This window comes from Legionella shakespearei DSM 23087, assembly GCF_000373765.1.
Taxonomy (GTDB): domain Bacteria; phylum Pseudomonadota; class Gammaproteobacteria; order Legionellales; family Legionellaceae; genus Legionella; species Legionella shakespearei.
Window position 1 is genome coordinate 57,672 of sequence record NZ_KB892384.1, and the last position, 42,605, is coordinate 100,276.

Here is a 42,605-nt window from a genome sequence, read left to right on the forward strand (position 1 = left end):
CGAAAGCTTGATAGTAATAGGTCAGGGGGGGATCTCCCTGGTAGGGGGCACTGCCATTAAGTTAAGGAGCTCCGCCGTCCCGCGGACAAGCCGCGGGACGGCGGAGTAGCGTTTAACTTAATGGCAGTGAACTCAATCCGACACTCGTCATTCTTGTTGATAATATTTATCAAACAGTTTGTTTCTGAATTTATATTCAGGATCCATTTTATTTTTGATTTCAAAAAACTCAGGTGCCTTGGGATAGGCTTTTAAAAACTGTTGAGGTGTGGCTATAATCTGGTAAGGTAAATAATAGGTTCCGCCTTCTTCTAAAGCGGCGTCAATTAGTCTGGAAGTCCATGTTCTGACATAGGCTTCATCCAGTGCAGTAACTCCCTGTTTGTAATAAATAACAAAGGAAAAGACCTCAGTTCTGGACCATGACAACCAGGATTCATGATCCGGTAACGCATGACGGATAGAAATATTTAATACTTTGACATTATAACTTTTAAGAATGGCAATCATTTTTTCCGCAAAACGATCAAAATGATCAATGGGTATGAAATACTCTTGCAGCACATAAGTTGATTTTTGCCGTGATTTTGGCTCAATGCTGTTTACATCATAACTGGCCTCATAATTTCGCCATTCAACGATTGAACCTTTATTTTTATAGGGATCATATATATATTGCCTGAAATATTTACCCGAGGATTTTTCAGAGATCCAGCTTAAGAGGAACTCTTGGTAGGCAGAAGGGCGATTCTGAGGAGCTAATCTATCTTTTACGGTTACTGCCTTATTTGTTTTAAACCAGGTAATTGCATTTACATACTCGAAATCAGGGGGATATAAATCCGCATTATGAAATACTGTATTTTGTGCCCCGCGGATATTGTTTAGAAAATAGTCTTTATAATCAGTTCTTTTTATTGTTTCAGCTATTTTTTCCACAGGAGTATTATCACTGAGGAACAAAGTAGCTTCTATGATTACGCCAATCCCGCCGTATCCCCCGATAGCACTAAAAAATATATCAGGGTTTTCATCCCTGCTTGCGAGTACCCATAGGGTAGTTGCCGCTAGTCCATAAGCGAGATAGTTTCCATGATTTAAAAACGTATTGGCTTTGTCCTGAGCTTCTCGTTCACGATTAAATTTACCATATTGAGTTCGGTTTGCTGCATATTTGTATAACTGCTTTGTTAATTCAGCTTCGGCTTGCAGAAGATGGTATACTTCTTTTGCAGCCTTGATTTTTGTTTCGCAGTTTGATAACTCTCGCTCCAGATCATTATAATTAAAACCTTCGGCAGCAAGGTCGCGGCTTTTTTTCCAATGGGTTTTCAGATATTCAATACGGGAAATTTGAAATTGTTTTGCGGCAAATAAGCGTTTTTGATCATCGAACCAGAATTTCATCCATCCTTGCATGTATTCTGTTGGACGGTATTCACTTTGAGGCGTGAACCATTCAATTTCATTTGCCATGAGTAGTGGGGTTCCACCACCTCCTGAGAAGCCAACCAAGACACCAGCTTGAGCTAACATACGCATTGCTGCTTGAGTAATGGATGTTCCATTTCCAAGGAGTAGACAGGTTGTGTTGGCAATTGGAATGTTCCAATATTGGTTTTCGTCTTTGGCTTCAGTAAGATATAAAACTCGCCCATCTTTTTGCATGACGCGACATTTTTCCAGGTAATAGATATTAGCGCGTTTCGAATGTAGAATTGCTTTTAAATCTGTGAGTATTTCCATTTACTTCACCTGATTAGTAGCCCGCATTAGCGTTAGCGTAATGCGGGAAATATGGGTTGATTAGCACTGCGATCCCGTATTACGCTCCGCTAATACGGGCTACCTCTGGGGAGCCATCATGACTGTGGTGCTGTGGCTTTTTTGTTCTCTGATACAGCAGGAGTTGTAACAGCTGCTGATGAGGTGTCGTTGATGGGGGTGGCGGTGTTGCCTTTTAAGGCTTCTTCCAGGGTAATAAATTTATAGCCATTGCTCTTGTACATTTCAATAATATCGCCAAGGCATAGGCTGTTGAGCAAATTAGCGTGGATTAACAGAATTTGTTTCCCCGGTTGGTTGCCTGCTTTTTTTGCCCTTTCCTCAGCCCTTAGGGTTTGTTTCCATATATAAGCCAGGTATCTTTTCTTAAATTGAGGAAGATTTGCTGGTCTTTTGCTGTAAGGGATTCTATAAAACTGGGCATTAAACTCATAATCCTTCGAGTCTACAGTAACAGGAGCAATAGTGTATTGATGTTCAGCAAGCCACTCATGAACCTTTTGTTTCTTCTCGCCAGTTCCTTCAGCAAGATAAGGATAACGGAAGTATTTGGGTTGCGTCATTACAGGGGTTAATTTGGCATCAGCCTTTTCTATATCGGCAATGTATTTCTCTGCACTCATACCATTCAAACTGTGATGGGTGTAGGTGTGATTGCCCAAAGTGAAGCCTTGATTGCGGAAGGTTTCCAAAAATTCCCATTCATTTTTGGCAATCGCGCCGCCAATAGCGAATCCAGTAGCCGGAACCTGATTTTCGACCAGAGTATTCACGATGGCCATGAAACGATCCTGAGTTCTTTTTAAATTCGCTGGAGTGCTGGTGCCTGAACCTACGAAAGGTAAATCATCGATGGTAATTGCGATTTCACGCTCTTCAGCAAAGCATTGAGTATTTAATAAACAGAATAAAGCAGCTACACCAAACCAGCGTATAATCATGTTGCCTCCCCACCCGGAATGTGAATATCCGTTGTTATTTTAATTTCTATATCTAACTATAGCTTATATTTTTAATTTGCACGCTTTTATGAAAAATAAGCGTGTTTATTTCGCTGACATTAAGTAAAATGCCTGTCAAATCTGAAGGTTATCAGGTTGTTTTGTTGTACTATTTTATTTAAAAAGGAGTCAGGGATGGGGCAGGAAGTGCATGAGATCAATACGGAAAAGAGGGAAGAGCCAGGTCTGCTTGGCCAGGATGTTTATGAGAGTGCTACAAAATTTAATACGCGATTAGCAGGCATGGGTTCTGCTTCTCTTTATGTCTTGGGTAAAGTGGGTGGGCAGGTGACTGATAGCCATGTCGTCACTGCCGTAGGTGGTATGGTGGTGGGGGCCTTAGGCTTTTTTGGAAACCGCTATTTCAGATGCAGGGGAGATGATTCCGCCTACTCTTATATGGGAACCATTGTAGGAGGGGTGCAATTTGCGGCAGGTTTTTCCCTTCTTGCGTTAGAAGCATTTAATGCTTATTACAATACAGGAGAAGCCAGCTCATTAATGAATGTTTTAACTGTGGCTGAAACCGCTTGTGCTGTAACTGAGAGTACCCTGGTGCTTATGAATGCTTATTTGTATAGTGATGGCCCGCCTAAAGCGGCACCTGCCGCCAGACCAAAGATGGATTGATACAGTCTGCCAGTATAACTGTTCCGCTTCCTTACGGTCGCGGCTCGGTTTTCGTGCGTTCGTATTGACTTCATCGTGCACCGGAAACCGAGCCGCGACCGTCAGGAAGCGGAACAGTTATACTGGCAGGGACAGCGAGTGTACGGCTACGCCTAATACGGGCTACGGTTTTTTATATATTTAAATCAATCGATTATTCCTTACATCCGGGAAAAAGAGACCATCTTGCTTCTCTGATTTGACTTAAGCTCATCTTGCAGTTTCATCAACCATTCACGATTCGTAATCGCATTTTGTTGCGTTTGTGGATCCATAGTTCCATCAAAAGTCATCACATGAGCTAAATGTTCTGAACGATGACATTCCTGATAAAAAATTTCGCCGGCCTCTGGATGGTTGTTAATTCCATTAAGCACTGTACGTAAATTAGGATGCGCGCCTATGCAAGCTCCCAGTCGTTTCAGGCAGGCTTTGTCTTTCCAATCGTACCAGGACAAATCCAGCACTTTCAGGCTTTTATTGTTTTCCAGATAATTGAGGCAATCCTCATATTCGCTGGCTAAAGTAAAGCGGACTCCTGAATACGATAAATAAGACAACTGCTGTCCATTTGCTTGTGCCTGATTTAAGGCTTTGAACAATTGGTTCAGCCTGCTTTCCTGACCGGGCGCGCCTGTAAATTTATCACTGCATTTACGCAGGAACAGTTTTTCCAGCGAGCTGTTTTTGGCTAATGCCGTACATAACTTCGCAAAATCCTGATCGCTTATTCCCGCCGGAGCAGGCAAACCAAGAAAGGCGAGGTTCAATTCTTTGATTTGGTTGTCTTCCAGTTTTTGCAAAATAGCAGACAAATCAAAAGGAATGTATTTTCGATACAGAGCCAGCAGATTACCGCCTTTATCCTGATTTTTGGCATCATCCGCCGTGTAGTACCAGCCTTCGATGAACAGGTTGTTCGCATTGGGGCCAATCCAGCGTTTAAACAAGGTAGTTACTTCCATTGCGGTCAGCTTATCCAAATCCAGCCCCAGTTCTTTAATCATAAGGACTGGATCAATCGATTGATATTGAGCGGGAATTGGAGTTTTATATTTTTTAGCTAAAGAAAGATTCAATCCAACACCTAAACGGATGCTCAGCGAAAGCAGTTTTAATTCCGTTTCGAGATTTTTGAAGGCACCATGAGTTAATGCACTGTTAAAAATGTCATAACAGTACCCCAGTTGCTTTTCTGCCAAAGCCAGATCTTCAAGAGCTTCTGTGGTCTGACGCAAACGTGTTTTTGCCGAGGCTCTTTCCAAAAGGAAAATTAATCCTTCAATAGGAGCTGCCTGAGTGTAATCTGCCTTATGCAAGTAGTTCAGAGCCAGCAGGGAATCTTCCTTTTTCGTTTTGACCGGATCTCCCTGCGCATCAAAATCATCATAATCCTGACAATTGGAAAATTGGCGGCCTGATTTGTTGTAGGCAATCCCCATTTCCAGATGCAACACTTGCTTTAAAGCGCTTAGATGTTGGGCAATTTCTTTATTGCGTTTGTGCTTTTCTATAAATGCAAAACATTCGCGTAACTGATTGATGGCTAAATCAGGTATCACCTGTGCTCTGGCCAAATGAATGTTTGCCAATAATTGTAAATAAGTATGAAGGGGACTTTTATCTGATATCCTTTCTGCGTTTTGAATAAACGCGGTAAGATGCAGTTGTGCCTCTTCATAATTACCGGAAATCACATACAACCCGCCAAGAACGACCTGAGCACTTAACTTTTGATAAGCGGTCAGACCATTGAGTTCCACATAGGAGCGCAGTGCCTTAATAGCCATATGGTAGTCACCAAGATAGTAAGCTTGATGTGCCAGTTGCAGTTGTTGTTCTGCGGGAATATCCAGCGGGGTGAAATTGGTATCCAGGGGCTTGATATCAATACCTCTGGCGAGTAATTCCTGCTTTGTCAGAAACTGGACATTATTTTGCTGTGCTATTTCAATGAGTTTATCCATTTGATGGTAATTAAAATCACCGGGTTCTGGCTTGAGTATAGCGAGGCAACGATTTTTGTCCTTGGCATTCATTGGCATGAAAATTTGCGTGCCGCCGCCATCACACCAGACCTTTCTTCCTGTTTGTGACCAAAAATCCATTACGGCACTGGCTTTGGATACCGCAACCGGGCTAGGTAGTTCATCAATCACCACCAATTGGGCATGAACCCTGTCCATCAATTTGGTGGCATCGTTGGGATCGCTGATTTGATCGGCTATGCCTAGCTCGCTGGGTTTAAAGTGAATTTCATTGGTTGCATACTCGCCAAGCCATCCTTTGGGGCGCAGGTATTTGAACAGCAAACTACCAACTGGAATGCGCATGAAATGAACCGGATTCCAGGTTTCTGCTGCATTCACATGGCTGGGAATAATATTTTTCGGCATGCGAGAAGTGGGATCTTTGGCGAATTCTTCATAAATCTGACCTAAAGCAATAGAGGCAATACCTTCAAGGCCTAAAGCTCTGGGATTAACCATTAAATTGGCATAGAGCATGTCCTGGAGAAAGTTAATCTTTTTCATTTGAATGGATTCACCTTGTCTGGTGAAATAATTGTTAGGGCGATATAAGCTATTTTTTGAAGGATTGATATTAAAAAGGTTTCCAGCATCAAATTGTTGCATCATCAGTTTAATAAACTGCATGAAGGTGGTGGTAAGTATCCTGCTGGTGTCTTTTAGAGTCGTTTTAAACGTGGTGAGCAGTGAATCCATGCTTTCCAGAGCGGGTTGATAAAAAGAGTGTTCTTGTCCTTCTTCATCTAATCCTCTGATTAATTTGGCTTTTGGATTACGGCGGGCTTCTGCGGCCATTCTTTTTAATTCGGGTGCAGTAATTAAAATGATTCGATCATTTTCTGAAAACTCAAGAAGGGTGTGTGCCAGTGCCACCAAATGTGCTGCGTTTTCTTCCTGGTTCAGTTGTTGCAGAAGTGCTGCAATTTGAGTGCTCAATGGAGGTTGTACTGTATTTAACAGTTCCTCTGCATGATTTCTGATTAAAGCATAATCTTCTGTACTGTAGGGTTGGTCTTTGGGGTGTTCATAGCAAATGCTTACTGCGGCAGCATAGGCTTTGGCTACTTTTTGTAAATAGTTATTGGAATCAATGAGTAATTGCTGTTGTTCTTCCTGTGAGCCATATACAGGAACAATGATATTTGCATGGAAGGAAATACTGCGTTTCTCTTTATTGATGAACGCGTTTAAATTAGCGGCTACTTCTGCCACGGTCCTTCCGGGGCCAGCATGCAGCTCGGCAAGGGCTAATTGCATCTGATCTTTACAGGCAGCATACAAGGGGTAACCCAGTTCTTCATGTAATTCACGTAAGGCGCCATCCATTAAGGTTACATCCTGATCTTCAATCAGGCCAGTAGCAGAAACCAGTACTCCCCGGGCATTGTCGCCTTTACGCTGGCTGTGTGCGCCTGCAAAAAGCAAAGTCCCATCGTCTTGCAACAGGCATGGGGTGATGCCGGCATTGCAGCGTATCTTTGTATTCAGTAGTTCTTGCAGTTTCAGGGGATCCAGAGTGGGTTGGCTTTGTTGCAGAATATGCAGCAACTCATCATCTGTCAGTTCAGGGTGATTGAGAATATGAGCTTTGATGAACTGGCCGTATGTCTGGTTTAGAAAATCTTTAGAAAAAAATGAATCAAAGGGTAGGGTAAACATGGTTCTACGTCCTTAACAAGGTTGGTGTGTTTATGTGGAGGTCGGGTTAGGATTGGCCCGTGTGGGGTTGTAGCCCGGCAGCTTAAAGCTGACTTTTCTACACCCTTTACCATTCCCCGAGCCACGTCGTCCTGAGCGCGTCTTTTTGCGCGAAGGATCTCCTGAAAGGGGCATGGTGCCAGCATTTGGAGATCCTTCGCGCAAAAAGACGCGCTCAGGACGACGTGGATCGGGGATACGGCTAACACCTGATACGAGCTAAAATGCCACTAAACTCTGGCAGGGTCTGTAGCCCGGTCTGCTTGCAGCCGGGATGGTGCCACTTTGATCCCGGCTGCAAGCAGACCGGGCTACAACCGTGCGGAGCTAGCCCAACCTGCGATCTACGATTACAGTTTTGCAGCTGCACTTAACTCTTCAACTGGTGCGTTCAGGCTTCTTGCAATCTCACAGGGTTTGGAGATGAAAGGAGTAAAGAATGCCATGTAAGAGCTGATTCGGCTGGCGTCAAAGCTTAAGTTGGGATGAAGATTGCTGTAGACAGAGTTGATTTGCGCCTCAACTTGAGCTGTCACTTTTTTATCATCCAATTGAGCTAACCAATTTTTAGCACTTGCAATTTCTGATTCAACCTCATCTGTTACGTGTGCTTGTAAGGTTCTGACAATGGCCTTAAAGATGTCTTTATTTCGCGCTTTGATAAACTCAGGAGTAGCTCTGTCTTTGCTCAATATCTTTTGCAAAGGTTCATAGTCTTCAACACCGCGTGGTTTAAATACCGAATCATCGAATAATCTGCTTAATAAGGTCTCTTTATCACCCGCTTTAAGTGTATTTTCCCAACCCAAAGCCACTTCAGTAGAGCGTGGAATTTTAAAATCGTTTTGTCTTGGCAGACGTGGGCCGGTTAAATCAATATTTACCAGTTCCCAATGATTTTCTTTTTCAACAAGAACCATATTGTCCATGCCTAAGTCAGCACTTTCACCCATTAAATGACGGAATAAAATTCCAGCACACAGACCTTTGATTGGCTTGTTCTGGAGTTTTTCTTCTAATCGTTGCACACCTCTGGCAATCCATGCGTCATTGTCTTCACCTGGCTTTTGATCCATTGCAAAAGAGTCTACCAGGAATTTTTGCAGGCTTATTGCATTAGGTACAAGGCTTGAAATCTGATATAACCCCATCTGATTGTGAGTGACTAATAAATGATGGTCTGCAAGAGTAATACCTGGAACTACAGAGTTCATGTAGATATTATTTAATTGTTGTCCGAATGCACACATCTGATCAGTGAATGCACAATAGGCAAACATGTCACGTAAATCGGGTTTACTTTGAAACAATTTTTCAGCAAGAGCATATACTTCATTCGTCGTAAGCGTTTGCTGTTCTGGAGTTTTATCTTTAGATTGTGCTCTGTCTGTGCGAGCCTGCATTATGTTGTCGAGTAGTCTGGTGCCTTCATCAGAGTTTAAAAATTCAGAAAAACCGTCAGTAATGTCCTTTTTTAATTTGCTTTCTTTAGTTTTTTTCGCGGTTTCACGAGCAATTTTATCTTCTGGAGACTCGTTTTTTGGTGCTTGAGGTTCTGTCAAACGCAAGTAGTTACCCACAACATAACCTAATAAAGTAGACCATTTTGTGCTGGATTTCAGAGTATCTTCTGTTGCTTTAGCGATGGTTTCAGCAACTTTACGTCTCTTGGCAGGAGGCAGACTGGAGAAATTCTCAAGATCATGTTTCAGTTCTTCAGAAGAATTTAAAGCAATTTGGAAGTCGCTGTACACTTTAAGGTATTGTTCCAAAGCCTGCATTAATAAAGAAAAATTAATACCTACTTTAGCAATTGCTTCCTGACCACGAAATGCAAACACATGACCAACATCTGTGCCGCCTGGCTTTTCTCTGAGATAAGGTAATTCTGTCTGGGTATTTCTGTCACCCATGTTCGCATCGGTTGCGATGACAAAACCGGTGAAAGGATTTGCTTCGGTTGGTTGGAATATACTACGTTCTATTCTATCTTGCATTGTTACGACTCCGTTAAAAAAGAGTCGTTATTTTCCTCTAAGTGTTCAAATTTTGTAATTCGCTGATCTACCTGGGTAGATCTACCTATTGCAATTATGGCACATGTTATTGTTGATCAAGAAAACCGAGCCGCGACCGTGAGAGAATGTGGTAATAATCACCTACGTCCTGCGGCTTGTCCGCAGGATCCAGAAAATTCAGCGTAAATATGAAAGATATCAAATCTTTGTGCTCATTAGTAGATCGAACTGGATGCCGCGGACAAGCCGCGGCACGTAGAAAATATGGGCAAATTGTATTATACAACTTTCTCTTACGGTCGCGGCTCGGTTTTCATTAGATAATTTCCTGGACGCGAAATTAAAAGTGCCTTTTTTTAAAATGATAGGGTACAATGCCAAGCGCGTAGAAATAACGCTATAAAATCAAAAAAAATGCAGCATCAGATCTATTACCTGCCAGATTGATACAAGGCAACGAATAGTAATGGACTTATTTAACAATGATTGACATGAGGTAAATGATGAGATCAAAGATAGAGAAAGACGACGATAATACAAATTACAGCTTTTTATTAAAATGTATGGCTGCTATGGGGGCTGCCGCAATCGCTGGAGGAATCCTGACTGCCCTTGCGATCACTGCATCTACAGCTACTACAGCCACAGGTTTAGCTGCTGGAACTGCTCTTGCCTTTTCACCCATTATTCCAATAATTGCCATAGCGGCTATCATTGGGGCAGTGTGTCTCTTACCCTTATTGTTTATTGGCAGCAGTACTACCTATGTATCCAGCAGCACTCCCAGTTATTGGGGCGGTTCTTACGGTTATACACCTGCTTTATTTGCACCAAGCCCTGTATATTATCCAAGAACAACAACCAGCACGACACATCATCACCCAAGCAGTGGTGGAGGCTGGGGTGGCACTGTCCATACTCATCCAGGCAGCGGTTCTAACACCCATGTACATAGCGGTGGTTTGTTTGGGGGCAGTTCCAACACTCATGGACATAGTAGTAGCGTCTTTAGTGGTGGCCCTGGTCATAGTGGCGGTACTGTACACGGCCATCGATAGTCGTAATGCTATTGTATTCTACAACAGGCACTGCCATTAAGTTAAGGAATTCCGCCGTCCCGCGGCTTGTCCGCGGGATCCAGGAATCTCTCTCCGAACTTAGATCTCTGGATACCGCGGACAAGCCGCGGGACGGCGGAGTAGCGCTTAACTTAATGGCAATGTTTACAACAGGGTGGGAAACCGCCCTGCTGTAGATTTATTAAGGATTTAATGCCTGGCTGTAATTTGATTGAACTGGAATATGATTTAGACTCACTTTATCCTGCCACAAGGAAACCGCATCAAATAATTGCTCCACTTCCCCCTTTTCAGCCCAAAAACTCTGGAATACCAGGGGATATTGTGTCAGTAGATCTTCTCTTGAGATTATTTTCTTATCTTTTAATGAATCCAGTAACCGGGTTAATAAATCCATTTTTTGTTGATCCTTTTCATCAAGATGGCTTTTATTTACATTAAGTCTGATAATTTTATTATTAATAGCCTGTTCCAGATAAGTCTTGCCTTCATCAGGATTCATTCGCCTTACTTGTGTTCCATAATCCGTATGGCTAAACAAGCGAGTATAATGCTCTGGCTTGCCGGACAAATTAACCTCTGCCCCATCAACCAACTCCGAAACATGCTCGTCTACTGGTTGTTCTGTAAGCTCTGGTTTTCCCAAATGCAAGAAGTCTTTTATAGCCTGCTTCCAATTATAGGGAGTTAACTGCCATATCATGGCTGCTACTGTAAAGGCAACTGCAGCAATGGCGCATGCTGTACCAAGAACGGGGGCTGCTGGTGTGAGGATGACAAAGACAATGGCACCCACAATACTGGTCAATAACCCCAAAACAAATAAATTGCTTAAAGCAGCTTGTATATGGTGCATGCGTTGGACCGGATCAAATCGCGATTCATAAGCACGGTACAGATTCAATCCCAGCATAACGATCTGATGCAATCCAGCAAGAGATACCCCCGTCAGGAAAAACCAGGATCCTGCCGCAAAAGTAACTCCCATAGCCGTTGCAATGACCGCTCCATATAGGGAAACACTGGAGCATATGGCACTCACCACAGAAACGATCAAGGCAAATGATTTATCAAAGTTTTTATTATTGGCCGTAGCGAGTTGATATCCATTAATCGCGGCTAAAATCGTAAGTAAAATTGCTATGAAAGGAAACATAATATAGTACAGTGGTGAACCACTAAACATCGCAAACAAACGCGCATCAGTCATCACACCAAATAAACCAATATCCTGGATTTCTTTTAAATACACTACTGCTTTTTGGAACGTCCTTATAGCCATAATACACCTTTAAAAATTAAGACCCATCTTTGATAAAACATTCATCCTTCAGAAGCACGTCGTCCTGAGCGCGTCTTTTGGCGCGAAGGATCTCCTCAAAGCGGCATGGTGCCACTTCGATCCCGGCTGCAAGCATACCCGGGCTACACACCCTGCCAGCTTTCAGGAGATCCTTCGCGCCAAAAGACGCGCTCAGGACGTGCCTTGGTGTGTAGCCTGTACAGCATCGTTCTACTGGCGTAGATGAGGGAATAAAATCACATCACGGATGGATTGTGAATTGGTAAAGAGCATCACCAGACGGTCAATTCCTATTCCTTCACCTGCAGTGGGCGGTAAGCCATATTCCAAAGCCTCTACATAATCACTGTCAAAATGCATGGCTTCCAAATCACCGGCATCTTTTTCTTCTACTTGTTTACGGAAACGCTCTGCCTGATCTTCAGCATCATTTAACTCGGAAAATCCGTTAGCAATTTCGCGCCCGGCGATGAAGAATTCAAAGCGATCGGTGACTTCAGGATTTTCGTCACTGCGGCGTGCCAAAGGAGATATTTCAGTCGGGTAAGCAGTAACAAAAGTAGGTTGAAATAATTGATGCTCCACCGTTTCTTCAAAAGCGATCATTTGTAATTTACCCAAACCATCAGTTGCTTTATAGGGTAAACCCAGAACATCAAGAAACGTTCTGCAACTGTCCACTGATTCGAGTTGTTCGGCTTTAATGTCCGGATGATATTTCAAGATGGCTTCTTTAACGGTCATACGAGCAAAAGGTTTATTAAAATCAATAATATGACCTTGATAATCCACCTGACGATTGCCTAATACTGTATCACAGAGGTGGTGAAGTAATTGCTCGGTAAAGGTCATTAAATCTTTATAATCAGCATAAGCCTGATAAAACTCTATCATGGTAAATTCAGGATTATGACGTGTTGAAATCCCTTCATTACGGAAATTACGGTTAATTTCATAAACCCGCTCAAAGCCCCCAACTACCAGTCGTTTTAAATAAAGTTCAGGTGCTATACGCAAATACATAGTCATATCAAGACTGTTGTGGTGCGTTATAAAAGGTCGCGCTACAGCGCCACCGGGAATAGGATGCATCATCGGCGTTTCTACTTCGAGATACTGGTTTTGATCCATAAATTGTCTGAATGACTGAATCAGGCGTGAACGAATTAAAAAGGTTTTTCTGCTGTCTTCATTAGCGATTAAGTCAACATAGCGTTTACGGTATTTTACTTCCTGATCAGCCAGGCCATGAAATTTATCCGGCAAAGGGCGTAATGATTTGGTCAGTAGTTCAACCTGTTCCGCATTAACCGTCAACTCGCCAGTGTTGGTTAAAAACAGCTCCCCTTTAACACCCACTATATCGCCTAAATCCCAATGCTTGAATTGCTCGTAAACTTCTGGAAGATCATTGGCTCTTATATAAATCTGGATACGGCCGGAAACGTCCTGGATGTGGAAGAAACTGGCTTTGCCCATAATACGACGAAGGACAATTCTACCTGCTACTGCAACCTTAACCTGCTTCTGGGCCAAAGTTTCTTTATCAAATCCGGCATATTCTTTATTCAAATCCTCAGCCAAATCCTGACGGCGAAACTGATTAGGAAAATTAAAGCCATCAGTACGTAAATCAGCTAATTTTTGCTTACGGATAAGATAAACTTCACTTTCATCTATATGATCTTCTATATGTTCTTCTGTCATGCTGTGCCTACTCCTGCTTTTAGACTGGCTTCAATAAACTGATCGAGTGCACCATCTAATACCGCCTGGGTATTACTGGTCTCAACACCGGTACGTAAATCTTTAACTCGTGATTGATCCAATACATAGGAACGAATTTGCGATCCCCAGCCTATGTCTGATTTGCTGGCTTCCAGAGCCTGCTGTTCTGCATTTTTCTTTTGCATTTCCAATTCATAAAGTTTGGCACGCAATTGTTTAAATGCCTGATCTTTGTTTTTGTGCTGGCTGCGGTCATTCTGGCATTGAACCACGATACCACTTGGGGCGTGAGTTATTCGTACTGCTGAGTCAGTACGGTTAACGTGCTGGCCGCCCGCACCGGAAGCACGATACGTATCAATACGCAAATCGGCCGGGTTAATTTCAATATCGATGTCATCATCGATCTCAGGCGAAACAAATACTGCAGCAAAGGAAGTATGTCTTCTGTTGCCTGAATCAAAAGGTGATTTTCGTACCAGACGATGAACTCCTGTTTCTGTGCGTAACCAGCCAAACGCATATTCGCCGCTAAAATGGATGGTCGCACTTTTAATTCCGGCAACTTCACCTGGAGAACATTCGATTAACTCGGTCGTAAAGCCATGCTGTTCGCCCCAACGTAAAAACATACGGAGTATCATTTCAGCCCAATCTTGCGCTTCTGTTCCACCAGAACCGGATTGAATATCGAGATAGGCATTGGAATTATCCATTTTTCCGGAAAACATCCGCCTGAACTCAAGACCTGCAACCTCTTGCTCAATGTTTTTTAATTCTTCCCCAATGTCATTTATTGCCTGTTCATCGTCCTCTTCACGGGCAAGTTCAAATAACTCGGTTAAATCAATAACAGATTGTCCCAGTTTACTTAAGGAAAGCACTACTGCTTCCAATTGGGTCCGTTCACGCCCTAATGCCTGGGCTTGTTCGGGATTATTCCATATGGTTGAAGACTCTAATTCGCGGACAACTTCTTCCAGCCGCTCACTTTTACCTTCAAAGTCAAAGATACCCCCGAAGTGATTCGATACGCTTATCGAGATCAGCAAGGCTCAGATTAATGTGATTCACTTCTAACATAAGTGTCTCTATAAAAAATAAAGAGGTAATTTTACAGGTAAAGTTGCTTTGTAGCTATACCCTTGGGTATTTATCAGTCCACGTCGTAGATCGGAGGGATCCAGGAGTTCGGGGCAGAAACACTGTCCCTGCCAGTATAACTGTTCCGCTTCCTGACGGTCGCGGCTCGGTTTCCGTGCGTTCGTATTGACTTCATTGTGCACCGGAAACCGAGCCGCGACCGTGAGGAAGCGGAACTTTTGTTGCGGCACAAAGCATGATTTAGCATTGTGTAGGGCATAGACTAAGAGGTGATCTAGAGGCTGCTGCCTGCAACCGGGCTACGTTTACAGACAAAACTTACTTGGACTATTGAAACACGAATGAGCGTAGGTCATTTTGATCATAGGTGAAAATATCTTAGGCTCTTTGTCCATCAGGAAAATGCGTTCCGGCTCCAGATATACATAATTGGAAGCATGTAACACCCGGTTGTATGTCGCTTCTGAACTCGGGTAAAACCATTTGGCAAAGAAAGGTAAGACCACTCTGCTATCCAGGCTGTAAAACTGATTTTTGATATCAGCCATTAACTCCTGCTTCATCTGGTAGTCCGTTTTAAAATAATGATTGCTGGTCTGGGTTTTAAAGACTAATAAATTAGGATCTTTTTCGCTTTCTTTTACACCTGCGGAAACCCTCAGTGAGATGACCAGCTCTCTGGCACTTTCAATAACGAAGGGAGTGCCATACAGATCCGTACCATTCATTACTTCGAGCCACTCTTTTACTTCATCCACAGCACTGTCTGTCAATGGATCAAAATAAGTGGAAATGCTGAAACGTTCTGCTTTTTCAGTTTCCGGATTAAAGCCACAGTAAACGTAGCTGTTATAGGTAGTCTTTCCAGAATCAATGACAAAACCTAAATAGTCGTAATTAATCGTATTAAAGACATCATCACAGGAAAGATTTGCTTCATTGACGGTACCGGAAATCCGGATGATTTGGGTGGGAAAATCTATGGTTCTTTTCCCTTGGCCCAAGCGCTCAAAGGCTTCATCAGAGCTGACATAATGCTTGATGATGGCACCAGGCTTCCTGATGATGTTGGGGATATTTTGTTTTGCTTCCTGGGCATAAGCAGGTAAGACAATGAAAAGTATTAATAATTTTTTCAAAAAGTGCATATTAAATCCGTTTAATATCTGGGATCTGCACTATAGCAAATTAAAAAAATACGAACAAGTTCATTTACTTAAGTTGCTTTCATTGCGGAGCGATAAGCTTGCAGATTCATGAGTAATTCAGCTTCCGCATTGGATAAATGACAGCTGTTAATAATCTCTTCCTGATTGCCGCCCATCTCCAGAATTCTCAAAGCGTGTTGATAGCCGCCATCGTTATCTCTTTTATTTTCAAGATTCTGCAATTGATTATCCATACTGATCAATTGGCTGTTAATTTCTTTCAATTGTCTGGAAAATAATAAATCGGCATTCACCAGAGTCGGATGATCGCGGGTTATTTCTTCAATCAATTTTGCCAGCACGGCGGATTGTTCTTCCAAGGCCAGAATTTGCTTGCGTTGATTCAGCAAAAAGTTACCTATGAATAAAAAAATTATAACGTTAAGACTTAAAACCAGATTAATCATTTCTTTTCCTTCTTATTATTCTTTAATCCTGATGTTTATCACGTCATCCTGAGTGACTGCACGCTACTCCGCCGTCCCGCGGCTTGTCCGCGGGATCCAGGGATCTAAGCTCAGAGTGAGATCTCTGGATCCCGCGGACAAGCCGCGGGACGGCGGAATTAACTTAATGGCAGTGCATCAGCTTTGTAGCCCGTATTAGCGAAGCGTAATACGGGAATTGTGCCACATGGATCCCGTATTACGCTTCGCTAATACGGGCTACACATCAAAGCAAAAATTTATTGCACTGCTTTTTTATCTGTTTGTTCGTTTTTGGCATCCTGATGTTTCATGTCCTGCTTTTTATCCGTTTCAGGCACAGGGGCACCATATCCGATAACTCCTGTATGTACCTGACCCATATCAGGGTTAAGAAGCCTGTCGACCTTTCTGTTCTTGGCAATAACAATATTTACCCTGCGATTTTGGCTTCGTCCCTCTTCCGTATAATTATCACTGACAGGATACTGCTCTCCGTATCCGGTGACAACTATTCTGTCCGTACTGATGCCATAACTATTCAAAATCCTGCCTACAACAGCAGCCCGCGTTGCTGACAGTTCCCAGTTGGATGGGTATTGTGGTGACGTTATAGGGACGTTGTCACTATAGCCTTCAACTACGACTGTATAGGGCAATGATTTTATTTTTCCGGCTAATTTCATTAATTTAATTAACGCTTCCGGTTTTAAATCCGCACTGCCTGAATCAAATAAAGAACCTGCTGTAATCTGCAACTCTATCCATCCGTCTTGTCTGTTAATTTTATAATCACCATCTTCCAGTTCTGATAAGGACTTATTTAAATCTTCAAGACCATCATTATAAGTGCCTTTGGTTTTCTTTTCTTCAGGACCATCCTTCAAGGTATCGGTGGACTGTGTTGCCTTGTTTTGATCCTTGTTATTGAACGCTGATTTCATCCCTTCTGAAAGCGATTTATATTTGGAAATATTGACGGATGAAATCGCATACATCACCACAAAAAAAGCAAAGAGCAAGGTGATAAAATCTGCGTAGGATATAACCCAGCGATGATTATCTGTATGCTCTTCTGTTTTATTGCGCCTTGATTTCATTCTTCTTATGAACCCCAAAGTTGTTTAATTTTAATTGCAACATATTGGGACTTTCACCGCTAGACATAGCGACCAGGCCTTCGACTATCATTTCATCAAAATGTACTTTATGAGCAATGCAACTCTTTAGTTTGTTAGCAATAGGTAAAAAAAGTAAATTGGCAAAACCCACTCCATAAATGGTAGCTACGAAGGCCACCGCAATACCTAATCCCAGTGCACTGGGATCTGCAAGGTTTCTCATCACTTGAATCAATCCAAGAACCGCTCCTAAAATCCCTATAGTAGGACTGTATCCGCCCATGCTTTCAAACAAATTGGCAGCACGCATATCCTGATGCTCGATGCGATCAATTTCTGTTTCCAGAACCTGTCTTATAGTCTGCTTATCAACGCCAATAACGAGTAATTCCAGACCCTTATTAATCAGCGGGTTCTTTTCTGTTTCAATATGCTCTTCCAGAGATAGTAATCCAAGCTGACGGGCACGGCGAGCCAAATCAATCAGTGTATTTCGGCATTCGTCAAAAGCGAGATGTGGCGGTTTGAAGATCCAGGGCAAAATTTTAAATGCCCGTTTGAACGTGGGAAATGGCGTTTGCACCATTACCGCTCCCATAGTTCCGCCCATAACAATAAGCAATGCAGGGAAATTAAGCAGGGAATGCAAATCCCCTCCTTCAAAAACCTGACCTATTATTATCGCGAGAAATCCTGTTAATAAACCTATTAGTGTTAATGCATCCATTCTTATTATTTATTCTCTTATTTTTTTATTCCGGTAACCGCGATTTAATGCGGTGTGTAGCCTGGCTGAGAATTTGCGATATTCGAGACTCGCTGACATCCAGCACCTCTCCTATCTCTTTCAAATTCAAGTCCTGTTCATAGTACAAAGACAACACCAAACGTTCTTTATGAGGCAAGCCATCAATTACCTGGGTCAGGCGGCTCATTAAATCATTATGCATTACGTTCACATGAGGTTCTGTTATCAAGCCCCCTTCTTCCCCATGCAACATGTCATCTGTAACACCTAAATCCTCAAATCCATATAAATGGCTGCTTGCGGAATCCTGCAGCATTTCATGGTATTCGTTGATCGGTAAGCCTAACTCTTCAGCGACTTCCCAATCCTTCGCCTCTCTGCCAAATTTATGTTCTACCTGCCGCACTGCTTCAGAAATCATTCTTGAATTACGATAAACAGAACGTGGAACCCAGTCGTTCCTTCTCACTTCATCAAGCATATGTCCCCTGATGCGTATTCCAGCATAGGTTTCAAATGAAGCACCTTTAGTAGAATCATAATGTCTTGCAGCCTCAAGTAATCCAAGCATCCCCGCCTGTATTAAGTCGTCCAACTGAACACTTTGTGGTAATCGGCCAAGTAAATGGTGCGCAATGCGCTTAACCAATATAGCATGGCTTTTTACCAGTGTTTCCTGGGTTTGCTGATTTACTTTGCTGTATGCAGCCAAAGCATCCACGACACTCTCCTTACAATAACAGCACAAGATAATTGATACAATTAAAAATCGGCAACGAAACTGCTATAACATTTTAAGTATAGGCATATAATTTAAAAATCACCTGCCACCAGACGCTCTAAAAAGAAACTGGTATTTCCGCCTAAAGAAGGCTTAAATTGCCAGTTATTTACTCCTGTTGCCATTTCCCTTAAACACGCTGAAGCATCTGAATCCGGATAGGCTATCAGCACTGGCTTTTGCTTTTTAACAGCCATATGGACATGCTCATCAAATGGAATAGCACCTAAATAATCCAGATGAACATCCAGAAACTGTTCAGAAACCTTAAATAACTTATTAAATAATTCTCGACCATCTTTTAAAGAACGAACCATGTTGGCCAGAATATGGAAATGGGTCCATTCATAACGCTTGCTCATTACTTTAATTAAAGCATACGCATCGGTTAAAGAGGTGGGCTCATCACAAACAACCACAATCAATTCCTGGGAGGATCGGGTGAAACTCAATACTGTATCGGAAATTCCCGCAGCAGTATCAATAATCATATAATCCAAATCTTCAGTGAGCTCATTAAAGGAATCTATAATTCCAGCATGCTCCACCGGGCTGAGCTGGGTCATAAATTCAGTACCTGAAGCGGCCGGTATGACTTTAATGCCGCAGGGTCCCTGCAAAATGATGTCACTTAAATGACAGATCCCCTGAATAACATGGGATAAATTATATTTGGTGTGTAAACCCAGCATGATATCAACATTCGCCAGACCTAAATCCGCGTCCAAGAGCATCACGTTTTTATTGCGCTGGGCAAGGGCAACAGCCAGATTAACTGAAACATTACTTTTGCCCACCCCTCCTTTTCCTGCAGTAACAGCGATTACCTTGACTGGTTTGGTGCGAGACAAATTTCTCAGGCCGGAAGCCTGATCTTTTATGCTTTTACTAATTTTCGACATAATACTCTCTCCCAACACGAGGCTGTTCTTGACTTAAATTCCTTTCTGCCTGGAACAATTGAAGTTCTTGTTGCGCAAAGAGCTCAACAAGCTGATGGCGAGTGGCCATTTTTATGTCTTCAGGAACGCGCTGTCCATGCGTTAAATAGCTGACGCCTAAACCTGACTCTATGACTGCGCTTAATGCGCCGCCCACAGCCAGTGACTCATCGAGTTTGGTTAAAATGCACTGATCCACATGATTTGCCTGATAGCGTTTTATGGCATCAATCAGTACCTGATAATGACTGGTAGCCGGAAGTACCAATACCTTGGCTATAGATTGCATATAAGTACTCAATACATGCATTTGCTTTACAACCCGTTCATCAGCAGGATTCATGCCTGCGGTATCAATCAAGATCAGCTTTTTGTCACTTAATTGACGCAAGACTCTGGAAAGTGAGACATCGTCCTGAGCCACACAGACTTTAACGCCAAGAATTTTTCCATAAAGGACTAATTGTTCCTGAGCTGCTATTCGATAAGTATCCATAGTGACCAGGCCTAATTTGTCAGCACCGAAACGCAAGGTAAAGCGTGCCGCAATTTTGGCGAGGGTTGTTGTTTTACCGACACCTGTAGGTCCGACAAAAGCATAAACACCGCCTTCTTCTATGCGGCGTGTGTCACGTATAGGCAATTGTTCAGTCACTTGAGCCAGAATATGCTGCCAGGCTCTTTGCTGGTTTAAATCCGGGCGCACTGAACGTGCCCACATGGCAGCGGTAGTATGACTCACGCCCAGGTACAATAATTTTTGCAGTAAGACAGTATGCAAGGGCTCATTTCCCCCTACAGTGCCTCTCAATTGGGCTTCGAGCATGCCTCTCAACGTTTGAATTTCCTGTCGCATATCATCAAGTGGCGTCTGATGCATTGGCTTTTCAGTCTGACTGGGTGGTTCTGCTGTAGCAACTGCTGCCTGTGTAGTGATGATTGATTCATCAAAATCAATTGCAGCAACAACTTCTACCCCTCCGTCCACATTATGACTGGACAAAATAACGGCATCAGGACCGAAGGTCGCCTTAATTTGTTGCATGGCGCTGCGTGTGTCCGCAGCGACAAAGCGTTTTAATTTCATAAAGCCTCCTGCCTATGATACTAACTTAGTTAAGACTGTCATCAGGGCTGCTAGTCATCACTGTCCCACCTCCGCCGTCCCGCGGCTTGTCCGCGGGATCCAGAGATCTAAGTTCGGAGTGAGATTCCTGGATCCCGCGGACAAGCCGCGGGACGGCGGAACTCAATGACTCCCTATCCCACTGTCCCAATTATCCTTATTTGTTTGTTATCAGGAATTTCCTGATAAGACAAAACATGGAAATCATTGGATATGTTACGCACGAATCGTGCCAACACCGATCTGATTCCTGGTTGTACTACCAATACCGTACTTTCCTGTTTCGATTGCTGCTGCGCTGCAAATTGAGCCAGGGAATGTTGGATCTTGTCCGCCATACCGGGTTCAAAGCTGACACCTGCAGCACCACTGCTTTGTATTGTATTCTGCAATAATTGTTCCAACTCTGGTTTTAAAGTAATAATAGGTAACTCTTCATTTAACCCACTGATTTTTTGCGTAATTAGCCGTGACAATGAAATCCGTACCTGGCTGATTAAAAACTCCGTCTCTTTGGATTTTGGCGCATTTTCTGCCAAAGTTTCGACTATGGTACGAATGTCAGTTAACGGTATGTGTTCCAGTAACAGTCCTTGTAACACTTTACTGACCATTCCCAGAGAAAGCCCGTCAGGAACCAGTTCTTTGACCAATTTTGGCGAGCTGATAGCCAGTTTATCGAGTAATTGCTGTGTTTCTTCATAGCCCAGCAATTGCTGGCTGTTTAAATCAAGAATTTGACTCAGGTGGGTGGCAACAACTGTGGAGGCATCGACCACGGTGTAACCTAAAGTATGAGCCTGCTCCTTTTGGTTTTCATTAATCCAGACGGCCTCCATGCCAAAAGCAGGATCCCGCCCCTGAATTCCTTCCAGGCTACCAAACACCTGGCCTGGATTAATCGCCAGCCAACGATCAGTATGAATTGCCGCCTCGCCCATAATGACCCCAGCCAGACTCAAACGATAATGATTAGGTTTCAAATCCAGATTGTCACGGATATGAACTGAAGGAATCAAAAAGCCCAATTCCTGAGAAATTTTCTTACGCACGCCTTTAATACGTGACAGTAAAACACCACCTTGTGCATTATCCACCAGAGGAATTAGCCTATACCCCACTTCCAGGCTAATCACATCAACCGGATTCACATCATCCCAGGATAATTCCGTAGCAGTAGGATCAGGAGATTTGGTCATATCAACTTCATTATCTACTTGTTTTTTAATATTTTCCTTCTCTTGCTTGATAAACAGGTAGGCGATTCCACCCAACCCGCCTGCCAGCAAAAGAAAAGCGATATGCGGCATGCCGGGGATAATTCCAATCAAGCCTATAATCGCTGCGGCAATGATCAGCGAGCGCGGCTTGGACAAGACCTGGCTAATAACAGCATGTCCCATGTTCTGCGCGCTGGAAACCCGCGTTACGATAATTGCGGCGGCGGTTGATAAGATAATGGAAGGCACCTGGGCTACCAGGCCATCTCCTATGGTTAATAAAATGTAATTATGCAAGGCATCGGACAAGCTCATGCCGTGCTGGAGGATACCAATGATCAGTCCCCCCACGATGTTGATGACCAAGACCAATATTCCTGCAATCGCATCCCCACGCACGAATTTGCTCGCACCATCCATAGAGCCGTAGAAATCTGCTTCCTGAGCGACTTCCGTCCGGCGCTTTATCGCCTGTTCCTGATTAATTAAGCCGGCATTCAAATCCGCATCAATAGCCATTTGTTTTCCAGGCAAGGAATCCAGGGTAAAACGCGCACTCACCTCGGATACACGCCCCGCACCTTTAGTGACCACCACAAAGTTGATGACAACCAGAATAATAAAGACCACCAGACCCACAGTGTAGTTACCGCCAATCACCACTTCACCGAAAGACTCGATGACTTGACCGGCAGCATGGGTTCCATTGTGTCCGTTCAGCAATACCACCCGGGTTGACGCCACATTCAAAGCCAGGCGTAACAAGGTTGCCAGAAGAATAACCGTCGGAAAGACTGCAAAATCCAAAGGCCTTTCACTGTAAATAACGGCCAGCAGCACAACTAAAGACAGCGCAATATTGAAGGTAAAAAAGATATCCAGTAAAAAAGGCGGCAAGGGCAACATCATCATACTGAGCATGATGACCAGCATCAATGGCGTACCTAAGCCCTGACGCATCCAATAGTGTATGTGATGCAATGCATTAGTCATTCTCAATCATCCTCTGCTTCACGCGCCAAATCAGGTGGGATAGGCACGTTTTGTAATATTTCGGGTTTGTAGTCATAGCGTTGTTTGTCACGCAACTGGAATACATAGGCCAAGACCTGAGCCACAGCGACATAAAGCCCTCGTGGAATTTCTGCATTTAATTTGGTAGAAAAATAAATAGCCCGTGCTAATGGCGGGACTGAAATGATGGGTACTTTATGATCTTTCGCTTCTTTGCTGATCTGAAAAGCGATTAAATCTTTACCTTTGGCCACCACTACTGGCGCCCTGTTCCCCTTCTTTTTGTAGCTGATGGCCACCGCATAATGGGTAGGGTTAGTTAATATCACATCTGCTTTTGGAACCTCACTCATCATGCGCCGTCTTGCTATCTCTTGTTGCGCTCGGCGTATGGCACTTTTAACCTCGGGCTTTCCTTCTGTTTCTTTATATTCGTCCCGTAATTCCTGCTTGGTCATTTTCATCGCTTTGCTGTGCTCATAAAGCTGGAATGGAACATCGACCGCGGCAATTAAAATCAAACTGGCAGCAATGAATAAGAAGGATTTGATAATGATGAGTGCGCCGCTGCCAATAGCTGTTTCTACAGGAGCATTCGCTAAAGCTAAAAGTTCAGGTACCTCAATCTTTAAAACCAGAACGGCAACACCTGCAACCAGAACGAACTTGAAAAAGGACTTGAACATTTCAACAAAACCTTTAAGCGATACCATACGCTTAAGTCCTTTTAACGGGCTTAGACGTGAAAATTTAGGCTGCAAGGTCTGGCCACTGAAAACCCATCCCCCCATCAGTAATGGAGCTCCCAAAGACAAAAGGAAAATCACCGCCAAAATAGGGACCAAAGCCCAGACACCTGATTTGGCCAAAATCAAAAACCGTCCCAGAACAACAGAAGGAGTAATAAGAATCTGGACATCAAATTCAAAAGCCTGCTTCATCATTGCAGCTAATTGATCGGAAAGATGTTTTCCAAACACAAGAAAGCCAACCCCGGTAAATAATAAAATAACCGTGGCATTAAAATCTTTCGATCGGGCAACCTGCCCTTTTTCCCGCGACTCTTTCAGTCGCTTGGCCGAGGGCTCTTCGGTTTTTTCCTGTGACTGTTCTTCTTCTGCCATCAGTGCAGCATCCCTATAATAAAACGCATCCCTTCCCTGAGGCTTTCAACCATTTGATTGCCTATGCTTGGCAAGCCCACTTTGATAATGACAAAGCCCATTAATAAGGTAATGGGAAAACCTAATGAAAAAATATTAAGCTGCGGTGCAACCCGAGTCATGATGCCGAAGGACAAACTGACTATAAGCAGCGACAGAATTGCAGGAATGGAAATCAGCACCGCTTCTTTAAACATCCAGCCAGAAAACATAATGATGTTCCAGACCATAGAGTTATCCAGTGGCACCTGGCCGACAGGCATAAGGCGAAAACTGTCTATCAGGGCTTCCAGAAGAGCCAAATGGCCATTTAAAGCCAGGAAGGTTAAAGTAATCATCATCAGATAAAACTGGCTCACCAATGGCACACTGGCTTTACTGGCCGGATCAACCATTACAGCAAATCCCAAACCGGCCTGCATGGAAATAATTTGTCCGCCTAATATAAATACCTGAAAAACCAGTTGTAAGACAAAACCCATCATCATTCCTAAAAACACTTCCTGGATGATATAAACAAGAAACAGGCCATTGAACTGTTCAAATGACAAATGATGAGGAATAAACGAAGCGCAGGTTAAGCTCAAAGCGCAAATGAAAAATACTTTTATCCGACGGGGCATCAGCACAGAAGAAAACACAGGAACAGTCAGCATCAAACCGCCAATACGTCCCATGGGCCAAATCACCTGGCTAAACACACGTATCATTGTCTGATAATCCAGATTCATCTCTAGTCCCTAACCAATCAAATAGGGGATATTGGTTATCAAAGAATCAGTGTAATTCACTAAAGTCTTGAGTAACCAGGGGCCTGCAAATACCAATACTAAAAAGGTAATAAATAATTTGGGGATAAAACTTAAGCTGGCTTCGTTAATTTGAGTGGCTGCCTGGAACATAGCAACAACCAATCCCAAAACCAGACCTGGAATAATTAAAACAGACAACAGAAGTAACATGACGTAAACGCTTTCACTAAAAAGAGAGACAACGGTTTCCGGGGTCATAGCGTCTCCTAGGTCATGGCAAAACTTGAGGCAAGAGATCCCAATACAAGGGTCCAACCATCCACCATCACAAACAGCATAATTTTAAAAGGCAATGAAATAATCAAGGGCGAAAGCATCATCATACCCATGGCCATCAGGACGCTTGAAACCACAAGGTCGATAATTAAAAAAGGCAAAAATAAAATAAATCCTATTTGGAAGGCAGTCTTGAGCTCACTGGTTATAAATGCAGGAATGATGACACTCATGGGTACATCATCAAGAGTTGCCGGTTTATTTTGAGCAAATTTTTCAAATAAGGACAAATCATTCTTTCTGGTCTGATTCAACATGAACTCGCGTAATGGTTTCTGGGCATTTGCCAAAGCCTGGGGAAATTCCATTTTCTCTGCCATATACGGCTGGATGGCGTTTTCATTAATGCTGCTGAACACAGGCGCCATCACAAAGTAGGTCATAAACAAAGCGATTCCTATTAATATCTGATTGGTAGGAGTCTGAGCCATACCTATAGCCTGCCGTAAAATTGACAGTACTATAATGATCCGAGTAAATGCGGTCATGGCCATCAATAAACCCGGTAGAACGCTTAACAGCGTCATGAAAATTAAAATTTGCAAATTGACGCTGTAGGATTGTGTGCCATTTGCTCCTGGTGTAACGGTTACGGCAGGCAGGGAAAGAGGAGATGCCTGGGAGACCAGAGGTAAGATGCTAAGAACCAGAATTAAAAGAGTAACATGCTTCAATTTCATTTTGCGGTTTTCCCAATAGCCGATTTAAGAAGCTCAGAAAAAGCCGGTTTATTTTCACCATCAAAACCAGCGGGTAACTGTTCGCCAAAATCATGTATCAGAGTAATTGTTCCGGTACTTACGCCCATGAGCAAATAACGAGAACTGACTTTCATCAGCACCAGACGTTCTTTAGGGCCCAAATGGATACTGGCAATGGATTGAAAGCCTTTGGCAGAACCTAAATTCACTCCTTGCAGGCGCTTTACCAGCCATGACAAGACAAGAATGATAAGCAAAACAAGGAGTAAGCCACCTATCACACGTGTCAGCTCACCATGCGTTATCCTATTGGGACTCTCAGCCGGAAGCGCACAAACTACAGTGCTCATCAGGCCCAGTATCAAATAGTATGCTGTTTTTATCATCTGAGTCGCTTAATCCGCTCAGCTTTGCTGACGATATCAGTCAATCTCACGCCGAACTTGTCGTTGACAACCACTACCTCACCATGTGCAACCAAAGTGCCATTGACCAGAACATCCAGAGGATCGCCTGCCAAGCGGTCAAGAGCAACAATTCCGCCCTGATTCAATTGCAGCAAATTACGGATGGTCATCTTGGTACGGCCAATTTCTACAGTAACGGATACTGGAATATCTAAAATCAATTCCATTTTTTCACTATCAGCATCCGTCGCCAGGTTGGCATTTGGATTTGTCGGTTCATTGACGGTTTCTTGTGCTTGAGTCATCCCTATCCCCTAGTAACTTATATTTTTTATTATTTTTAAAGCACGCTTTTCATTAGCACTGCCTAAAGTTGCGGTAAAACTTGGTGTTCCTTCAATATCCAGAGTCACAATTTCACTCATTTCCATAGGAATGAAATCACCTGCTTGCCAGGACATGACTTTACCCAAAGTACTCATGGTTTGCGCCATTGCAGCACTGATGGTTAACTCGACATCCATTAATTCTTCACGTAAGGATTTTATCCAGTTGGGATCTATCTCATCATCAGGACGTGATGCCCCTAACTCCAATTGTTGTTTAATCGGCTCAACCATGGAATAAGGCAGAATGAAATAAAAAGTCCCGGTTTCTTTACCAAAATTCAGGGAAAAACGGGCAACCAATAACATTTCTTCGGGCTCAGCAATATTCACCAGCTGAGGATTGGTTTCTTCATTCACTTTTAATATATCAAGGTGAATAATAGGTTCCCAGGCATGCACGAGATTAGTTATCAGTTTTTTGGTGACTACATCCATGACTCTGAGCTCTGTTGCCGTAAAATCAGTTTTGTCCTTTTGGGCGTAAAACTGGGAACTGCCGCCAAAATAGTAATCCACCAGATCATAAACAAAGGTACTGTCAAAAAGGATAATCGCCTTGCCACGCAAAGGTTTGAATTTGTAAATGCTCATTAAACTGGGATTGGGCAAATTGCCCATAAACTCTCGGTGCTTTACAAAAAGCAGGGGATCTTGTTTTATTTCAAAATCCTTGGCTGTCAACTGATAAATATCGGTGGTGAAGTTTCTGATAACCCGGTCATATATTTTATCCAGTACAGGCAACTGTCCTTTAACAATTCGTTCCTGGCCAGTAAAGCTAAGGGTTTTTACACCGGTTTCAGCAGCGTCTATAGCAGATTCATCCAGACCAGAAGGCTCTTCAAGCGACCGGGTTTTTGTCTTCTTTTTTCCGGTTTTTTCTGGTTCAGGTGCTGCTGCAACTTCCGAAGACTCCTCCTCAGTGGAGTCATCAACCGATTCGAGCAGAGCATCTATCTCTTCTTGTGATAAAACATCTTTCTCGGCCATAAGCAGTCCATTCGCATCCAGGTACCTGAATTCTTCGTGAACTCAGGGCATTAATCGTTTTTATGAATTGTCCCATGCAAAGCTCATGCCATCTAAAAATAGATTTATAAATCAATAGCCTGCGCTTTCGTTACATTCTAATTTGTCATAGAACAGAGGTTTCTGTCAATCGATTGACAAAAGTAGTATGCAGCAACGGCTCTCTCTTTTATTTAATCTCTTGGACGATAGGTTAATAGACTATATAATTCACAGTATTAAGTAAGAAATAAGGGATTGATTCAAAATAGGCGTAGCCTTGATTACGCTATCGCTCTGAGTGATCCTCTCATATTGAGTATCACTCAGAACTATGCAGGATCGCCTTCCCCTCTCCGGGGGAAGGTGCCCGACAGGGCGGATGGGGGGATCAAAAAAGGAGTTTCTATCAAATAGACCATTTTGTTTTAGAGCTTTCTACCTTAAATGAGTTCTCTTTTTGATCCCCCCACCCGCCCTGTCGGGCACCCTCCCCCGGAGGTGGAGGGGCTACTTGCGCTGATCATCCTGCTTATTTGCATCTTTTTACAGGTTAAAATTATGAGAGGATCACTCAGCGCTAGCGCTGCATCAAGGCTACAGTTTTTTATATATTTAACCAGCAACTAAAGGAAAGAATACCCATGTTACGATCAGCCCTGATAACCATCCTGATGACCTTTAGCATCCTCGCGCAAGCAGCAGTTCCTGCTGACCCAATCCAGCGTTGTATCGATGTCAGAAGACTGGCTGATTATTCTGCGCGCCAGAAAATGGCGGCGAAAGAGCCTGGTGTGCTGCGTTTTAAATTTCACAAAATTTCAGCCTCGGAGCTTCCCTTTGTTAATCCAACAGGCAATATGAATGAAGTGATTCAGGCTTTAAATCAGCAAATTGCTAACTGTAATAAAAGCCGTGGCGAGTATCAGTCTGTAACTATCGCGGGACAAAAATTTAAGCGCAAGGAGTGGTGCATTGATAGCAACAAAAAAATGCTCCATCTTGCCAAAGCCGCCCGTGGTGACTTTAAAAAATATTTATCCAGCATTAAAGCGGAATTTGATTGGTATAAAAGCGAGGGGTGGCCTGAAAATCATGCAGGGTTTAAAAAGGGAGAATTTCAATTTACGGCCTATTATGCTCCAGCCCCTCTTGAAGCACGCGGTAAACCCAGTGGTGCTTTTTTACACCCTATATACAGGAATCCTGGAGTCGTAAGCGCTTCTGCTGAAAGTAGAAAACTGAAGTTGAAAACACCTCTTTGCGGTATTGATCCATTAACTAAAATGGCCCGAAGCTATTGCCTTAAAAATGCAGATGGCACTTATTCTGTAGCTCCAGACCGTAACGAAATCGATAATGGTGCTCTGGATCAAAAACATGTCATTGGCTATGTTAAGGATCCAAACGATCCGCCCTTTTTAATGTTGCAAGGCTCAGGCTCATTAATTCTTGATGGCCAGTTAGTACACCTGAATTATGATGGGTTTAATGGCAGACCGCGCGTCATGCTTGGCCGTATCGTGCAATGTGCTCAAGATCCGACTTGCGGTGGTAACATTGATGTAATGGAGCGTTGTGCCAAAGATCCCAAATGCCATGATGAAGCAAAACTGCGCTGTAACCTGTCCAAAGAAATCAGACAAAGTGGTGGATCAGAGAAGCAAATTCGCCGCTATCTGGATACACTGAGCCATGCGAAAGCTACCGATCTGCGTAGTCGGGATCAGAGTTATGTCTTTTTCGTCAGTGAACATGCCGGTCCTTTTGGTTCAGAGAATATATCACTAACGCCACATGCTTCATGTGCTACAGATCACAGGGTGATTCCCATTGGAATGAGTTTTATCTACAACTGCAAAAATACAACCTCATGGTGCCTGGCTCAGGATGCGGGTGGCGCTATTGTAGGTGCTCATGTTGATGTCTATAAAGGTGAAGGAGTTCAGGCTGGTATTGAAGCGAATAGCCTGAATAACATTGGAACATTGTACGTGGCTCTGCCGAAACGGAAGTGATGTAACTGAGGCGCGCTCCCCGATCCACGTCGTCCTGAGCGCGTCTTTTTGCGCGAAGGATCTCCCAAAACGGCATAGTGCCAGTATTGGGAGATCCTTCGCGCAAAAAGACGCGCTCAGGACGACGTGGATCGGGGAATGACCAGAGCCCTCACGGTCGCGGCTCGGTTTTCTTTATAATGCCAATATTTCTGCAGATTCTAAAGCAGCAGTTTCTGTACTTTCTGCACTTACCGAATCAGCTGTAGAAGGCATTTGTGCGTTTCCAAGCATTGAACTGGTATCTGATGAATCGGGCATGGGGGATAAAAAGGCGTCAGCAAAACTTCCTACTGTATCCTTTATCGCATTAACACCCATCTCATTGATTTCATCTACCATAGGTTGTAAGGATTCCAGCAATTGCATCATAGGATTTTTTTCATTCTTTTTTGAGTTTGAATTGGTCTCATCGAGTCCATTATTTTCTGTTGTCATAGCAAGTACCTCTTATAAGTTTTATAAGAGGATACCAAACACCGAGGGAATTATCAGTCAGTCTTTATTTAATTTACACTTTATTTGCAATCAACAGCCCCTAATCATCTGCTTGTTGAGCGCATTTATCCTGGGCCATTTTGCCACAATTATCTTCACAATCGATTTCTTCCGAAGTCAGACACATGTTATCGATACAATTTTGTGTTGCCTGGCTGATACAAGTATCCTGACTTAAATCGCTAGTGCCTATATCATCATCCGGAATATCTGCAGCATTGCTCATCGCAGAAAACATAATACAAAAAGCCAAGGCTGAAAAGCGAATCAATTGAATCATTATAAATCCTTAATAATGATGGTTTTGTTTTTAAATTATAGACTTGGTTTAGTGATATTGTTAGTGACAAGGCAATGGAGGATAAGCACTCAAGGTATTGATGCAATCCTCCACCTCATGTAAATATTTTGAGGTCACCGTAAGATTTTAATCATCGGTAATACTGGTTTTATTACATTAAAAAACTGTAATATGTAGATAATCAGGACAATTAAAACCAGTACGTTTAACAGACTTTTAATAGCTCCAGGCATTGGAATAAATGCGTTAATCAGCCATAAACCCACGCCAAAAACAACAATCAGAGCGATTAAATTCATTAGATCGTTCATAAATATCCTCGTCCATTCGCTAGTACTTAAAGTATAGCAGATTCAGGAATATTTGCTCTAAAATCAACCACATCAGGACCCTGCTCATTCAGGCTTGTTCTTCATACTAAGTTACCATAAAACAGAATCATACCAGTCAGAGAGCGCACAGGATTCAGGATCTGATTTATTCCGGCTTATACGCCAGAAATGCCTGGCTTTTAGGTAATAAATCATCTAAAGCTTGTTTTATCTTATAACCATCTTTGGAGTCTAAAAGAAGGCTCCATGTATTTTCCCAAGACTGTAATAAAGGATGCCATGGAGGGCTTAAGTCCTGGTTGCAGGTCCAGAAGAAAGACCACCAAAGAGAAAAATAAAAACCATAATTAATACGTTCTTCCACTATAAAACCATGAGATGACAATAAAAACTCTATTTCATTAGATTGAAAGATTCTAATATGATTAGGGGGCATGAAATAACTCTCAGGGGCCAGCTTCTTTTGAAGGTTTTCAGATTGAGTTCCGGGAACACTAATTAAAATTTTTGCTCCAGGTCTCGCTACCCGGAAAAGCTCCGCAACGAAATTGCCCGGTTTAGGTACATGCTCCAGTACTTCCATTGCAATTATTTTATCCACTGATTCATTTTCCAAAGGTATTGGATCGGCATTAGTTATCAGGCATCGTAAGGATTTAGGTCCTGCAGCACGCACCCGCTCTTCTGCTTTACTGATTGTATCTGGGTCTATATCGGCAAGAATAATTTGGGCTCCATGTTTTGCACAAAAAGAAGAAAAATGGCCCCCGCCACAGCCAATATCAAGTATCAGCTCATCAGGTGAAATCTTGAAACCAGATAACAATTCACCCGACTCATTATTGAACCAACCATTGAGCATGCTGTCTCTTAAACCTAAATCAATACCACATTCCATCTTATTTCCTTTATTTGTTATCCGCTAAAGCAACTGTTTCTTTTTGTCCTTTTGGTAGAATAGAAAAATCCATTTTTTCTGTGGGTGGTGCATAAGTCAGTGATTTTAATTTTTTCTGAAATGAATCGATATATAATTTCGCTGAATTATTAACCTTTATTTCAAGAATTTTATAACTTAACTCGCCTAATACCGCACAAAGGAATACCGCGACAATTACAAAAATAATCAAATCGAATGAATGAAATTCATTTTGGGTATAATAAGGTTGTAACAAAGTACGTGTTAAGGCAAAGCAGGACATATGACATAAATAATAGGAGTAGCTACGTTCACCTACAAATGTCAATAATAATTGAAAACGCGAGGGAGGCAAGAGTAAGAATTTTCCATAAGATGCAGTTAAAACTAAAATACCACTTAGCAAAATGGTCACAGCATATTTTGTATTGTGACTTCCCAATTGAAGCCCATTACCCATTGACGTACCTAAAAGAAGAATTGCCAAAGCAAATAAAACAACTCGTATAGAGCTAAAGCGGTTATGAAAAAGAGGCATTAACAGCGAATAATATGCGGTATTACTAAAAATTCCGATTAGCATCCCAACTATAAAACCTGAAAAACGCAGACCAAAGGGGGCGGCTAATGACTCACTGAATAACTGAGTCACAAGCACACTACCAAGGAGCAGGGGTAATTTATTTTTACTAAAATAAACCAGAAAAGGGAAGATAAAATAGAATTGTTGCTCCAGAGAAAGAGTCCATTGTACAATATTGATACCACATTCATAATGATCAAAACAGGACATAAAACGTAGATTCGCTACCTGAAAAAGAGAAGCTATTGCTCCTTCAATTGTTGCTTTTACTGAACCAAACGCATGGGTAGGATTTAAAACCAGTGCCCCAAAAATACTAAACAACAGCCAAAACCAGGCTGCAGGAAAAACCCTGCTTGCTCTTTTACCCCAGAAAATTAATGCATTATTAATACCTTGAGTTTTATCGCTATTTTGAAAATCTGACACATACAATTTAGTAATTAAAAATCCAGATAGGACAAAGAAGAGATCAACCGCTCCCCCACCATTAAAAAAATTGTAAAACTTCATTAACTCTGGTGGATTCCAGTAAATTAAATTAAATGGAATGTGTTGTATCAGCACGAAAATAATGGCAATACCTCTTAATACGTCTAAGTCCTTAATTCTTCCGACTGTGCTCATCTCAATCCCTTATATGATTACCTTGATACCAATCGCATGTTTCAGGATCTCTCTTTTCAGTAACACTGATAGAATTTAAAAATGTATCAAGAGTAGGTAGCGTCATGGATGTAGAACAATGTGACTTCATTTTCCTTTTACATTGCTCTGACATGTATTTGTACTTCATCGAGTGATGCTTTGCTACATGATAGCTTTCTTTGTATGCCTCAAGTAGTGAACTGTAACTGATACGATGGCGATAAGTCCTGAAGTGAAAACGTGTATCATGAGGCCACGCACAAAGTTCTGGTTCAGAGTTGATGACAAACGCTACATCTTTGCAAATATAATCTTCCATTGCTGTGTGGCAGGGTGATATTGCCGGTTTACCAGAAGATAAAAACTCCATCAAAGGAAGACATTGCCCCTCAGAAAGAGACGTATTCACTACATAAGTTGAATGAGTGATCAGAGAACTATACTCTTTATCATTTAAAAAGCCATGAATGGCAATGACCTTGCATTTAAATGTTCTCAGCTTACGAAACGTCTCCCTTAAGGCATCAAAAGCCCACTGATAATCGTGATGAGTAAATTTGAGAACTAAAACTGCATCGGGCGTATCTATAAATGCAGTACAAAATGCGGTCACCATATCAAACCAGTTTTTTCGTCCGTCACAGGGATTAAATACAGAAGTATATATAATTCCTTGCAAATGAATTTTATTAAGGGTCGAAGCAATTGATGGAGTTATAAGAGAACGCTTTGCATATTTTGGGTCGATTCGTTTCTTTAATGACCTTAGGTACTTTTGCCATTTAGTAGTTTTTACCTTTGCGCCGGTATGGATGAGTGGTGGTCCTTCTTTTTCATTATGTTGACTGCTGTCAATTACTATACCTTTGATCAAAAATTCTCCATCGATAGAGGGTTCAAATGAATTATCATAATGACTGCCTTCAAATCGTTCCCAAATAGGAGCAGGTATGGAAATAACAGGAAACGAACTGCCAAGTTGCTTTTTAACTGTATGGACTGTATGTTGTGAATGAACAATAGCCTTTCCTAATTTATTGAGGCACATAACCCAATTGTTATTCGGTTGGTTATCCCATTCTTCATCAGGAATAGTATCAAATTCCCAAGCAAAAACGGGTATGGTTGGGCATCGTAATGTCAAAAGTGTTTTATGAGGCGGACTAAAGGAAAGAAAAATACAGGATTTTCCCTGCTGTTGACATGCATCATAGATAGCATCCACCTCCTTTTCAGGTTCATGAATTATTTTGATTTCACCCAGTTTTTCAAGTAACGGCAAATATTCTTTTAACACAAAAAAATAGCTGTATTCGGGCTCTCCCAGATTAGATTGTATGGTAGATAAGTTTGTTGCTGAATAAACCAAAAATAACATGTACCCTCCACCATGACACCGGCTATAAAATGAAAATATTAGCAGTATAAAATAATTATCGAATTATAAGTAGAATTATTGATAGGATAAACTCTTGAGAATTTATTTATTTGTTATTAAATCAAAATCCTATAAAATCCATTTTAAAAATCAGAATTGTCGCGATGTTTCATTCTCTATCCAAGTTTAATCCGCTATTTTCTTTTATTTTGTTTGCTGCCTGTCTTCTAGGCACGAATTTTTTGGAAATAAATCTCTTACATACAGAATGGGGAGATTTCGCTGCTAATTCATTATTAATTCAAGATGCAAAATCATTTAAATTATTGACTGGACATTATTCCTTTCATGGATTCAATCATCCCGGACCGGCATTACTCTATGTACTTGCGCTTGGGGAATATATTTTCTTTGATTTACTCCATTGGGTGTCATCTCCTTATTCAGGCCAGCTGATTGCGGTTGCTTTATATAATGCCTTTTGGATAATGTTACTTTTCGAATTATTAAATAAAATTCTTTATTCGATGCGTCTATCTGCGCTTACCCTGTCTTTATTTCTTATCTGCACTGTCTTTATAGATTTTAAATTTTATTATAATCCATGGCCTCCTTTTCTCTTTTTCTTTCCATTTACCGTATTTTTATTATCTATCACATTGACACAGGAATCTCGAATTGATGCACTAAAATCACTAGCGCTTAGTATGGGTTTTTTAATTAATGGATATGCCTCTTTTATTGCCTTATTGAGCCTCATGTTCGTTATGGCTCTAACCTATAATTACTTGTTTTATGACGATGAAGTTAAGATTTTAAGCAAAAAATATTTTGTACTGTACAAAAAGAATTTGCTCATAGCTCTGGGTATTTTTCTTACATTTTTAATACCGTTGTTTATTAGGACATTCAAAGATTTTCCTGGCCCCCTTGCGGAGTATATACGTTATGGGCGTGACAATGTGCCACATACTTTAATCGAATCATTACAATTTGTTGGGTATTATTGGCAAGGCTTGGCACAGTTGTCTTTGGGGATTTTTACTGCATTAGCAGGAGTATTTTTTTTCAGATCTTATGCAGGAAAAAACACTTGCTTTTCTCATTTATCTTCTTTATGTGTGACTATAATTTTTGCCACTCTAAGTACTTTATATTATGCCAAATGCGGTGTTAAATTTCTATATGGATACTACGTTGCTTTCTTTTATTATTCAGTTCCCATTTTATTCATCGCAACATTTATTGCTATGACACTAAGGAAACTTAATAAACGTTTAATAAATATATTAATAATTCTTCTAACTTTTAGTACCCTCTGCCAATTATCACTTCACCCAGTGAAAAACACTCCAGACTCAAACGATTACCAACCAGACATTATTAAATTATACGAACTTTTAAATCATAAAACAGAACATGGTCGTTTGGCTTTAAATTTTAATTACGGTCATAAAGGATTGGAATTATGGAGTGGTGTAATTGCTTTGTTCAATTACGCAAAACGCCAGCACAACGATTTATTTTGTATTAATTCACACTGGAGCATTTCTTTTACTAAAGCGGCAAAATGCACTACATTTGAGAGCATCCATAATAGGCATGTTTTTATACAGCACGCGGAGATTTCATCTCCCGATAAATTATTGGGTAAAGCTAAAGATATAGCAATTTATAATATGGACCGTTTGAATTTAAATAAAATCAATCGAATATCAATATCAAGACTGCTTGCCTCACCAGATAAGAATGTATTAGAAGAGGGTTGGTCCCCATTAGAATTTAATTATGTTTGGACTGAAAGAAAAAGAGCGTCAATGGTGTTTGCTTTGGATACTTATTTTTCAGGCCACATAGGATTAGAACTGGTTGCAAACTTACCAGATTTTGATTTTGTACAGGAAGTTGCTTTCTATGCAAATGGTCAACACATCAAAACCGCTTATTTCTCATTTGCGGATAATAGAAAATTGGTTATGTTGCCAATCAGTAACGTTAACAAGCAATTGCATTTGGAATTGGAAGTAAAAAGACTGGTTCCGCTGGCATCAGCCAATAGTAACCAGAATAAAAGAAAGGTAGGAGTAGCTCTTTTTGCCTTAGTAGTAAGCCATTGACGAGCATTTCAGCACCCATCCTTTATAGAGATATGCTTTAATTAACGCCCCTACCCTGAACAACATTGAATGCAGGAAGTTTAACTTCCTTGCATAGATATGTAGTTTTGGGCAATGATTAGTTTATCCAAGAATCACTCAGGACAGGAGCTAACCCTATTATCAGGCTTTCTTGCTTTTATCCTTTAGCAGATCGCGAATTTCCATTAGGAGCAGCTCTTCATTGGTACGCTCTGGCTCTTTTTCTTCTTCTTTCTTCTTCAATAAATTAATAAACTTGATGGCGACAAAAATCGAAAAGGCGATGATGGTAAAATCAATAATGGTTTGTAAAAAGGCACCCCATTTTACTACTGCATCACCTAAGGTAAATGACTTGTTAGCGATATTAACCCCGCCTAGCAATAATCCGATCAAAGGCATAATAATTCCATCCACCAATGCTGAAATTATTTTGCCAAATGCAGCTCCAATCACCACCGCAACAGCGAGGTCAACCACATTTCCACGCATTGCGAACTTCTTAAACTCCTGTATAAAGCTCATCTTTCTCTCCTTGCAGTAGCTGTAAAAGACTTTATTGGTTGCACCGTTTGTAGCCCGGTCTGCTTGCAGCCGGGGTAAATGTAATACGGAGATTGGCTCATTGCCACTTCGATCCCGGCTGCGAGCAGACCGGGCTACGCACCGTGCTATTCCGGAGCAACTTCGCTCAGGACAACGTAGATCGGGCTATTTCAAACGTTCTCAATCATCATTCTTATTTCGCGGATTTTATCCTCAAGATCATCCGGGGCAACGCCACCACCTTGAGCCATATCATCACGACCACCACCCTTTCCACAAAGGTGCTTTACTAATGTAGCGGCACTTGGCGCTTTTCCTATAATATTTTTACTTACACCGGAAATGACACTCATTTTATTTTGATCAATAGCAAACAAAACAATAACTGCAGAATCCAGTCTTGATTTGAGTTGATCCAAAGTGGTTCTCATGGTTTGGCCATCCACACCATCCAGGCGTTTGATAAGCAAATTAATCCCATTAATCTGCTCCACTTCATTCATAAGATCAGCGCCTGATTTCTGCGCTTTCTCACTAAGCAATTTTGCAATTTCCTTTTCCTGCTTTTTACTGTCTTGCACCAACTGGGCTAATTTTTCTGGCAGATTGGTCAACGTAGTCTTAAGCGTTGCGGCAAGGTTATTTAAAATCTCTTGCTGTTCGTTAATCCAGGCCAAAGCATGACGTCCGGTAACCATATCGATACGTCGGACACCACTGGCAATACCGTATTCTGCAATGATTTTAAAAACACCGATATCACCAGTACGGCGCGCATGAGTACCGCCACAAAGCTCTTTGGAAAACTCCCCCATAGTCAGAACCCGGACTGCCTCAGCATATTTTTCACCAAAAAGAGCCACCGCCCCGCTGCGCTTGGCTGCTTCAATATCCATGAGCTCGGTTACTACTTCATTATTGGCACGGATCTCATTATTGACCATTACTTCAATTTCCTGAATTTGTAATGGGGTTACAGCCTCAAAATGAGAAAAGTCAAAACGCGCACGTTCTGCATCAACCAAAGAACCTTTTTGTTGTACATGCGGTCCCACGACTGCTTTTAAAGCAGCATGTAATAAATGGGTAGCGGTATGATTCAAACGGATTGCGTCACGTCGCTCTATGTCAATTTCTGCATTGACCATCTGAGTTACAGTCAAGCTACCTTCCAGCACTTCGCCATAATGAACCACTGCCTGGCCGACTTTTTGCGTATCATCAACCCGAAAGCTAAAGCCCTTGCCGGTCAACATGCCTTTATCGCCCACCTGACCGCCACTTTCAGCATAAAAAGGTGTGGTATCCAATACTACCCCACTTTTTGTCCCTTGGGACACACTGTTTACTTCAACACCATCGGCAAGCAAGGCAATAATTGTTCCTTTCATTACTTCATGCTCGTAACCGTGGAACTCAGACTGATGATCCATTTGCGATGTTGCATGATAATCAGCAGTAAACTGGCTTGCCGCCTGTGATTGCTCTCTTTGTTGCTGCATGAACTGATTAAAGCCATCCATGTCAACATTTAAGCCCTGTTCTCGCGCTATGTCTGCGGTGAGATCAATAGGAAAACCATAGGTATCGTATAATTTAAAAGCGACCTGCCCCGATAGCTGTTTTCCTGCAAGCGTCTGCATTTGTTCTTGTAACAAACGTAAGCCTTGTTCCAATGTACGGGCAAACTGGTTTTCTTCCTGTAACAGGATTTTTTCAATGGCGGCTCTGGAAGTGATTAACTCTGGATAAGCATCGCCCATTACCGCAATCAATGGCTCTATCAGTTTTGAGAAAAACGGAGTAGGTAAATTTAATTTGTTACCATGTCTGACCGCTCTTCTGATAATGCGCCTTAATACATAACCACGCCCTTCATTTCCAGGCACTACACCATCAGCGATTAAAAAGGCGCAGGAACGAATGTGATCGGCAATAACTTTTAAAGAAGTATGGTGTGGATCAATACCATTGCCTAAAGCTGCAATTGCGTTGATTAAGTATTGAAAACTGTCGATTTCATAATTACTGTGCACCCCTTGTACCACAGCTGCAAGACGCTCAAGCCCCATTCCTGTATCAACCGAAGGTTTGGGTAAGGGATGCAAGTGGCCGGATTTATCCCGGTTAAATTGCATAAATACCAGATTCCAGATTTCAATGTAGCGGTCGCCATCCTCATCTGGACTACCTGGAGGGCCACCGGGGATTTCGGGACCGTGATCATAAAAAATTTCAGTACAGGGACCACAAGGGCCTGTATCCCCCATAGACCAGAAATTGTCTTTTTCACCACATCGTGAAAAACGCTCGGCAGAAACGCCCATGTCCTTTAGCCAAATGTCTTCAGCTTCCTGATCGTCTTTATATACAGTGACCCATAAGCGCTCTTCTGGTAAGTGCAACACTTTGGTTAAAAAGTCCCAGGCAAATTGAATTGCTTCACGTTTAAAGTAGTCACCAAAACTGAAATTACCCAGCATTTCAAAAAAGGTATGATGTCGTGCCGTATAACCCACATTTTCCAAATCATTATGTTTACCACCTGCACGTACGCAACGTTGTGCAGTAACTGCCCTATGGTAAGGACGTGTTTCAAGCCCTAAAAAAATATCTTTAAATTGCACCATACCCGCATTGGTAAACAACAAAGTAGGATCATTTGAGGGTATTAAAGAACTGGACTCAACCAGTTGATGGCCGCGTTGTGCAAAATAATCAAAGAATGCCTTTCTAATTTCAGAACTTTTCATTTTCTACTACTTACCAGTTAGTTAAATTCGTAATTTTGTTTTGTTGTAACTCCGCCGTCCCGCGGACAAGCCGCGGGACGGCGGAGTGCAGTGCTTTGGTCAAAAAGTCAAAACCTTGATTGCGCTTCGCTTCATCAAGGCTACACATGGAGATTATTTCATCTCTTTCACTACTGCCGTAATGGTGTCCATGCCAAATCCGCGATACAACAAAAAACGTTGTTGCTTTTGTATTTCTATAAAAGACAAATCGGTTTGCCCTTTACACTTTTTTTGCCAGACGTCCATAGCATAGCTTATCCAATTCTCTCCTTCCTGCGCCAACTCGCGATGGATAAGATCACTGTCAATGCCCTTTGCTTTTAAGTCCTGGGTGATTTTTAAAGGCCCATATCCCTGACGAATACGTGAACGACTGTATGCCTCTACAAAGCGGCTGTCACTTTGTAAACCAAGCCGTTGACATTCCTCAACGGCTTCTTTGGCCTCAACGTAACTAAAGCCCTTCTGTTTTAGTTTATCACATAATTCAATAGCGCCATGCTCACGCCTGGTTAACAGGCGTAAGGCGCTATCCATTGCTTTAGTCATCAATGGTCTCAAAATTGTCTTCAGTCATATTGACTGACATGTCTGCTTTTTTCTCTAACAGCTCAGTACGTATCTGTTGCTCAAGAGTAGCGGCTACCTGAGGATTTTCTTTCAGATATGCCCTGACATTATCTTTACCCTGACCAATTTTTTCTTGCTTGTAACTGTACCAGGCACCCGATTTTTCAATCAGATTCAACTGAACGCCCAGGTTAATAATTTCACTTTCACGTGAAATACCTTCGTTGTATAAAATATCAAATTCAGTCATCTTAAACGGAGGTGCCACTTTGTTTTTAACCACTTTAACCCGAGTTTCACTACCCAGTATTTCTTCACCCTTTTTGATGGAACCTATGCGACGTATATCCAAACGGACAGAAGCATAGAATTTCAACGCATTACCACCAGTTGTTGTTTCAGGGCTGCCGAACATCACACCGATTTTCATACGGATCTGGTTAATAAAAATGACCAGGGTATTAGAGCGTTTGATATTAGCAGTTAATTTACGTAAAGCCTGAGACATCAATCGCGCCTGTAAGCCAACGTGCGTATCGCCCATCTCGCCTTCAATTTCCGCTTTGGGAGTTAAAGCCGCAACCGAGTCAATAATCACCACATCAACAGCAGCAGAACGAACCAGCATGTCAGTAATTTCCAGAGCCTGCTCGCCAGTGTCTGGCTGAGAAACAATAAGATCATCCACATTAACACCCAGTTTCTGAGCATAACTGGGATCCAGAGCATGTTCTGCGTCAATAAAGGCTGCCGTACCACCCATTTTTTGGCATTCCGCAATGACCTGTAAGGTTAAAGTGGTTTTACCAGAAGACTCAGGACCATAAATTTCCACGATACGCCCCTTGGGTAAACCGCCTATTCCCAAAGCGATATCCAATCCTAAAGAACCTGTAGAAATAGCTTCGATATCACGGGAAACTGTACTGTCCCCCATACGCATCACTGAACCTTTTCCAAATTGACGTTCAATCTGCGAAAGAGCCGCTGATAATGCTTTTTGTTTATTGTCTTCCATAGTGTATTCCAAAGTAGTAGTGTGCAAGGACAAAATTATCACATAGATATGACCAGGCAGCAAACTGATTATTTTGATTTTGCCTGCAGGATAGAAAGTACGCCTTGCAAAGCCTGTTGACAGGCCGACACTCTTATTTCCTGACGTGTCCCTTTAAATTGTTTTCTTAATGTTTGTGGGGGAATATCCTGTGTTGCCCAGCCAAAACATACTGTTCCAACCGGTTTTTCTATACTCCCGCCATCAGGTCCTGCAACACCTGTGACTGAAACAGCTATAGATGCGGCACTATGCTCCAATGCCCCTACGGCCATAGCCAAGGCAACCTCTTCACTGACAGCTCCATATTTTTTTAATAAGTCCTCTGATACAGACAACATTTCCTGTTTGGCCAAATTGCTGTAAGTGACAAATCCACGCTCATACCAGACAGAACTCCCGGGTATCTCAGTCAAATAAGCAGAGATTAATCCACCCGTACAGGATTCAGCTGTGGCCAGTTGCCAGTGATGTTGTTTTAACAGATAACTGATGTCTTCGATTAATAAAGTAAGTTCGGACAATTGAATCTCCTTTTGGCTGAGTGTGTGGCTTGGTGTGGCGTAGCCTGGTTTGCTTGCAGCGGGGTACCATTAAGTTAAGGAGCTCCGCCGTCCCGCGGACAAGCCGCGGGACGGCGGAGCTCCTTAACTTAATGGCAGCGGAGTACATCCTTCCCGGCTGCAAGCAGACCGGGCTACAACCCCACACCTGTCCTTATAATATAAAACTGTAGCCTTGATGCAGCGATAGCGCTGAGTGATCCGCTCATTTTTTCTGATTACGTAAAAAGAAGTGCAAGCGTTGGTATTTTCTGATCTAATAAGAGTTCTCACACCATTATTGGAGGAAAACACCATGCTTGCGAATGTATTTTGTCACAATTATTTAACAAAATCACTTTCTTGGTTACATACGAAGACAAGAAACACGTTAATAAGCCATGTACAAAGTGTGTTAGGAGGTCATGCGCAACTGACGTTGACGAGTATAGGAAGGCATTTACCCGGCAAGAGCAAGGTAAAGCA

At 42.1% G+C, this 42,605-nt stretch carries 38 protein-coding genes (1 of these 38 only partly in view); 5 read left to right on the forward strand and 33 right to left on the reverse strand.

What is annotated here, in order from left to right; genetic code table 11:
- A protein-coding gene (mltA, locus tag B094_RS0102840; RefSeq protein ID WP_018576281.1) for a murein transglycosylase A crosses the window boundary here: on the forward strand, positions 1 to 11 show its end. It extends 1,192 nt beyond the left edge of the window; only the last 11 of its 1,203 coding nucleotides appear in the window; its start codon lies beyond the left edge, outside the window; its stop codon occupies positions 9 to 11.
- 136 nt (positions 12 to 147) lie between these two features.
- Here mltA and cas1f read toward each other — a convergent pair whose 3' ends face one another.
- Both cas1f and B094_RS0102850 read right to left on the reverse strand, forming a co-directional pair.
- Positions 148 to 1,746, reverse strand: a complete 1,599-nt coding sequence (gene cas1f, locus B094_RS17535) for a type I-F CRISPR-associated endonuclease Cas1f (protein ID WP_018576282.1) — start codon at positions 1,744 to 1,746, stop codon at positions 148 to 150.
- Positions 1,747 to 1,862: 116 nt separating this feature from the next.
- On the reverse strand, positions 1,863 to 2,726 hold the full coding sequence (locus tag B094_RS0102850; protein ID WP_018576283.1) for a polysaccharide deacetylase family protein: 864 nt from the start codon (positions 2,724 to 2,726) through the stop codon (positions 1,863 to 1,865).
- Between the two features lie 195 nt (positions 2,727 to 2,921).
- Here B094_RS0102850 and B094_RS0102855 point away from each other — a divergent pair, with 195 nt between their 5' ends.
- Positions 2,922 to 3,416: a hypothetical protein gene (locus tag B094_RS0102855; protein ID WP_018576284.1), complete on the forward strand. Its 495-nt coding sequence runs from the start codon at positions 2,922 to 2,924 to the stop codon at positions 3,414 to 3,416.
- 200 nt (positions 3,417 to 3,616) lie between these two features.
- Here the strand turns inward: B094_RS0102855 and B094_RS0102860 are convergent, their stop codons facing one another.
- Positions 3,617 to 7,144 carry a hypothetical protein gene (locus B094_RS0102860; RefSeq protein WP_018576285.1) on the reverse strand — a complete coding sequence of 1,176 codons (3,528 nt, stop codon included), beginning with the start codon at positions 7,142 to 7,144 and terminating at the stop codon, positions 3,617 to 3,619.
- A 389-nt stretch (positions 7,145 to 7,533) separates the two neighbouring features.
- Positions 7,534 to 9,180, reverse strand: a complete 1,647-nt coding sequence (locus B094_RS0102865; protein WP_018576286.1) for a hypothetical protein — start codon at positions 9,178 to 9,180, stop codon at positions 7,534 to 7,536.
- Positions 9,181 to 9,701: 521 nt separating this feature from the next.
- Between B094_RS0102865 and B094_RS15575 the strand changes: the two genes are divergently transcribed.
- Positions 9,702 to 10,259: a hypothetical protein gene (locus B094_RS15575; RefSeq protein WP_155823515.1), complete on the forward strand. Its 558-nt coding sequence runs from the start codon at positions 9,702 to 9,704 to the stop codon at positions 10,257 to 10,259.
- Between the two features lie 202 nt (positions 10,260 to 10,461).
- Here B094_RS15575 and B094_RS0102875 read toward each other — a convergent pair whose 3' ends face one another.
- The 18 genes from B094_RS0102875 to fliM all read right to left on the reverse strand — a co-directional run bounded on the left by B094_RS0102875 (position 10,462) and on the right by fliM (position 27,737).
- On the reverse strand, positions 10,462 to 11,562 hold the full coding sequence (locus B094_RS0102875) for a hypothetical protein (protein WP_018576288.1): 1,101 nt from the start codon (positions 11,560 to 11,562) through the stop codon (positions 10,462 to 10,464).
- A gap of 231 nt (positions 11,563 to 11,793) precedes the next feature.
- On the reverse strand, positions 11,794 to 13,290 hold the full coding sequence (gene lysS / locus B094_RS0102885; protein ID WP_018576290.1) for a lysine--tRNA ligase: 1,497 nt from the start codon (positions 13,288 to 13,290) through the stop codon (positions 11,794 to 11,796).
- A protein-coding gene (prfB, locus tag B094_RS15580; RefSeq protein WP_155823517.1) for a peptide chain release factor 2 occupies positions 13,287 to 14,394 on the reverse strand; the annotation gives its coding sequence in 2 pieces (ribosomal slippage) (positions 13,287 to 14,318 and positions 14,320 to 14,394; 1,107 coding nt in all). The genes lysS and prfB overlap by 4 nt, the downstream gene beginning before the upstream one ends.
- Positions 14,395 to 14,720: 326 nt before the next feature.
- Positions 14,721 to 15,563, reverse strand: coding sequence for an Lpg0189 family type II secretion system effector (locus B094_RS15585; protein WP_018576292.1), 843 nt, complete (start codon positions 15,561 to 15,563; stop codon positions 14,721 to 14,723).
- 68 nt (positions 15,564 to 15,631) lie between these two features.
- Positions 15,632 to 16,030, reverse strand: a complete 399-nt coding sequence (locus B094_RS0102900; RefSeq protein WP_018576293.1) for a DUF2802 domain-containing protein — start codon at positions 16,028 to 16,030, stop codon at positions 15,632 to 15,634.
- 278 nt (positions 16,031 to 16,308) lie between these two features.
- The gene (locus tag B094_RS0102905) at positions 16,309 to 17,148 is read right to left on the reverse strand and encodes a flagellar motor protein MotB (RefSeq protein WP_018576294.1); all 840 of its coding nucleotides are present in this window, start codon (positions 17,146 to 17,148) and stop codon (positions 16,309 to 16,311) included.
- Positions 17,129 to 17,896, reverse strand: a complete 768-nt coding sequence (locus B094_RS0102910) for a flagellar motor protein (RefSeq protein ID WP_018576295.1) — start codon at positions 17,894 to 17,896, stop codon at positions 17,129 to 17,131. Before B094_RS0102910 ends, B094_RS0102905 begins: the two co-directional genes overlap by 20 nt.
- A gap of 25 nt (positions 17,897 to 17,921) precedes the next feature.
- Positions 17,922 to 18,638, reverse strand: coding sequence for an RNA polymerase sigma factor FliA (locus tag B094_RS0102915; protein ID WP_018576296.1), 717 nt, complete (start codon positions 18,636 to 18,638; stop codon positions 17,922 to 17,924).
- Between the two features lie 92 nt (positions 18,639 to 18,730).
- A complete protein-coding gene (locus B094_RS0102920; protein WP_018576297.1) occupies positions 18,731 to 19,600 on the reverse strand; it encodes a MinD/ParA family protein in 870 nt (289 codons plus the stop codon).
- Positions 19,587 to 20,726 (reverse strand): flagellar biosynthesis GTPase FlhF, encoded by a 1,140-nt coding sequence (gene flhF, locus B094_RS0102925; protein WP_018576298.1) that lies wholly within the window; start codon positions 20,724 to 20,726, stop codon positions 19,587 to 19,589. The genes B094_RS0102920 and flhF overlap by 14 nt, the downstream gene beginning before the upstream one ends.
- Before the next feature lie 173 nt (positions 20,727 to 20,899).
- On the reverse strand, positions 20,900 to 22,978 hold the full coding sequence (flhA, locus tag B094_RS0102930) for a flagellar biosynthesis protein FlhA (protein ID WP_018576299.1): 2,079 nt from the start codon (positions 22,976 to 22,978) through the stop codon (positions 20,900 to 20,902).
- A 2-nt stretch (positions 22,979 to 22,980) separates the two neighbouring features.
- Positions 22,981 to 24,123: a flagellar biosynthesis protein FlhB gene (gene flhB / locus B094_RS0102935; protein WP_018576300.1), complete on the reverse strand. Its 1,143-nt coding sequence runs from the start codon at positions 24,121 to 24,123 to the stop codon at positions 22,981 to 22,983.
- Entirely contained in the window at positions 24,123 to 24,893 is a 771-nt protein-coding gene (gene fliR / locus B094_RS0102940; RefSeq protein ID WP_018576301.1) for a flagellar biosynthetic protein FliR, read from the reverse strand. The genes flhB and fliR overlap by 1 nt, the downstream gene beginning before the upstream one ends.
- A 9-nt stretch (positions 24,894 to 24,902) precedes the next feature.
- Entirely contained in the window at positions 24,903 to 25,172 is a 270-nt protein-coding gene (gene fliQ, locus B094_RS0102945; protein ID WP_018576302.1) for a flagellar biosynthesis protein FliQ, read from the reverse strand.
- 8 nt (positions 25,173 to 25,180) lie between these two features.
- The gene (gene fliP / locus B094_RS0102950) at positions 25,181 to 25,930 is read right to left on the reverse strand and encodes a flagellar type III secretion system pore protein FliP (protein WP_018576303.1); all 750 of its coding nucleotides are present in this window, start codon (positions 25,928 to 25,930) and stop codon (positions 25,181 to 25,183) included.
- Complete coding sequence (gene fliO / locus B094_RS15590) at positions 25,927 to 26,337, reverse strand: flagellar biosynthetic protein FliO (protein ID WP_018576304.1); 411 nt, start codon at positions 26,335 to 26,337, stop codon at positions 25,927 to 25,929. The genes fliP and fliO overlap by 4 nt, the downstream gene beginning before the upstream one ends.
- Entirely contained in the window at positions 26,334 to 26,663 is a 330-nt protein-coding gene (gene fliN / locus B094_RS15595; RefSeq protein ID WP_018576305.1) for a flagellar motor switch protein FliN, read from the reverse strand. Before fliN ends, fliO begins: the two co-directional genes overlap by 4 nt.
- 9 nt (positions 26,664 to 26,672) lie before the next feature.
- Entirely contained in the window at positions 26,673 to 27,737 is a 1,065-nt protein-coding gene (gene fliM, locus B094_RS0102965; protein ID WP_018576306.1) for a flagellar motor switch protein FliM, read from the reverse strand.
- Between the two features lie 662 nt (positions 27,738 to 28,399).
- Between fliM and B094_RS0102970 the strand changes: the two genes are divergently transcribed.
- Positions 28,400 to 29,773, forward strand: coding sequence for an MltA domain-containing protein (locus tag B094_RS0102970; protein WP_018576307.1), 1,374 nt, complete (start codon positions 28,400 to 28,402; stop codon positions 29,771 to 29,773).
- Between the two features lie 174 nt (positions 29,774 to 29,947).
- Here the strand turns inward: B094_RS0102970 and B094_RS0102975 are convergent, their stop codons facing one another.
- The 6 genes from B094_RS0102975 to B094_RS15600 form a co-directional block, all read right to left on the reverse strand.
- Positions 29,948 to 30,250 carry a hypothetical protein gene (locus tag B094_RS0102975; protein ID WP_018576308.1) on the reverse strand — a complete coding sequence of 101 codons (303 nt, stop codon included), beginning with the start codon at positions 30,248 to 30,250 and terminating at the stop codon, positions 29,948 to 29,950.
- A 100-nt stretch (positions 30,251 to 30,350) separates the two neighbouring features.
- Positions 30,351 to 30,590 (reverse strand): hypothetical protein, encoded by a 240-nt coding sequence (locus B094_RS0102980; RefSeq protein WP_018576309.1) that lies wholly within the window; start codon positions 30,588 to 30,590, stop codon positions 30,351 to 30,353.
- Positions 30,591 to 30,724: 134 nt separating this feature from the next.
- Positions 30,725 to 30,922, reverse strand: coding sequence for a Thivi_2564 family membrane protein (locus tag B094_RS0102985; protein WP_018576310.1), 198 nt, complete (start codon positions 30,920 to 30,922; stop codon positions 30,725 to 30,727).
- 166 nt (positions 30,923 to 31,088) lie between these two features.
- Complete coding sequence (locus B094_RS0102990) at positions 31,089 to 31,841, reverse strand: class I SAM-dependent methyltransferase (protein WP_018576311.1); 753 nt, start codon at positions 31,839 to 31,841, stop codon at positions 31,089 to 31,091.
- A gap of 10 nt (positions 31,842 to 31,851) precedes the next feature.
- A complete protein-coding gene (locus tag B094_RS0102995) occupies positions 31,852 to 33,072 on the reverse strand; it encodes an acyltransferase family protein (RefSeq protein ID WP_018576312.1) in 1,221 nt (406 codons plus the stop codon).
- A 1-nt stretch (position 33,073) separates the two neighbouring features.
- On the reverse strand, positions 33,074 to 34,471 hold the full coding sequence (locus tag B094_RS15600) for a glycosyltransferase (RefSeq protein WP_018576313.1): 1,398 nt from the start codon (positions 34,469 to 34,471) through the stop codon (positions 33,074 to 33,076).
- 110 nt (positions 34,472 to 34,581) lie between these two features.
- Here B094_RS15600 and B094_RS0103005 point away from each other — a divergent pair, with 110 nt between their 5' ends.
- A complete protein-coding gene (locus tag B094_RS0103005; RefSeq protein WP_018576314.1) occupies positions 34,582 to 36,588 on the forward strand; it encodes a hypothetical protein in 2,007 nt (668 codons plus the stop codon).
- A 162-nt stretch (positions 36,589 to 36,750) separates the two neighbouring features.
- Here B094_RS0103005 and mscL read toward each other — a convergent pair whose 3' ends face one another.
- The 5 genes from mscL to B094_RS0103030 all read right to left on the reverse strand — a co-directional run bounded on the left by mscL (position 36,751) and on the right by B094_RS0103030 (position 42,101).
- Complete coding sequence (mscL, locus tag B094_RS0103010; RefSeq protein WP_018576315.1) at positions 36,751 to 37,134, reverse strand: large-conductance mechanosensitive channel protein MscL; 384 nt, start codon at positions 37,132 to 37,134, stop codon at positions 36,751 to 36,753.
- A gap of 191 nt (positions 37,135 to 37,325) precedes the next feature.
- Positions 37,326 to 39,908: an alanine--tRNA ligase gene (alaS, locus tag B094_RS0103015; RefSeq protein ID WP_018576316.1), complete on the reverse strand. Its 2,583-nt coding sequence runs from the start codon at positions 39,906 to 39,908 to the stop codon at positions 37,326 to 37,328.
- Positions 39,909 to 40,061: 153 nt separating this feature from the next.
- The gene (gene recX, locus B094_RS0103020; protein WP_018576317.1) at positions 40,062 to 40,499 is read right to left on the reverse strand and encodes a recombination regulator RecX; all 438 of its coding nucleotides are present in this window, start codon (positions 40,497 to 40,499) and stop codon (positions 40,062 to 40,064) included.
- The gene (gene recA, locus B094_RS0103025) at positions 40,492 to 41,538 is read right to left on the reverse strand and encodes a recombinase RecA (RefSeq protein ID WP_018576318.1); all 1,047 of its coding nucleotides are present in this window, start codon (positions 41,536 to 41,538) and stop codon (positions 40,492 to 40,494) included. Before recA ends, recX begins: the two co-directional genes overlap by 8 nt.
- A 68-nt stretch (positions 41,539 to 41,606) precedes the next feature.
- Positions 41,607 to 42,101, reverse strand: a complete 495-nt coding sequence (locus B094_RS0103030; protein WP_018576319.1) for a CinA family protein — start codon at positions 42,099 to 42,101, stop codon at positions 41,607 to 41,609.
- Positions 42,102 to 42,605: the final 504 nt, after the last annotated feature.

Excerpts from the sequence above, each read along its gene's own strand:
- cas1f (WP_018576282.1), bottom strand. The coding sequence starts at position 1,746 with ATGGAAATACTCACAGATTTAAAAGCAATTCTACATTCGAAACGCGCT.
- B094_RS0102850 (WP_018576283.1), bottom strand. The coding sequence starts at position 2,726 with ATGATTATACGCTGGTTTGGTGTAGCTGCTTTATTCTGTTTATTAAAT.
- B094_RS0102855 (WP_018576284.1), top strand. The coding sequence starts at position 2,922 with ATGGGGCAGGAAGTGCATGAGATCAATACGGAAAAGAGGGAAGAGCCA.
- B094_RS0102860 (WP_018576285.1), bottom strand. The coding sequence starts at position 7,144 with ATGTTTACCCTACCCTTTGATTCATTTTTTTCTAAAGATTTTCTAAAC.
- B094_RS0102865 (WP_018576286.1), bottom strand. The coding sequence starts at position 9,180 with ATGCAAGATAGAATAGAACGTAGTATATTCCAACCAACCGAAGCAAAT.
- B094_RS15575 (WP_155823515.1), top strand. The coding sequence starts at position 9,702 with ATGATGAGATCAAAGATAGAGAAAGACGACGATAATACAAATTACAGC.
- B094_RS0102875 (WP_018576288.1), bottom strand. The coding sequence starts at position 11,562 with ATGGCTATAAGGACGTTCCAAAAAGCAGTAGTGTATTTAAAAGAAATC.
- lysS (WP_018576290.1), bottom strand. The coding sequence starts at position 13,290 with ATGACAGAAGAACATATAGAAGATCATATAGATGAAAGTGAAGTTTAT.
- B094_RS15585 (WP_018576292.1), bottom strand. The coding sequence starts at position 15,563 with ATGCACTTTTTGAAAAAATTATTAATACTTTTCATTGTCTTACCTGCT.
- B094_RS0102900 (WP_018576293.1), bottom strand. The coding sequence starts at position 16,030 with ATGATTAATCTGGTTTTAAGTCTTAACGTTATAATTTTTTTATTCATA.
- B094_RS0102905 (WP_018576294.1), bottom strand. The coding sequence starts at position 17,148 with ATGAAATCAAGGCGCAATAAAACAGAAGAGCATACAGATAATCATCGC.
- B094_RS0102910 (WP_018576295.1), bottom strand. The coding sequence starts at position 17,896 with ATGGATGCATTAACACTAATAGGTTTATTAACAGGATTTCTCGCGATA.
- B094_RS0102920 (WP_018576297.1), bottom strand. The coding sequence starts at position 19,600 with ATGTCGAAAATTAGTAAAAGCATAAAAGATCAGGCTTCCGGCCTGAGA.
- flhF (WP_018576298.1), bottom strand. The coding sequence starts at position 20,726 with ATGAAATTAAAACGCTTTGTCGCTGCGGACACACGCAGCGCCATGCAA.
- flhA (WP_018576299.1), bottom strand. The coding sequence starts at position 22,978 with ATGACTAATGCATTGCATCACATACACTATTGGATGCGTCAGGGCTTA.
- flhB (WP_018576300.1), bottom strand. The coding sequence starts at position 24,123 with ATGGCAGAAGAAGAACAGTCACAGGAAAAAACCGAAGAGCCCTCGGCC.
- fliR (WP_018576301.1), bottom strand. The coding sequence starts at position 24,893 with ATGAATCTGGATTATCAGACAATGATACGTGTGTTTAGCCAGGTGATT.
- fliQ (WP_018576302.1), bottom strand. The coding sequence starts at position 25,172 with ATGACCCCGGAAACCGTTGTCTCTCTTTTTAGTGAAAGCGTTTACGTC.
- fliP (WP_018576303.1), bottom strand. The coding sequence starts at position 25,930 with ATGAAATTGAAGCATGTTACTCTTTTAATTCTGGTTCTTAGCATCTTA.
- fliO (WP_018576304.1), bottom strand. The coding sequence starts at position 26,337 with ATGATAAAAACAGCATACTATTTGATACTGGGCCTGATGAGCACTGTA.
- fliN (WP_018576305.1), bottom strand. The coding sequence starts at position 26,663 with ATGACTCAAGCACAAGAAACCGTCAATGAACCGACAAATCCAAATGCC.
- fliM (WP_018576306.1), bottom strand. The coding sequence starts at position 27,737 with ATGGCCGAGAAAGATGTTTTATCACAAGAAGAGATAGATGCTCTGCTC.
- B094_RS0102970 (WP_018576307.1), top strand. The coding sequence starts at position 28,400 with ATGTTACGATCAGCCCTGATAACCATCCTGATGACCTTTAGCATCCTC.
- B094_RS0102975 (WP_018576308.1), bottom strand. The coding sequence starts at position 30,250 with ATGACAACAGAAAATAATGGACTCGATGAGACCAATTCAAACTCAAAA.
- B094_RS0102980 (WP_018576309.1), bottom strand. The coding sequence starts at position 30,590 with ATGATTCAATTGATTCGCTTTTCAGCCTTGGCTTTTTGTATTATGTTT.
- B094_RS0102985 (WP_018576310.1), bottom strand. The coding sequence starts at position 30,922 with ATGAACGATCTAATGAATTTAATCGCTCTGATTGTTGTTTTTGGCGTG.
- B094_RS0102990 (WP_018576311.1), bottom strand. The coding sequence starts at position 31,841 with ATGGAATGTGGTATTGATTTAGGTTTAAGAGACAGCATGCTCAATGGT.
- B094_RS0102995 (WP_018576312.1), bottom strand. The coding sequence starts at position 33,072 with ATGAGCACAGTCGGAAGAATTAAGGACTTAGACGTATTAAGAGGTATT.
- B094_RS15600 (WP_018576313.1), bottom strand. The coding sequence starts at position 34,471 with ATGTTATTTTTGGTTTATTCAGCAACAAACTTATCTACCATACAATCT.
- mscL (WP_018576315.1), bottom strand. The coding sequence starts at position 37,134 with ATGAGCTTTATACAGGAGTTTAAGAAGTTCGCAATGCGTGGAAATGTG.
- alaS (WP_018576316.1), bottom strand. The coding sequence starts at position 39,908 with ATGAAAAGTTCTGAAATTAGAAAGGCATTCTTTGATTATTTTGCACAA.
- recX (WP_018576317.1), bottom strand. The coding sequence starts at position 40,499 with ATGACTAAAGCAATGGATAGCGCCTTACGCCTGTTAACCAGGCGTGAG.
- recA (WP_018576318.1), bottom strand. The coding sequence starts at position 41,538 with ATGGAAGACAATAAACAAAAAGCATTATCAGCGGCTCTTTCGCAGATT.